Source organism: Nonomuraea aurantiaca (assembly GCF_020215705.1).
Taxonomy (GTDB): Bacteria; Actinomycetota; Actinomycetes; order Streptosporangiales; family Streptosporangiaceae; genus Nonomuraea; species Nonomuraea aurantiaca.
In genome coordinates, this window is record NZ_JAIWNB010000016.1 from 228,501 (window position 1) to 271,604 (window position 43,104).

General features: G+C 69.5%; 43 protein-coding genes and 3 pseudogenes (1 of these 46 cut by a window edge). 22 read left to right on the forward strand and 24 right to left on the reverse strand.

Annotated features, from left to right (window positions below):
- The 3 genes and pseudogenes from LDL49_RS33140 to LDL49_RS33150 form a co-directional block, all read right to left on the reverse strand.
- On the reverse strand, positions 1 to 680 hold the 5' portion of the coding sequence (locus tag LDL49_RS33140) for a carbohydrate ABC transporter permease (protein WP_225296925.1). It extends 163 nt beyond the left edge of the window; only the first 680 of its 843 coding nucleotides appear in the window; its start codon is at positions 678 to 680; its stop codon lies beyond the left edge, outside the window.
- Positions 680 to 1,630, reverse strand: coding sequence for a carbohydrate ABC transporter permease (locus LDL49_RS58595; protein ID WP_225296927.1), 951 nt, complete (start codon positions 1,628 to 1,630; stop codon positions 680 to 682). Before LDL49_RS58595 ends, LDL49_RS33140 begins: the two co-directional genes overlap by 1 nt.
- A 7-nt stretch (positions 1,631 to 1,637) precedes the next feature.
- Positions 1,638 to 2,875, reverse strand: a pseudogene (locus LDL49_RS33150) (ABC transporter substrate-binding protein).
- Between the two features lie 258 nt (positions 2,876 to 3,133).
- On the opposite strand from LDL49_RS33150, the gene LDL49_RS33155 reads away from it, so the two are divergent.
- Positions 3,134 to 4,201 (forward strand): LacI family DNA-binding transcriptional regulator, encoded by a 1,068-nt coding sequence (locus LDL49_RS33155; RefSeq protein ID WP_225296929.1) that lies wholly within the window; start codon positions 3,134 to 3,136, stop codon positions 4,199 to 4,201.
- On the opposite strand, the gene LDL49_RS33160 is transcribed toward LDL49_RS33155, so the two are convergent.
- The 3 genes from LDL49_RS33160 to LDL49_RS33170 all read right to left on the reverse strand — a co-directional run bounded on the left by LDL49_RS33160 (position 4,198) and on the right by LDL49_RS33170 (position 7,352).
- The gene (locus LDL49_RS33160) at positions 4,198 to 5,112 is read right to left on the reverse strand and encodes an HpcH/HpaI aldolase/citrate lyase family protein (RefSeq protein WP_225296931.1); all 915 of its coding nucleotides are present in this window, start codon (positions 5,110 to 5,112) and stop codon (positions 4,198 to 4,200) included. The genes LDL49_RS33155 and LDL49_RS33160 overlap by 4 nt on opposite strands.
- Entirely contained in the window at positions 5,102 to 6,337 is a 1,236-nt protein-coding gene (locus tag LDL49_RS33165; RefSeq protein WP_225296933.1) for a CaiB/BaiF CoA transferase family protein, read from the reverse strand. The genes LDL49_RS33160 and LDL49_RS33165 overlap by 11 nt, the downstream gene beginning before the upstream one ends.
- 97 nt (positions 6,338 to 6,434) lie before the next feature.
- Positions 6,435 to 7,352, reverse strand: a complete 918-nt coding sequence (locus tag LDL49_RS33170) for a LysR family transcriptional regulator (RefSeq protein ID WP_225296935.1) — start codon at positions 7,350 to 7,352, stop codon at positions 6,435 to 6,437.
- 103 nt (positions 7,353 to 7,455) lie between these two features.
- On the opposite strand from LDL49_RS33170, the gene LDL49_RS33175 reads away from it, so the two are divergent.
- Genes LDL49_RS33175 through LDL49_RS33185 form a run of 3 tightly spaced genes read left to right on the forward strand, consistent with a single transcriptional unit; the run spans position 7,456 to position 11,940 of the window.
- Positions 7,456 to 8,778 (forward strand): CitMHS family transporter, encoded by a 1,323-nt coding sequence (locus LDL49_RS33175; RefSeq protein WP_225296936.1) that lies wholly within the window; start codon positions 7,456 to 7,458, stop codon positions 8,776 to 8,778.
- Positions 8,779 to 8,800: 22 nt separating this feature from the next.
- Entirely contained in the window at positions 8,801 to 10,330 is a 1,530-nt protein-coding gene (locus LDL49_RS33180) for a CocE/NonD family hydrolase (protein WP_225296938.1), read from the forward strand.
- Positions 10,327 to 11,940 carry a tannase/feruloyl esterase family alpha/beta hydrolase gene (locus tag LDL49_RS33185; protein ID WP_225296940.1) on the forward strand — a complete coding sequence of 538 codons (1,614 nt, stop codon included), beginning with the start codon at positions 10,327 to 10,329 and terminating at the stop codon, positions 11,938 to 11,940. The genes LDL49_RS33180 and LDL49_RS33185 overlap by 4 nt, the downstream gene beginning before the upstream one ends.
- Positions 11,941 to 11,950: 10 nt before the next feature.
- On the opposite strand, the gene LDL49_RS33190 is transcribed toward LDL49_RS33185, so the two are convergent.
- The 3 genes from LDL49_RS33190 to LDL49_RS33200 are packed head-to-tail and all read right to left on the reverse strand — an operon-like array spanning position 11,951 to position 14,164.
- Positions 11,951 to 13,222, reverse strand: a complete 1,272-nt coding sequence (locus LDL49_RS33190; RefSeq protein ID WP_225296942.1) for a cytochrome P450 — start codon at positions 13,220 to 13,222, stop codon at positions 11,951 to 11,953.
- 10 nt (positions 13,223 to 13,232) lie between these two features.
- The gene (locus LDL49_RS33195; protein ID WP_225296944.1) at positions 13,233 to 13,424 is read right to left on the reverse strand and encodes a ferredoxin; all 192 of its coding nucleotides are present in this window, start codon (positions 13,422 to 13,424) and stop codon (positions 13,233 to 13,235) included.
- The gene (locus tag LDL49_RS33200) at positions 13,421 to 14,164 is read right to left on the reverse strand and encodes a TetR family transcriptional regulator (RefSeq protein WP_225296946.1); all 744 of its coding nucleotides are present in this window, start codon (positions 14,162 to 14,164) and stop codon (positions 13,421 to 13,423) included. The genes LDL49_RS33195 and LDL49_RS33200 overlap by 4 nt, the downstream gene beginning before the upstream one ends.
- Positions 14,165 to 14,531: 367 nt before the next feature.
- Here LDL49_RS33200 and LDL49_RS33205 point away from each other — a divergent pair, with 367 nt between their 5' ends.
- Together LDL49_RS33205 and LDL49_RS33210 are read left to right on the forward strand one after the other, a co-directional pair.
- A complete protein-coding gene (locus tag LDL49_RS33205; RefSeq protein WP_263655781.1) occupies positions 14,532 to 15,074 on the forward strand; it encodes an RNA polymerase sigma factor in 543 nt (180 codons plus the stop codon).
- A gap of 62 nt (positions 15,075 to 15,136) precedes the next feature.
- The gene (locus LDL49_RS33210; RefSeq protein ID WP_225296948.1) at positions 15,137 to 15,697 is read left to right on the forward strand and encodes a hypothetical protein; all 561 of its coding nucleotides are present in this window, start codon (positions 15,137 to 15,139) and stop codon (positions 15,695 to 15,697) included.
- Positions 15,698 to 16,399: 702 nt separating this feature from the next.
- On the opposite strand, the gene LDL49_RS33215 is transcribed toward LDL49_RS33210, so the two are convergent.
- Both LDL49_RS33215 and LDL49_RS33220 read right to left on the reverse strand, forming a co-directional pair.
- Positions 16,400 to 16,546: a hypothetical protein gene (locus LDL49_RS33215; RefSeq protein WP_225296950.1), complete on the reverse strand. Its 147-nt coding sequence runs from the start codon at positions 16,544 to 16,546 to the stop codon at positions 16,400 to 16,402.
- Between the two features lie 240 nt (positions 16,547 to 16,786).
- Positions 16,787 to 17,395, reverse strand: a complete 609-nt coding sequence (locus LDL49_RS33220; RefSeq protein ID WP_225296952.1) for a TetR family transcriptional regulator — start codon at positions 17,393 to 17,395, stop codon at positions 16,787 to 16,789.
- A 304-nt stretch (positions 17,396 to 17,699) separates the two neighbouring features.
- Here LDL49_RS33220 and LDL49_RS33225 point away from each other — a divergent pair, with 304 nt between their 5' ends.
- The 5 genes and pseudogenes from LDL49_RS33225 (at position 17,700) to LDL49_RS33240 (ending at position 19,927) form a co-directional block, all read left to right on the forward strand.
- Positions 17,700 to 18,611, forward strand: coding sequence for an SDR family oxidoreductase (locus LDL49_RS33225; protein WP_225296954.1), 912 nt, complete (start codon positions 17,700 to 17,702; stop codon positions 18,609 to 18,611).
- Positions 18,612 to 18,746: 135 nt separating this feature from the next.
- Positions 18,747 to 18,980 (forward strand): annotated as a pseudogene (locus LDL49_RS59345) (helix-turn-helix domain-containing protein); the annotation flags it as partial.
- Positions 18,981 to 19,003: 23 nt separating this feature from the next.
- Positions 19,004 to 19,213, forward strand: coding sequence for a hypothetical protein (locus LDL49_RS33235; protein WP_225297016.1), 210 nt, complete (start codon positions 19,004 to 19,006; stop codon positions 19,211 to 19,213).
- A 241-nt stretch (positions 19,214 to 19,454) separates the two neighbouring features.
- Complete coding sequence (locus LDL49_RS59350) at positions 19,455 to 19,661, forward strand: hypothetical protein (RefSeq protein ID WP_372470488.1); 207 nt, start codon at positions 19,455 to 19,457, stop codon at positions 19,659 to 19,661.
- Positions 19,631 to 19,927 (forward strand): hypothetical protein, encoded by a 297-nt coding sequence (locus LDL49_RS33240; protein WP_225296956.1) that lies wholly within the window; start codon positions 19,631 to 19,633, stop codon positions 19,925 to 19,927. The genes LDL49_RS59350 and LDL49_RS33240 overlap by 31 nt, the downstream gene beginning before the upstream one ends.
- Positions 19,928 to 20,044: 117 nt before the next feature.
- Here LDL49_RS33240 and LDL49_RS33245 read toward each other — a convergent pair whose 3' ends face one another.
- Complete coding sequence (locus LDL49_RS33245) at positions 20,045 to 21,484, reverse strand: alpha/beta fold hydrolase (RefSeq protein ID WP_225296958.1); 1,440 nt, start codon at positions 21,482 to 21,484, stop codon at positions 20,045 to 20,047.
- Positions 21,485 to 22,270: 786 nt separating this feature from the next.
- Positions 22,271 to 22,507: a cellulose binding domain-containing protein gene (locus LDL49_RS58600; RefSeq protein ID WP_308016227.1), complete on the reverse strand. Its 237-nt coding sequence runs from the start codon at positions 22,505 to 22,507 to the stop codon at positions 22,271 to 22,273.
- An 854-nt stretch (positions 22,508 to 23,361) separates the two neighbouring features.
- Between LDL49_RS58600 and LDL49_RS33255 the strand changes: the two genes are divergently transcribed.
- The 5 genes from LDL49_RS33255 (at position 23,362) to LDL49_RS57340 (ending at position 27,673) form a co-directional block, all read left to right on the forward strand.
- Entirely contained in the window at positions 23,362 to 24,918 is a 1,557-nt protein-coding gene (locus LDL49_RS33255) for an extracellular catalytic domain type 1 short-chain-length polyhydroxyalkanoate depolymerase (protein WP_225296961.1), read from the forward strand.
- Between the two features lie 376 nt (positions 24,919 to 25,294).
- Entirely contained in the window at positions 25,295 to 25,846 is a 552-nt protein-coding gene (locus tag LDL49_RS33260) for a TetR/AcrR family transcriptional regulator (RefSeq protein WP_225296963.1), read from the forward strand.
- A 7-nt stretch (positions 25,847 to 25,853) separates the two neighbouring features.
- On the forward strand, positions 25,854 to 26,234 hold the full coding sequence (locus LDL49_RS33265; protein WP_225296965.1) for a DUF5360 family protein: 381 nt from the start codon (positions 25,854 to 25,856) through the stop codon (positions 26,232 to 26,234).
- Positions 26,235 to 26,864: 630 nt separating this feature from the next.
- Positions 26,865 to 27,548, forward strand: coding sequence for a serine hydrolase domain-containing protein (locus tag LDL49_RS33270; protein ID WP_225296967.1), 684 nt, complete (start codon positions 26,865 to 26,867; stop codon positions 27,546 to 27,548).
- A complete protein-coding gene (locus tag LDL49_RS57340) occupies positions 27,545 to 27,673 on the forward strand; it encodes a hypothetical protein (RefSeq protein WP_263655782.1) in 129 nt (42 codons plus the stop codon). The genes LDL49_RS33270 and LDL49_RS57340 overlap by 4 nt, the downstream gene beginning before the upstream one ends.
- 141 nt (positions 27,674 to 27,814) lie before the next feature.
- Here the strand turns inward: LDL49_RS57340 and LDL49_RS33275 are convergent, their stop codons facing one another.
- From LDL49_RS33275 to LDL49_RS33285, 3 genes are read right to left on the reverse strand one after another with little or no spacing between them, the layout of a single operon-like run.
- Positions 27,815 to 28,348 (reverse strand): hypothetical protein, encoded by a 534-nt coding sequence (locus tag LDL49_RS33275; protein WP_225296969.1) that lies wholly within the window; start codon positions 28,346 to 28,348, stop codon positions 27,815 to 27,817.
- On the reverse strand, positions 28,345 to 29,823 hold the full coding sequence (locus tag LDL49_RS33280; RefSeq protein ID WP_225296971.1) for an ATP-binding protein: 1,479 nt from the start codon (positions 29,821 to 29,823) through the stop codon (positions 28,345 to 28,347). Before LDL49_RS33280 ends, LDL49_RS33275 begins: the two co-directional genes overlap by 4 nt.
- Positions 29,824 to 29,830: 7 nt before the next feature.
- Positions 29,831 to 30,505, reverse strand: a complete 675-nt coding sequence (locus LDL49_RS33285; RefSeq protein ID WP_225296974.1) for a response regulator — start codon at positions 30,503 to 30,505, stop codon at positions 29,831 to 29,833.
- Positions 30,506 to 30,728: 223 nt separating this feature from the next.
- On the opposite strand from LDL49_RS33285, the gene vanY-N reads away from it, so the two are divergent.
- Positions 30,729 to 31,301, forward strand: coding sequence for a D,D-peptidase/D,D-carboxypeptidase VanY-N (gene vanY-N / locus LDL49_RS33290; protein WP_225296976.1), 573 nt, complete (start codon positions 30,729 to 30,731; stop codon positions 31,299 to 31,301).
- Positions 31,302 to 31,621: 320 nt separating this feature from the next.
- Positions 31,622 to 31,870, forward strand: coding sequence for a hypothetical protein (locus tag LDL49_RS33295; RefSeq protein ID WP_225296978.1), 249 nt, complete (start codon positions 31,622 to 31,624; stop codon positions 31,868 to 31,870).
- Between the two features lie 122 nt (positions 31,871 to 31,992).
- Here LDL49_RS33295 and LDL49_RS33300 read toward each other — a convergent pair whose 3' ends face one another.
- Positions 31,993 to 33,144, reverse strand: coding sequence for a hypothetical protein (locus tag LDL49_RS33300; protein ID WP_225296980.1), 1,152 nt, complete (start codon positions 33,142 to 33,144; stop codon positions 31,993 to 31,995).
- Between the two features lie 318 nt (positions 33,145 to 33,462).
- Positions 33,463 to 33,807 carry a MerR family transcriptional regulator gene (locus tag LDL49_RS33305; RefSeq protein WP_225296982.1) on the reverse strand — a complete coding sequence of 115 codons (345 nt, stop codon included), beginning with the start codon at positions 33,805 to 33,807 and terminating at the stop codon, positions 33,463 to 33,465.
- Positions 33,808 to 33,898: 91 nt separating this feature from the next.
- On the opposite strand from LDL49_RS33305, the gene LDL49_RS33310 reads away from it, so the two are divergent.
- Positions 33,899 to 34,696: an aminotransferase class IV family protein gene (locus tag LDL49_RS33310; RefSeq protein ID WP_225296984.1), complete on the forward strand. Its 798-nt coding sequence runs from the start codon at positions 33,899 to 33,901 to the stop codon at positions 34,694 to 34,696.
- Between the two features lie 18 nt (positions 34,697 to 34,714).
- On the opposite strand, the gene LDL49_RS33315 is transcribed toward LDL49_RS33310, so the two are convergent.
- On the reverse strand, positions 34,715 to 35,455 hold the full coding sequence (locus LDL49_RS33315) for an SDR family oxidoreductase (RefSeq protein WP_225296986.1): 741 nt from the start codon (positions 35,453 to 35,455) through the stop codon (positions 34,715 to 34,717).
- A gap of 84 nt (positions 35,456 to 35,539) precedes the next feature.
- Here LDL49_RS33315 and LDL49_RS33320 point away from each other — a divergent pair, with 84 nt between their 5' ends.
- Complete coding sequence (locus LDL49_RS33320; RefSeq protein WP_225296988.1) at positions 35,540 to 36,091, forward strand: TetR/AcrR family transcriptional regulator; 552 nt, start codon at positions 35,540 to 35,542, stop codon at positions 36,089 to 36,091.
- A gap of 64 nt (positions 36,092 to 36,155) precedes the next feature.
- On the opposite strand, the gene LDL49_RS33325 is transcribed toward LDL49_RS33320, so the two are convergent.
- Positions 36,156 to 37,106: an ROK family protein gene (locus LDL49_RS33325; protein ID WP_225296990.1), complete on the reverse strand. Its 951-nt coding sequence runs from the start codon at positions 37,104 to 37,106 to the stop codon at positions 36,156 to 36,158.
- Between the two features lie 114 nt (positions 37,107 to 37,220).
- Between LDL49_RS33325 and LDL49_RS57345 the strand changes: the two genes are divergently transcribed.
- The gene (locus LDL49_RS57345; protein ID WP_263655784.1) at positions 37,221 to 37,367 is read left to right on the forward strand and encodes a hypothetical protein; all 147 of its coding nucleotides are present in this window, start codon (positions 37,221 to 37,223) and stop codon (positions 37,365 to 37,367) included.
- Here LDL49_RS57345 and LDL49_RS59355 read toward each other — a convergent pair.
- From LDL49_RS59355 to LDL49_RS33345, 4 genes and pseudogenes are all read right to left on the reverse strand, one after another.
- Positions 37,316 to 38,044, reverse strand: a pseudogene (locus tag LDL49_RS59355) (IclR family transcriptional regulator); the annotation flags it as partial. The gene LDL49_RS57345 and the pseudogene LDL49_RS59355 sit on opposite strands and share 52 nt — an antisense overlap.
- Before the next feature lie 204 nt (positions 38,045 to 38,248).
- Positions 38,249 to 38,974 carry a universal stress protein gene (locus LDL49_RS33335; RefSeq protein ID WP_225296993.1) on the reverse strand — a complete coding sequence of 242 codons (726 nt, stop codon included), beginning with the start codon at positions 38,972 to 38,974 and terminating at the stop codon, positions 38,249 to 38,251.
- A complete protein-coding gene (locus LDL49_RS33340) occupies positions 38,971 to 41,496 on the reverse strand; it encodes a cation-translocating P-type ATPase (protein ID WP_225296994.1) in 2,526 nt (841 codons plus the stop codon). The genes LDL49_RS33335 and LDL49_RS33340 overlap by 4 nt, the downstream gene beginning before the upstream one ends.
- A gap of 422 nt (positions 41,497 to 41,918) precedes the next feature.
- Complete coding sequence (locus LDL49_RS33345) at positions 41,919 to 42,332, reverse strand: Hsp20/alpha crystallin family protein (RefSeq protein WP_225296996.1); 414 nt, start codon at positions 42,330 to 42,332, stop codon at positions 41,919 to 41,921.
- 460 nt (positions 42,333 to 42,792) lie between these two features.
- On the opposite strand from LDL49_RS33345, the gene LDL49_RS33350 reads away from it, so the two are divergent.
- The gene (locus LDL49_RS33350) at positions 42,793 to 42,972 is read left to right on the forward strand and encodes a hypothetical protein (RefSeq protein WP_225296999.1); all 180 of its coding nucleotides are present in this window, start codon (positions 42,793 to 42,795) and stop codon (positions 42,970 to 42,972) included.
- Positions 42,973 to 43,104 lie beyond the last annotated feature (132 nt).

The window sequence follows — 43,104 nt, forward strand, 5'->3', positions numbered from 1 at the left end:
TACATCTCCGGTGACTTCAGCACGATGAACGGCCACAGGAAGTCGTTCCAGGCGGTGACGAAGCCGAGCAGGCCGAGCACGAACGCGGCCGGCCGCACCAGCGGGAACGCGATGCGCCAGAAGATCTGCCAGGTGGTGGCGCCGTCGATGCGCGCGGCCTGGAGGATCTCGTCACTGATCGTGGTGGACAGATGCTGGCGCATCCAGAAGATCCCGAACGCGCTGGCCAGGCCGGGCACGATGAGCGCCTGGAGCGTGTCCACCCAGTTCAGCGAGGAGATGATCATGTACTGCGGGATGACGGCGAGCTGTGTCGGCACCGTCATGGTGAGCACGACGATCAGGAACAGCACGTTGCGGCCGGGGAAGCGCAGCTTGGCGAAGGCGAACCCGGCCAGCGAGCACAGCACGGCATGCCCGACCGCGATCGTACCGGCCACGATGAGGCTGTTGACGACCGAGCGGACGAACGGCACCGTCGTGAACACCAGCCCGGCCAGATGGAAGAAGTTGCCGCCGGGGACGATCTCGGGCGGCAGCCGCGTGGCGGTCGCCGTGTCGGTCGTGGCCACCACGAACATCCAGTACAGCGGGAACAGGCAGGCGAACACGGCCAGTCCCAGCAGGACGTAGGTCCACCAGCGGACGCGCTCACCCGAGCGCCGGATCGTCTTGGTCATCATCGCTCCGGACGGATGCGGGTGGACAGAACGTAGTTGACCGTCGCGAGCCCGACCACCAGCACGAACAGCGCCACGCCGATGGCCGCGCCGTAGCCGAACTGGAACTGGCCGAAGCCCTGCTCGTACAGGAACAGCGTCAGCGTCTGGCATTGCCGGACCGGCCCGCAGGTCAGCGGCGAGAGGCGGGAGACGAGCAGCGGCTCGGTGAAGATCTGCAGGCCGCCGATCGTCGAGGTCACGATCGTGAACACGATGACCGGCCGCAGCGACGGGATCGAGATGTGGCGGAACTGCTTCCACCCGCCCGCGCCGTCCACGGCCGCCGCCTCGTAGATCGCGCGCGGGATCGCCTGCAGGGAGGCCAGGTAGAGCAGCGTGGTGTAGCCGAACCAGCGCCAGGTCACCATGACCGCGATCAGCACGTGGCTGCCCCACACCGACTGCTTGAAGTCGATCGGCTCCACACCGGCGAACCCGAGCAGCCAGTTGAGCAGGCCGTAGTCGCGGTCGAACATCTGGGAGAAGACGATCGTGGTGGCCGCCACCGAGGTGATGTACGGCACCAGCATCGACATCCGGAAGAACACCGCCATCCGGAGCCGGGCGTGGTTGAGCAGGTGCGCCAGGCCCAGCGCCAGCAGCAACTGCGGCACAGTGGACAGCAGCCAGATGCTGATCGTGTTCCAGGCCGCGTCCCAGAACCGCGTGTCGGCGAACAGACGGGTGAAGTTGTCCAAGCCGACGAAGACGTGCTCGCCGATGGGGTTCCAGTCGAACAGCGCCACGTAGAAGGTGAAGAGCAGCGGCACCAGCCCGAACACCGCGAAGATCAGGAAGAACGGCGCGATGTAGGCGTACGGCGCGATGCGTTCGGTGATGCTCTGCCGCACCGAGGTCGTCCCGGCGGGCGCCGCTTGCGCCCGCCGGGTGCTGAGGGTCGTCGTCACGCTCGTCCTACTTGCCGATGGCGGTCTTGATGTTGGCCAGCGCCGAGTCCCACGCCTTGGCCGGATCGCCCTTGCCCTGCTCGACGTTGGTGATCGCGTTCAGGAGCTCCTGGCCGATGGCGGAGCTGTCCGGCCCGATGTAGAACGGCTTGAGCCCGAGCAGCGAGTTGGTGTAGATCGTCCCGGTCGGGGCGTCGGAGAAGAACGGGTCCTTCAGGGCGGTGAGCTTGGGGTCCTTGTAGACCGACGGAGTAGTGGGCAGCGCGCCGGTGACGACGAAGTGCGCCAGCTGGCCCTGCGGGGACTGGGTCTTGGAGATGTAGTCCCAGGCGGCCTTGGGGTTCTTGGCGCCCTTGGGGATGGCCAGATAGCTGCCGCCCCAGTTGCCCGCGCCTCCCGGGATAGTGGCGATGTCCCACTTGCCCTTCGTACCGGGTGCGTTGTTCCGGATCTGTTCCAGCAACCAGGACGGCGCGGAGATCACCGCGAACTGGTCCTTGCCAATACCGGCGCTCCATCCATCGGAGAAGGAGCTCTGCTTGGCGGTGATGCCCGCCTGCACCGCCTTGAGAGCCAGGTCGAAAGCCGTCTTGACCTGCGGGCTGGTGCTGTAGACGACGTTGCCCGACGGATCGTAGTACTTCTGCGGCCCCTGGTTGACCGCCTGGTGGAACACGCTGGTCCCGGCGTTGTCGACGAACGCCTTCTTGGTCGCCGCGGTGTACTTCTTGCCGGTCTCGATGAAGGCGTCCCAGGTGGGCCAGAGCTTGCCCACCTCCTCACGGTCGGTCGGCAGCCCTGCGGCCTTGAACAGGTCCGTCCGTAGGCGACGGCCATACCGCCCACGTCCGTCGGGATGCCGATGATCTCGCCACCCTTGGCGGTGCTCTGGCTCATCACCCAGTCCAGATAGTCGCCCTTGATCTTGTCGGCGCCCAGTTGCCGCAGGTCATAGAAGTTCTGCGGCTGCTGCACGAACTTGGGCAGATCGTCGCCCTGGATCAGCACCAGGTCGGGCACCTTGCCGCCGGCCAGCGCCGTGGTCAGCGCCTGCGCCGTCTCCACCGAGCCGCCCACTTCGGTCAGCTTCACCTGGATGCCCGGGTTCTGTTTCTGGTAGACCTCGACGTCGGCTTTCTGGTTGATCCCGGAGAACGACCAGAACTCGAACGACTTGCCGTCGCCCGTTGGTTGCGACGGAGAACCGCCGCCACCACAGGCGGCCGCGGTCAGGGCGAGGGCCATGGCGAGCACGGCCGATGTTGCGATACGGAGCTTCACGGCGATCTCTTCCCCTGGGGGTCGGTGCTGAAGAGCTGGTACGGACTGACGGCGGCGCGCCCATGGAGTGGAGTTCGTCGCGGCGCCTGAAATTTTCGTAACTTGGGCCGATCGTTAATCGGGGACTTTAGGCACTTCCCGCTAACCCGGTCAATAATCTGGTCGTAAGATTGCCGAAACAATCAGGCAACAGGCCGAAAGCGCGGCGCTAGACTGCGGCCCATGACCGCGACCCAGGAGCCGCCCGCACCCGGCACCGCAGGTGGTACAGGACCCCGCACCACGCCCAACCAGCCGCTGACCATCGCGCAGCTCGCCGAGCTGGCCGGAGTTTCCACGGCCACGGTCTCCAAAGTGGTGAACGGCCGTTCCGAGGTCGCGCCGGAGACCCGGGCCCTGGTCGAGGGGCTCATCCGCGAGCACGGCTACCGGCGGCAGAGGCGGCGCGACAGCCCCGCCGCCCTGGTGGAGCTGGTCTTCCACGCGCTGGAGGGCGACTACCCGATAGAGATCATCAAGGGCGTCGAGCGGGTGGCGCAGGAGCACGACCTGGCGCTGGTGCTCTCCCAGCTGCGGCACCACCACGTTCCCGGCCGGAGCTGGATCGAGGGCGTGATGAGACGCCGGCCCAGCGGTGTCATCGCGGTGTTCAGCAGCCTGACCGACGCCCAGTGCCACCAGCTCGCCAGCCGTGACATCCCGCTCGTCCTGCTGGACCCGAGCGGCGAGCCCGGCCACCAGGTGCCCTCGGTGGGCGCCGGCAACTGGAACGGCGGGCTCTCCGCGACGCGCCACCTGCTGCAGCTCGGCCACCGGCGGATCGGCATCATCACCGGCCCCGACTACGCGCTGTCCAGCCGGGCCCGCCTCGACGGCTACCGCGCCGCGCTGGACATGGCCGGCGTGCCCATCGACCCGGACCTGATCCGCGCGGGCGACTTCCTGATCGAAGGCGGCCTGGCCCAGGCCCATCGGCTGCTGCGGCTGCCCGATCCGCCCACCGCGATCTTCGCCTGCAACGACGGGCAGGCCACGGGCGTCTACGGGGCGGCCTACGAGCGGGGGCTCCGCATCCCCGACGACCTGAGCGTGATCGGCTTCGACGACCTGCCGCCGATGCGGTGGGCCATCCCGCCGCTGACCACGATCCGCCAGCCGCTCACCGAGATGGCCGCCGCGGCCACCAGGATGCTGGTGGCGCTCACGCACGGCGAGACCGTGCCGCAGAACCGGATCGAGCTCGCCACCGAACTCGTGGTGCGAGGGAGCACGGGGCCTTGCCGCCCTTAAGAAGTTCCGAAAGTTTCTGGATTGTTTCCGTATGTATCGGACCGCTGGAGGGCGGTTCGGGCCCGGGCCGCCATGGCCTCGTCCACCATTTCCCCTTCGAAGGTGATCGCCCCGGCGCCGTGTCGCTGCGCCTCCTCCACGGCGGCGATCATCCGCGCGTAGCGGGCGAGCTCCTCCGGCGTGGGCGAGAAGACCTCGTTGATCACCGGGACGTGGGAGGGGTGGATCGCCATCATGCCCTCGTAACCCAGGGAGCGGTTCTGCTCGGCGAACGCCCGCAGCCCTTCGAGGTCGGCGATGTTCGTCCAGAGGCCCGCGATCGGGCAGGGCGCGCCCGCCGCCCGGACGTCCAGCAGGACGCGCGACCGCAGCGCCAGGGTCTCAGCACCCTCAGCGCTCCAGCGGTAGCCGACCGCCCGCTCGACGTCGCCCCCCTTGCCGGTGACCGCGCCCAGGTAGGCGATGCGGGGCACGGCCCGGCCGATGTCGTACGCCGCACGCAGCGCGGCGGCGCTCTCCAGCAGCGGCACGAGGGCGATGTGGCCCTGGGGCAGGCCGTGTTCGCGCTCGCACCAGCTCAGCAGCCGGTCGGCCAGGCGTACGTCCCCTTCGTCGGCGACCTTGGGCAGGACCACCCCGGCCAGGCGGGCGTGCGCGATGGCCCGCAGGTCCTCGGCGGCCGCCCAGCCGTCGAGGGGGTTGATCCGGACGAGAAGCGCCAGGTCGCCCGTCGCGCCGGCGACGGCCTCGGCCACGCGCGCGCGGGCGATGGCCTTGCCGGCCTGCGGGACGGCGTCCTCCAGGTCGAGGATGGCCGCGTCGGCTCCCGCGGCCGCCGCCTTGGCCAGCCATTCGGTACGGGTGCCGGGCACGAAGAGCAGGGAGCGCAGCGGCGGCCGGTCAGATGACACCGCGCTTCTCCAGATCCGCGAGCTGGTCGGCGCCGAGCCCGAGCCACTGGCGGTAGACGAGGGCGTTGTCCTGCCCGAGCGCGGGTCCGGTTCGCCAGACGTGTCCGGGTTTCTGGTGGAAGTGCGGCAGGGCGGCCTGCATGCGGACCGGCCCCAGGTCGGGGTCGTCGACGGTGATGATGTCGCCGCGTTCGGCGTACACGGGGTCGCCGGCGATGTCCTCGGCGGTGAAGACGCGGGAGGCGACCACCTCGGCGTCCGCGAACGCCTCCAGGCACTCGGCGGTCCCGCGCGCCGCCACCCATTCGCGCAGTCCCTGGTCCAGCCGTTCCCGGCCGGCGAGTTGCCGCTGCGTCGTGGCGTACTCCTCCTCGGGCAGGCCCAGGAGACGGACGACGTTCAGGACCGAGCGGAGGGTCGCGGAGGTCACGGTGATCCAGTCGCCGTCGCCGGACAGGTAGGTGTTGATGACCGCGGCCGGCGCGACGGCCAGCTGGTTGCCGGACCTGCCGGGTACGACGCCGAGCTGGTCATGCGTGATGACCTGCCATTCGACCAGCCGGAACAGCGGCTCGAACAGGGCCAGGTCGATCCACTCGCCGTCGAAGGCGGGGTCGTTGGCCCGCCGGTGCAGGGCGGCGAGCACGGCGTAGGCGCCCATCAGCCCGGTCACGGCGTCGCCGTGGGAGAACCCGGTGTGCACGGGCGGCCCGTCGGGGAAGCCGGTCAGGTGCACCACGCCGCTCCTGGCCTCGCCGACCTTGCCGAAGCCCGGCGCGTCGGCCTGCGAGGAGGTCGCGCCGAATCCGGAGATCTGCAGCAGGACGGCCTTGGGGTTGATCCGATGCACGGCCTCCCAGTCCAGCTCCCAGGCTCGCAGCCGGCTCGCGCGCAGCGTGACGATCACGACGTCGGCCCAGGCCACGAGCCGGTGGGCCACCTGCCGGCCGTCGGGATCGTGCAGGTCCAGGGTGACGGAGCGCTTGTTCCGGCCCGCGACCTTGAACCACAGCGGTACGCCGTCGCGCGTCGGGCCCATGGCGCGGGCGGCGTCACCGAGGCCGGGGGGTTCGACGTGGATCACGTCGGCGCCCTGGTCGGCGAGCATGGACCCGGCCAGCGGCCCGGCGACCACATGGGCGAACTCCACCACTTTCAGACCACGCAACTGCCCTTGGCCGTGCTGCTGTTCGGTCGCCTGTTCGCTCGCCTGTTCGGTCGCCACGCATGAGCTCCTTCGCACTGTCCGGTGCTGTCATCCTGCCCAAGGCGAGAAATGCGGGTCCAGCACAAGAAGTCGATAAATTCATGCTATTTACGCATTAACCCATCCAGGAGACACCCGGTGGCAGCTCCGTACGGAACTCTTCGAGCACATCCAGGAACGCGGCCGCCGCGAGCGGTAGCGTTCGGCGCGCTCGGACCACGACGTCCAGCCGCCGCTCCACCACGGGCCCGGTCAACCGGCGGTGCACGACGTGCCCCGGACCCAGGAGGGGCAGCACCAGAGCGGGCATCGCCGACACTCCGAGCCCGGCGGCGACCAGGCCGCCCACGGTCGCCACGTTGCTCGCCTCCGCCGCGGGCGTCACGGCGGCGCCCGCCTGGGCGAACGCCGCGTCGGTGAGCCTGCGTACACTGGACTGCGGCCCGACGGCCAGGAACGGCTCGGCGGCCAGGTCCTCCCAGGTGACCTCGTCACGCTCGGCGAGCGGGTGCCCCTCGGGCAGTACGGCGTGGAACTGGTCGCGGATCAGCGGACGATGGTCGAGCCGGTCCGGCGACGCGCCCACCGTGGTGATCGCGAAGTCGGCGTCACCCGACAGCACCCTGCCGAGGACGGCCCGTTCGAGCCCGTCCATGATGCGGACCGCCACCCGCGGCCGCTGGCGCCGGAAGGCGGAGATCATGCGCGGCAGCAGCACCGCCGCGACCGAGGGCAGCGTGGCCACGGCCACCACGCCCGACTCGCCGAGCAGGTAGCGCCGCAGCTCCTTCATCCCCGACTCGTGAGCGCCGACGATCTGCTCGGCCACCCGCAGGGTCTCCAGGCCCGCCGCGGTGAGCTGGACGTTGCGGGTGTCGCGCTCCAGCAGGCGGGCATCGAGCACCCGTTCCAGGTCGGCGACCGCACGGCTCAGGGTCGACTGCGAGACGTGCAGGTGCGCCGCCGCGGCGGTGAAGCTCGCCGCCCTGGCCACGGCGACATAGGCGGCGAGTTGCCGGAGAGTAGCGTCCATGAGGCCAACCTATGCACATACCGCATGGATAAATCCACTTTTGATGGTGGACGTGAAAGGTCAGCGCTCGGAAACTTCTCCGTAACCCTCCGAAAGGACCTCGATGATCGCGACCCTCGGCTTTCTCACCATCGGCCTGTTCCTGGTGCTCACCATGACCAGGCGCGTCTCGGTCCTCACCGCGTTGGTGCTGGTCCCGGTGTTGCCAGCGCTTGCCGGCGGCTTCGGCGCCGAGATGGGTCCGATGATCCTCGCCGGGCTGGGCAAGGTGGCGCCCACCGGCATCATGATCGCTTTCGCGGTCCTGTACTTCAGCCTGATGATCGACACGGGGCTGTTCGACCCGCTGATCCGCGGCATCCTGCGCCTGGCCAAGGACGACCCACTGCGGATCGCCGTCGGCACGGCCGTCATCACGATGTGCGTGGCCCTGGACGGCGACGGCGCCTCGACCTTCCTCATCACCGTCTCCGCCCTGCTGCCCGTCTACAAACGGCTGCGGATGAGCCCCCTGGTGCTCACCGGCGTCGTCTGCCTGGGCGCCGGCGTGATGAACATGATCCCCTGGGGCGGCCCCACCGCGCGGGCGATGGCGGTGCTGAAGCTGGACAGCTCGCAGGTGTTCACCCCGGTCCTGCCCGCGATGGTCATCGGCATCGTCTGGGTGCTGGTGGCGTCGTACCTGATCGGCCTGCGCGAACGCCGTCGCCTCGGCACGGTGTCCCTGCCCGAGCCCACGCCGGAGCCCGCGGCCGAGTTCGTCGCCGGAGACGGGCCCGGGACGCCCCTTGCCCCGCCGCGCAGGCACCCGGCCCTGACCGTCTTCAACCTGGCGCTGACCGTCGCGCTGCTCGTCGGGCTCATCCTGCAGGTCATGCCGCTTCCGGTGCTGTTCGTGGTCGGGTTCGCCATCGCCGCGCTGGTCAACCACCCCTCCTGGGAGAAGCAGCAGGAACTGCTCGACAGGCACGCCAAGAGCGTCGTCCTGGTCACCACGATGATCTTCGCCGCGGGGGTCTTCACCGGAATCCTCACCGGGACCAAGATGATCAACGAGATGGCCACCGCGTTCGTCGGCATCATCCCCGACTCCTTCGGCGGCCACCTGCCGGTGCTGGTCGCGATCACGGGCATGCCGCTCAGCCTGGTCTTCACCCCTGACGCCTACTACTTCGGCGTACTGCCCGTGCTCGCCCAGACGGCCGGTGGCTTCGGCATCGAGTCCGCCGAGGTCGCCAGGGCCGCCATCCTCGGCCAGATGACCACCGGCTTCCCGCTCAGCCCGCTCACCGCCGCGACGTTCATCCTGGTCGGGATGAGCGGCGTACAACTCGGCCAGCACCAGCGCTTCATCTTCGGCTGGGCGTTCGCCACCACCCTGGTCATGACCGTGGCCGCGCTCCTGACCGGCGCCATCTCCCTCTGACCGCGCGAGGAGCACCCCCCTCATGAAGTACGGCAGAATCGCCGCCGCGCTGTCCGCCCTGTCCGCCCTCGTGGCAGCGCCCACCCCCGCGCACGCTGACACTGTGCTGCCCTCGGATCGCTTCTTCTCCTACGACCGGCCCGCCTCGTACGGCGTGCACACCGAGCGGGTCTCGGTGCCCCTGCGCGACGGCAGCCACCTGGCCTGCGACCTGCACCGGCCCGCCGGCCCCGACGGCAGGCCCGCCGACGGCCGCTTCCCCGGCATCGTCTACGACTACAACGCCTACGACCAGCTGCAGCCACAGGGCCAGGCGGCGGCCTTCTTCGTCACCCGCGGCTACACCGCCGCCGTGTGCAACGTCCGCGGCACGGGCGCCTCACCTGGGCGCCTCGACCCGTTCAGCGCGCAGGAGCAACGCGACAACTACGACCTCATCGAGTGGCTGGCGGCCCAGCCCTGGTCCACCGGCAAGATCGGGCAGACCGGTGTCAGCTACGGCGGCCACACCTCCCTCCTGGTCGCGGTGAACAAGCCGCCCCACCTGGCCGCGATCATCCCCGTCGACGGAATCAGCGACTGGTACGAGAACACCATCTATCGCGGCGGCATCTACTCGGCCAGGATCCGGGACTGGCAGCGCGCCGTCGCGCCCGACACCCTGGTGACCTACGCCGAGCACCCGCTCTACGACGACTACTGGCGAGAGCGCAGCGTCAAGGCCCGCTGGAAGAACCTGGACGTCCCGGTCCTGGAGATCGCCGGATGGTACGACAGATACCGGGCCGCCATGGTGGCGAACTTCCAGGCCCGCCCGAAGAACGTCTGGCTGGTCGCCGGCCCCTGGCAGCACGGCTGGCCGTCGGGCCAGCCCGCCGACATCGGCAACGGCGCCTACCTCGCCTGGTGGGACCACTGGCTCGCCGGCCGCACCGACGCGCCGCTGCCCGCCGCCAAGGTGACCTCCTACCAGGTTCCGAGCACCGGCTGGCAGCAGTTCGCGACCTGGCCCCCTGCCAGGACCCGGCAGACCCGGCTCGGCCTGGGCGCCGACGGCACGCTGACGACAGGATGGAGCAAGCCGGCCACCCTCGCCTTCACCGTCAACACCGAGACGACCCCCGCGACCCCGGACGAGCGGCTCACCTTCCAGACGCGGCCCTACCAGCAGGACACCGTCCTGGGCGGCGACGTCATCGCGAAGGTACGCGCCGCATTCAGCGCCACCGACGGCAACATCGCGGTCGTGGTCGAGGACGTCGCCCCCGACGGTACGGCCGGCCGCATCACCCAGGGCTGGCTGAAGGCGAGCCACCGGTTCGGTCACGAACGCGCCGTCCCCGTCCGGCCGGGCAAGACCTACGACCTGGAGATCCGCACCTGGCCGACCCACTACCGGCTGAGCGCCGGTCACAGCCTCCGGGTGACCGTGTCCAGCGACGACCATCCCGAGATCGACTCCGACGCCCCGGCGGGCCGGGTCCAGCTGCGCGTGGGATCCGGCGGCACCGAAATCCGGCTCGGCACGCTCACGGGGAAGGACGTCCGATGACCCGGCTCAGGACGCCCGCTGGGAAGAACGCCCGCCTGCCCCACCTCGGGAGGCTCGTGGCCGCGATCGCCGCCGTACTGTCGATGGCGATCCCCCTGAACGCGCGGCCATCCGCCGCGTCTGTGACGGCGGCCGAGAGCGGGACGTGCGAGGGCCTGACCGCCATGACGCTGCCCGACGCGACCGTCACCCTCGCCGAATCGGTACCGGCGGGCAGATACACCTCCCCCGACGGCCGGGTCCTGCCGTCCGTGCCCGCCTTCTGCCGCGTCCACGGCGTCGCCAAGCCGGTGCCGAACTCCAGCATCGGCTTCGAGGTGTGGATCCCTCAGCAGGGGTGGAACCAGCGCCTGCTGATGTTCGGCAACGGCGGATACAGCTCGGCCATCGACTTCCCGTCCATGGGCGGCCTCGCGCTGTCGGCCGGGTACGCCACCGTCGGCACCGACACCGGGCACACCGGTGACGACCCTGACGTGTTCCGCCAGGGCGCCGCCAATCCGGAGATCATCGTCGACTGGGGCCACCGCGCGGTCCACGAGACGATCGTCAACGCCAAGCCGATCGTCGAGGCGTACACCGGCGCCAAGCCGCGCTACTCCTATTTCATCGGCTGCTCCACCGGCGGCCACCAGGCGCTGATGGAGGCCCAGCGCTACCCGGACGACTTCGACGGCATCGTGGCCGGCGCCCCGGGGAACAACCGCGTCGCGCTCAACGCCGGCTTCCTCTGGCAGTTCCTCCGCAATCACACCCCTGGAAGCACCTCTGACCCGATCGTCCCGGCGGCCAAGCTGCCGCTGCTGACGAGCGCGGCCGTCAAGCGGTGCCGGGGCGGAGACGGCGGCCTGGCGACCGACGACTTCCTCACCGATCCGCGACGCTGCTCCTTCGATCCCGCCTCGCTCCGCTGTCCCGCCGGCGACGCCCCCACCTGTCTGACCAAGCGCCAGGTACAGGCGTTGCGGGAGATGTACGCGGGCGCCCGCGACCCGCGTACCGGCGAGCAGATCTACCCCGGCTGGCCGGTGGGCAGCGAAGCACCCGTGGTGGACGCGGCGGGCACCGTGCGGGTGGGCTGGAGCGCGTACTGGGGCACCACCGAGCCGGCGCGGGCGAACTTCTGGCGCTACTGGGTCTTCAACGATCCGAACTGGAACTGGTGGACCTTCGACTTCCACCGCGACCTGCGCCTGGCCCAGAAGAAGCTCGGCCCGATCATCAACGCCACCGACCCGGACCTGAGGCCGTTCCGGCGCAGTGGCGGCAAGCTCATCATGTACACGGGCTGGGCCGACCCGGTCGTCTCCGCCCACGACACCATCGACTACTTCCGCCAGGTGGTTCGCGCCACCTCCGGCGAGCGTCAGCCGGGCAGCGCGGCGGTCGCGCGGACGCGGGAGTTCGCCCGGCTGTTCATGGTCCCCGGCATGGCCCACTGCGGCGGCGGCCCCGGCCCGAACGTCTTCGACAAGCTGACCCCGATCGTGAACTGGGTCGAGCGCGGAGCGGCGCCCGCCGAGATCGTCGCGACGAAGTACGTACACGACAACCCGGCGGACGGCGTCGCGATGACCCGTCCCCTCAGACCCTTCACGTGTCAGCCGTAGCGGACGGAGGTCAGCCGATACGGATCGGGAGGGTCCGCGGCCCGCGGACCTGGCCCGCCGCCCAGGTCACGGCGGCCGGGTCGGCCAGGCTGAAGTCCGGGAACCGCTCCAGCCACACCTCGAGCGCGACCCGCAGCTCCATGCGCGCCAGGTGCGACCCCACACAGCGGTGAATGCCCAGGCCGAACGCGACGTGCCGGTTGACCTCACGGTCGATGACGACCTCGCCCGCCCGGTCGAACTGCGCCGGATCGCGGTTGGCCGCCGGGAACGACAGCAGAACCCAGTCGTCGGCCTTCATGTCGCCGCCACGCCAGTGCATGTCCTGCTTGACCAGCCGGGCCATCGTGACCGGCGCGTACGCCCGCAGGAACTCCTCCATCGCGGTCGGCAGCAGCGCCGGCTCGGCGACCAGGCGCTCACGGTCGGCGGGGGTCTTCGCCAGGTGCCACAGCGACGCGCCGATCGCGCTCCAGGTCGTGTCGATACCGGCGATGAGCAGCAGCGCCATCGTGCCCGCCACGTGGGACGGGTCGAGCTTGTTGCCGTCGAGCTCGGCGTCGATCAGGTAGCTGGTGAGGTCGTCGCGCGGGTGCTCGACGTGTTCGCGGATCTGCACGAGCAGGTAGTCGAACAGCTGCTGCGAACGGGCGAACCGTTCCTCCGGCGGCAGGTTGATGCCTTCGAGGGCGTTCTCGACGAACTCCCGGAACTGCGGCCCGTCCTCGGGCGGAAAGCCGAGCATCTCGGCGATGACCCGCATCGGGATGTGCTGGGCGTAGTCGGCGGCGGCGTCGACGACGTCCTGCCCCGCCATCGCGTCGATGAGCGCGTGGCAGTACGCCCTGGTCCCCGCCTCCCGCTTGGCCACCGCGGACTTGGTGAACGCCGGCAGCAGCAGCTTGCGCGCGTGGTGGTGGAAGGGCGGGTCGGAGGAGATCGGCGGCGCGGTGCCCACCGGGGCCAGCTCGACGGGCGGCCTGAAGTTGCTCATGATGATCGCCCGGGACGAGAAATGCTCGGTGTCGTAGGCGATGGCCGCGACGTCCTCGTAGCGGGTCGGCAGCCACCCGCCGCCGAACCGCTCGGTGTGCGCGATCGGGCAGCGCTGCCGCAGCTCGTCCTGGATGGGGTACGGGTCGGCCGCCCACTCCGGCTCGGCGTGGGAGAAATCGGTCGCCCAGTCCGAGACGGGGCCGGTGATGACCTCGTTACGGGAACCCAGGGGCGGCTCTTCCAGAGCTTCCCGGTAATCCTGGTTGAAGCGGTCGTCCACGGTCATGTCTATGCTCCTAGAGGATCTCGATCGCTCGTTCGGGACAGTTGGACACCGCCAGGCGCGCCGCGCGCTCGTCGTCCGGGGGCACGATCCCCTCGCCGATCACCTGCCCGTAGCCCTCGTCGTCCTCGCCGAACAGGTCGGGGGCGAGGTCGTAGCAGCGACCATGCCCCTGACAGCGCTCGGAGTCGATCCGCACTTTCACTGTGGTGCTCCCCTCTGAGCCGTGGTCTCGATGGCCTGTGCCGTGGTGCCGACGGCTTGTGCGGTGGTGCCGATGGTCTGTGCTGTGGTGTCAATGGTCTGTGCTGTGGTGTCAATGGTCTGTGCTGTGGTGTCAATGGTCTGTGCTGTGGTGTCAATGGGGGCCAGGGCGGCGACGACGCGGGTGAGCAACGCGGTCCACTCCTCGTCGTCCACCGCGTGCAGGTCAGGGGTGATGAGCGCGCTGCCCATCGCGAGCGCGAGGCAGAAGTGAGCGAGCGCGTTCCCCGACAGCGCGGGGTCGAGCTCGCCGGCACTCTCGGCGACGTCGGCGAGCCCCGCCAGCCAGTCGGCGCGTTCGCCGATGTAGTCGCGCATCGGCTGCGCGACCTCCTCATCACGACGGGCCGCGACCAGGGCCTCGACGATGAGATGGCCGCCGGCATCACGCTTGTACGGCAGCCGGCGACCGACCACGACGAGCAGCTCCGCGATCGACCGGTTCGGATCGGCGGCCAGAAGATCGGCCAGCAACCGCGGCCCGTGTGCGCGCAGCGCGGCCACGAGCAGCTGGGCCTTGGAGCCGAAGTGCGCGTACAGCGCGCCGTTGCTCACCCCGGCGGCCGCGGCGATGTCCGCCACGCGCGTACCTTCGTACCCACGCTCGGCGAAGACCTCGGCGGCCGCTCGCAGCAAGCGTTCACGCGTCTCGGCCGCGGTGACGCCTGCGATACGCCCCATGATCAAATTAAAAGACTGTTCATTTGATTCGTCAAGAGCCGCTTCACACAGTTTTGTCGCTGTCTGAACGGCCTTGAAGACGGCAGTCCGTCACGGCAACTGGAAGCGGACATGGCAGTGGGCCATCGGGGTTGGCAGTAGGGGCGCGTACGGCAGGAGATTCGGCTCGGGGATGGTGGCGGTCTATCACCGGCGGCCGGCGTTGGTGGTGGCACCCGGCGTGCGGCGAGCCGGTGCGTTTTCTCCTGGCGAGCTTTGGTTCTCCTGGCGAGTTTGGGCTGACAGGGAACTCGCCCGCGTCCCCGCGACAGTAGTCCGTGTGGATGTGAAGATGCGTGCCCGCCTACGGGACGGCGATCAACAGGCCTTGGGCGAGCTTTTCGACCAGTACGCCACGAGCGTCTACAACCACGCCTATTGGGTGGTCGGCGACTGGTCGACAGCCGAGGACGTGGTGTCGCTGACGTTCATGGAGGTGTGGCGATTACGGGAACGGCTCGACCCGGACGGCGGCTCGCTGCGCCCATGGCTGCTGGGAGTGGCCACCAACGTGGGCCGCAACCTGCACCGAGCCACACGGCTGCACCGAAACGCCCTCGCCAAGATGCCCCGCGCCGATCCCGTCCCGGATTTCGCCGACGAGGTGGTCGGGCGGATCGCCGACGCGCAGCGACTGGAGGATGTGCGCAGGGCGATCGGGCGGTTGCGCAGGCACGAGCGGGACGTGCTGCTGCTGTGCGCCGGGGCCGGGCTCGACTACGCCGAGGCGGCCGAGGCGCTCGGCATCCCGATCGGCACCGTGCGGTCCCGGCTATCCCGGGCCCGCAAAAAGCTGGAACTCGCCATGACCCCGGCGACAGGTAAGAGCGACCGCGGCACCGCGGTCCGGTCCGCCAAGGAGCACTCATGAACATTTTCCCCGAAAAACGGGACTTTCCTGAGGGCCGTCGGCAACTACTCAAGGAGTTCGTAATGACCGCGATCCAGGACGAGCCCACCCCGGATATGCAGCGTCGCAGACTGCTGCGCCCTGCGCTACTGGCACCCGCCCTGGGCCTGGCCGCCGCAGCCGCGGTGGCCCTCCCGCTGGTCTTTGGCGGCACCCCCGCATACGCCGTGACCAAGAACGCCGACGGCACCGTGACCATCACCATCAACGAGGCCAAGGACCCCAAGGCACTCCAAGCCGACCTGCAGAAGATGGGCTACGACATCATCGTCGACTACCTGCCGGCGGGCAAGAAGTGCGCCACCCGGCCGCGCAGCCCGCACTGGCTGTCGAAGGAACAGGCTCCCCTTGCCGTCTTCCCGCCCCCCGACGATGTGAGCGGCTTTCAGATCGACCCGGCCCAGATCAAGCCGGGGCAGACCGGCGTGCTGGAGTTCGGTGTGAACGACAACCCCAAGCCGGGTGACGTCGTGGCGGCGATCTGGGCGCGGGTCTCCGACGGCCCCGTAGCGCCGTGCGAACTCGTCGACGGCAACGCGCCGCTCGGCGATCCCGGGACCGCCCCGGTCCCGGAGAAGCCATAGCGCACGTTCCCTTCCGTGGCTTTTCGCGTGGCGCGCCCGGCATCGAGGTGAGAGATTGACGCCACCGCCGCAGCATGATCACGACCTGGTGGTCGGGCGGCGGTGGCGGCACTGACGTCCAGGCGTGGCTTGTGAGCAGAGATCGGGCCGGCTGACCCGTGCGGATCACTACCGCACCTGAGCAAACCTGAGAAGTGGGCAAGGCTCACCACCTGCACACGCCCGGGACCTCGAAGATCAGAACTTGCCCGAGGCACCACGTGCTCCAGGTCGGTGAACACGTTCACGACAGTTGATCTTCGGGTTGATACTGCCAACTCCGATGGCGCAACCACCGGTATTTCGAGTGGCTGCACATTGGCAGTGCCCAGGTGGGGAGCAGCTCTCACTGCCAACTTCGCTGCGTCCAGACAGTCGCTGTCTGAGCGGCCTTGAAGACGACAGTCCGTCACGGCAACTGGAAGCGGACATGGAAGGGGTGCAGCGCGACTATCTGATCTATGACGATCCGCTCTTGAGCAATTACCGGCGGGCGATCTCACCAGTCCCGGGCAAGGGCAGGAAGTGGCCGATCCGCTACAACCCGGGCGACCCCAGCAGGATGTTCATCTTCCTTGAAGGCGCCTGGCACGTGCTGTTCTGGACACACCTGCCGGATCCGGCGATCCCGTTCACCTCGCGGATGGTCGAAGAGGCCGCAAGCTACTCCTCGATGGCGGGCTGCGGGAGATCGCCGAGGCGCTGGTGGATCTGCAGCGCCGGATGGACGCGCCAGAGTCGGCGACCGCGCGCACCCGCCGCGAGTTGCTGCGGCCTCGCGAGGACGCGCGCGCCATCAAAGGTGATCAAGCTCGCGCCCGGTTCGGTGAGCAGGAGGAGCCTCCGGAGCCGACCCTGGTCCCGCCCGCTGGCGAGGCTTCCTCGGTGCCGCCGGCGAAGCCGCCCGTGGGCAGGATGGTGTTTTCGTACCTGTCGCTGCTGGCGAGGAAGAGGGCGAAGCCCCAGGCGCTGGTGGGTTCGGCTCCCACTTTCGTCGAGGTCTTGGAGCCCGCTTGCTCGCGACGATAGGCGGTCGCGGGCGGAGCGGTATCAGTTTTCAGGCCGCGCCTGCTCCGGGGGGACGGTCGCGGACAGGGCGTGCAGATCGTCGAAGGCTTGGAGGAGATGTGCGTCCAAGCTCTGTGAGGGGTCGTCGATCCAGGCTTGGGCGGCGTGGTGGAAGGTGGCCCAGCCGGTTTGTGCGGCCAGGCTGGCCAGCCGGTCGGGGACATCGCGCTGACGTAGCGCTTCCGCTAGAGCTTCGGTGAGGGCTGCGGCCTTGGCCAAGTCACGTTCTCGCAGGGCTGGCGTCTTGGCGATGACCGCTAGGCGTGGCTCGGAGAACGGGCGGTTGTCTTCAAGGATCCGTCCGGCTTTCCGGAAGGCGTACAGCAGAATGCCGAATGGTTGCAGGCCGTCGGGGGCATCGGCGACCTCCTGCATCAGCGCGGCGCGCAGCTCGGCTTCACCGCCGAAGAGCACCTCGCGCTTGTCCGGGAAGTGCCGGAAGAACGTGCGCTCGTTGACGCCGGCCCGGGCGGCGATCTCAGCTGTGGTGGTCTGATCGAACCCGCGCTCCCGGTACAGCTCCAGAGCCGCCTGCTGAAGGCGGCGGCGCGCTTCTATTCCACTTCGTGGCACCCCTCGAAGATACCGCATACGTCAGTGACTGACACTGCTTGACGCCAGTGACTGGCACTAAGTAACGTCAGCCACTGGCTCTACTTAGTGCCAGTAACTGGCGTCAAATGGGAGGTTTTCATCGCTGATGGCAGCGACCCGACCTTTCAGTCCGAACGCCGTCGAGGCGGTCAAGGTTTCCGTGCCGCCTCGACGGGCCTGACAGGACGTGCATGCGACACGTCGCTGCGCTGCTGCCCTCGAAGGCAGGCCATTCCCGCCTCACCTGCACCGGACCCGTTCAGCGGCCCCCCGCTGCACACACCCACACAGAGAGCGTTTCATGCACATCTTTGTCACTGGTGGTTCTGGCCAGACCGGCCCCGCCGTCGTCGCCGAGCTCGTCGCAGCCGGCCACACCGTCACTGGACTGGCGCGCTCGGATGCCGCCGCCGCCCGGCTGGAGTCGGTGGGCGCCACACCACACCGCGGCTCCCTGGACGACCATGACAGCCTGCGCCGTGGCGCCGAAGCCGCCGACGGCGTCCTGCACATGGCTTACGGCGGGGACTTCTCCGACCTCGACGACATGATGAGGCGCGACCGGACCGCGATCGAGGCCCTCGGCCAGCCGTTGGAACACTCGGGCAAGCCGCTCGTCATCACCTCGGGCACTCTGCTCATGCCCGCCGGCCGGGAGACCACCGAGAAGGACGAGCCCGACGCGGCCGGGATCGCCGCCTTCCGCATCGCGGGCGAGCGAGCCTGTCTGGGCTTCGCCGCCCGGGGAGTGCGCGCGAGCGTGGTCCGCCTCGCTCCCACCGTCCACGGCCCGGAAGATCACGGCTTCATCTCCATGCTCATCTCCACCGCGCGAAAGACGGGCGTCTCGGCCTACGTCGGCGACGGCACCAACCGGTGGCCCGCGGTGCACCGGCTCGACGCCGCGGTCCTGTTCCGCCTGGCACTGGAGAAGGCTCCTGCGGGCAGTGTGCTGCACGGAGCGGCCGAAACCGGCGTCACCATGAAGAGCATCGCGCAGACCATCGCCCGGGGCCTGGACCTGCCAGCGATCTCGCTGACCCCCGACGAGGCCGCCGGGCACTACGTCAGCCCGTTCATGGCCAGGGTCTACAGCTTCGACGGGCCCGTCTCCAGTGCTCACACACAGGAGCTGCTCGGCTGGTCTCCCGCCCATCCGACACTTCTCGATGACCTGGAGCACGGCGACTACTTGGCCACGCCGGCCTCCTGACCCCCTCACACCCATCCGAACTCCGGTCGTCTGTGTCCTCGGGGGCGTCCGGGTCGTGCAGAGGCCGCAGTCCCTGGCCGGAACCGACGCTCTGTCCGTCAGCCAGTTCGCCGTCGACATAGGCGAACGGCCGCGGTGACGGACGTCCAGACCCGCGAGTTGGGCCAGGAGGCGCGGACACGGGCGGTCAGCTTCTGGGCGCGGGAGGGACTTGGCCGACTCCGGGCGCAGGTGGTGCTGCACGCAGCGCGGGGCCACTGCAATGCCCGGATCGCCCGGGAGACGGGCCTGCACCTGGACACGGTACGTCGGTGGCGAAACCGGCTCTCCCATGGCGGCCTGCCGGCCTTGGCCGACGCCAGACGCTCCGGGCGCCAGCCCGGTTCACCCCGATGCAGGTCGCCGAGACCAAGGCCCTGGCCTGCCAGTTACCGGCCGAGACCGGCATCCCGCTGTCGCGCTGGTCGTGCCCTGAACTGGCCGCCGAACAGACGGCGATCCTCGACCTGATCCTTAGCGCCGAGCGAACGCCCGTCCCCGGGGGACACCTCGTGCTTCCGTTCGGAATCGTCGATCACGGGCTGCCACGCGTCCCGGACTAACTTCTTCAGACGCCTGCGGGGATTTCGTCAACAGCGGCCAGAAGGGGGCCGGGGTATGTGCTTGCACTGGCGCTCGGACATCCGACACTAACCGGACACACATGGGGGCTGGGATATCGGTACGGTTCCCCAGGCGCGTTGAACGCGCCAGACCCATCTCCAACTTCGGACTCGCGTTCCAGCACCGATCTGAGGCGTCCGGCTCCCCAGAAGACCTCTCCTGGCGCCGGAGGGCCGGCTCATCCCCGACATCAACCCGGCGTTTCCCATCAGCAGGCAAGGCCCGGATCCCGACCGGCTCAATCAGCATCTCCGTGAGCAGGGCATCGACCTGGCCGCCGCTGACAGCATCGACAACTCCATCCCGGCCCTGGCACTCGCCTGCCTCTCCGCCGGTGGGGGCTCATCGACGCATCCATGGACAATGACGCCGGCGTCGAGACGGTGAACGGCAATCACGGACGGGCCGACCTCGCGCGCAGCATCCGAAGGGCCGGTTGGGATCAGATCGCCCACTGGACACCGGGCGTTCCGGGCTCCGGTTCGTGGCCGCCGCCGGACGAAATCGTGAAACCCAAGCTCACGATCGCTCAATGGCTTCTCACGATCGACGTCCTCGAACGCTGGGCCGCCGCCGATCGCACCGGGCGGCAGGAAGCCGCCGCCCAAGAGCGCGAGCTCCGAGATTCGACCGGGTACTGCCAACTTCGATGACGTCGCCTGGGCGGTGTACGGCAGGAGGTTCGGCCCGGGAGGCCGTGGACCCCAGGGTCGCCGCCGAAACATCGGGCCCGGCGACCCCTGGCGGGGCGCCGGGCCGGAAGCCGGTGGTCAGTTCGGGACAGGGCTGCCCTGGCAGCCGCTGTCGATCTTGCCGGTCTCGAAGTACCGCACCACGTCGGCGGCGCACTCGAGCACCCGGGTGGTCGACACGTGCACGTCGTCGGCGACCGTATAGACGGTGCCGCCGATGGCGCGCCGCGTCTGCAACGTCCAGTCGTAGACGGACATGAACTCGTGCAGGTGCCCCGCCAGCACCAGTGACCCGCTGCTCCGCTTCATCGTGGCCTGCTGCACCGGCAGCGGCCAGTCGGGACACATGACGGGCAGTCCCCAGGACCGGCCGGTTGCCGGATGGCGCTTCACGAGCCGCTGGTAGGTACGCCAGGCGGTGTCGAAATCGGCCCGGCTGCTGTCCTCGTTGCACGCGACGGCCAGGTTCATGGTCATATTCAGTGTTTCGGGCGCGCCGGGAACGGGCGTCCCCATCATCGGTGCGCCGAGCACCTCCTTGACGGTGGGCGGGGCGGTGGCGCCCGTCGCCGTCCGCAGTTCGGCCAGCGCCTTGCCCGCGCGCACCCACTCGGTTGAGTTGCGCCTGGCCAGGTCGGCGACGGCCGAGCCGTCGATGGGCCGCGGCAGGTCGGTGTAGGTCTTCGGGCTCTTGTCGTACGTTCGGACCAGCTCCGCCACCTCCTCGCGCACCTTCCGTGCGGTGGCACCGAGACCGTAGGTCCCGTCGCGGCCGGCCAGCCATGCGGCCATGCGCCCGAAGTCACGCTCGGCCGCCTCCGCGCCGTCCTTGGCGTGCTGGTCAATGCGCGTCCACGGCGGCGCCACGCTGTCCAGGAAGGCCCTTTCGGTGCGCCCGGGGAACAGGCTGCGGTACACCATGCCCAGATAGGTGCCCCAGGAGAAGCCGAGCAGGTTGAGCTTGCTCTCACCCAGCGCGGTCCGTACCAGGTCCACGTCCTTGGCCACGTTCTCGGTAGTGAGCTGTCCGAGGAAGGCGGGGTCGGAGTTTGCGCACTTCTGGTTGGCGGCGACCTGGGCGTCGTAGATCTTCCTGGCCGCCTCCTTGGTCAGCGTGCCGGGCTCCTGCGGGCCTCCTGGCGAGAGGCGGCAGGCGACCTTGGTGCTGTAGCCGACCCCGCGCGGGTCGAAGCCGATGATGTCGTATCGCTCGTTGAGCCCCGCCATCTCCTCGTTCCTGAGCGCGGCCCGCAGGACCGGGTCCAGGTATCCGCTGTTACCCGGCCCGCCCGGCAGGACGGCGATGGCGCCGAGCCGGTGGGCCTTGTCGGTGGCGGCCAGCCGGGTCACCGCGATGTCGATCTTCCGCCCGTCGGGGTCACGGTGGTTCAGCGGGACGCTGACCGTCCCGCACTCCAGGCGTTTCATCAAGGAGCGGAAGGCCGCAACCTTGTCCTCCGACACGCCCAGGCCGCGGATCACCTCATCGGCGTAGGCCGGGCAGGATTTCCACTGCACGGAAGACACGCCGGAGCTCGAGCTGGGATTCGCGGTGGCGCTCGTGCCGGCGGTAGCGGTGGCACCCGCTGCGGAAGGATGCGCCACCAACCCCGCCAACGCCAAGGCCAGTGCCGTCAGTGAAGTTCGGTACGTCATGCGGGCCAGTAATAGCGCAGCCGTTGTTTCCTGACCGTTTCTGTGAGGATGGTCGCCGATCAATGCTCATGAGCAGGTCGATGAGCAGCCGCACGACGTAGGCCGGGATGCCGCCGGTGACGGCCCAGTGGAGCCGCTGGGAGATGGACGATCCGCCCCGGGAGGACGGCGGCGTGCGATTGCACCACTTCCGTCTCACCCTTGCCTCGAGTTGCCGACCGGCCGCTGACGTCGCGATGCTCCGGCTTGCACAGCCGGGGCATCAGGCCCCCTTCGAGGGCCGCCATGTTCTCCCTACGGGTGATCTTCGGCTGGCTACTGCCAACTTCGATGACGCAAAAGGCAGTGACAGTGCAGCGGCACAACTACGCGATCCGGCCGCCGGCGACCACATGGACAACCCCATCCCGGCCGCCCTGGCGATCGCCAGCCGCATCACCGACGTCACGATCACTCCGCAGCACCTTCGCCGCACCCGTCCTGGGGCAGCTATACCCGGGGCCTACTTCTGGTGCCGAGCTCGGCGGCCCTGTTGACCAGCGAAGCAGCCGCGGTCGGGCTCGTGGCTGACCATCCGGTTTGGTGGTCATTTCCACACCTGGAGTGATACCCCCTGCTGCCAGGCGACCGCTACCGGTTTCCTCGAAGTCAGGGGCTGGAGCAGCCGACCCCGGCGGGCGCGGTGGCGCTGTCGCCTCCGGCGACGTATCCGAACGTCGTGGTGCCGCCGGCCGTGAGGACGCCGTTGTAGGAGGCGTTACGCACGTCGCCGCTGGTGCCAGTGGCGACGCCGTCCCACAGGTTGCCGACAGCCTGCCCGGCAGCCAGGGTCATGCGCACCGTCCACCCGTTCAGCGGCGTCGACCCGTTGTTGCGTACGGTCACCTCCGCCTGGAAGCCGCCGCTCCAGGTGCTGACCGTCCGGTAGGTCGCGGTGCAGGCGCCGGCCTGCCCCGGAGGCGTCGGAGATGGCGTGGGGGTCGGGTGGGGGTTCCCTCCAAGCTGCCGGGAACCGGTCTCCGTTCCCTTCTCAGCGACCAATGCGTGCCGATGCGCTCAACGAGATCAGGATGAAGTTCACGACACGGCCCGAATTATGTGAGCGTTAACAATGGCCGTGGTCTCCGAAGGTCGGCTCCCATTCGCGTGCGGTTTCGCGTGCACGCGGAGTGAACCCTGACATGTGCGGATGCGTCAATGCACTTCACCGTCGGCCCAATTCTCGGTTCGCCGTTCCGACGCTCTCACCTGGTCGTGGAACGCGGCCCACCTCTGGACGGAGGATGAAAATTTCACGCCGATCGCCTATGAGGAGAGCTCGAAACTTTCGGGCTGGGCCGGCCCCTGTGACCTCCGAGGTCCGCTCCCTATATGGCCTTGGAAAGGACAGGATGAATACCGGGGGAGAATCGAAATATTTCCAATCGCTATTGACACCTTTCGGAGCGCTTTCCACACTGGACTCCGGGCGGGCCCTCGGCCTCCGCTCCAACGGTGATGAACACACAGTCCGTCGGTTTCTCGCAGATTCGAGGCTTTCTGCGGATGTCCATAACAGTGGCGTTCATATTCTCAGCGCCGCGAACGCCTACGCGGGCGCGCAATCGCCATCCGCTGCCGTCACCTCTGCCCGCCGCCGGTGGCACCGCCACCACTCCGACGCTCGCCTGCACCGCCACCTGACCGGCCAAAGCCCGGGCGACGACAAGCACTCGCGACCGCGCTCGAAAGGACATCATATGAAACGAAGGCTCAGAGCCATCCTGGCGGCGATCGCCCTCTCGCTGGTCGCCGCAGGCTTACTCTCAGTGAACGGGCCCGCCAACGCGGCCTCGCTGACCCAGGTGACCAACTTCGGCACCAATCCCACGAACCTCAACATGTTCATCTACGTGCCGGACAAGGTCGCGGCACGGCCGGCCCTGCTGGTCCTGGTCCACTACTGCGGCGGTACGGCCGGCGGGATCTTCAACGGCAACGGGCACGACTTCGTCACCGCGGCCGACCGGTACGGATACATCATGGTGCTGCCCGAAGCCACCCGCTCCGAGAAGTGTTTCGATGTGTCCACGGCGGCCGCGCTGCGGCGCAACGGGGGCGGCGACTCGACCGGAATCATGTCGATGGTCGCGTACGCCCGCCAGCGTTACAACGTCGACCCCGGGCGAATCGTAGTCAGCGGCTACTCCTCCGGCGCGATGATGACCAACGTCCTGGCCGCCCAATACCCCGATGTGTTCGCCGCCGGCTCGGCGTTCTCCGGCGTACCGGCCGGGTGTTTCGCCACCACCAACGGCTCGCTGTGGAACAGCCAGTGCTCCGGCGGGACCCTGATCAAAACCGCGCAGCAGTGGGGCGACCAGGCCCGCGCCATGTTCCCCGGCTACACCGGAAGCTATCCGCGGATGCAACTGTGGCACGGCACCACCGACACCACGCTCGCCTATCCCAACTTCGGGGAAGAGATCAAGCAGTGGACCAATCTGCACGGGTTGGGCCAGACCCCGGGCTTCACCGACCACCCGCAGTCGAGCTGGACGCGGACCCGGTACGGCACCATCGGCACCCAGGCCACCATCGAGGGAATCAGCATCGCCGGTGTCGGTCACCAACTGCCGATGGCCGGTCAGGTCGCCTACGCCATCTCGTTCCTCGGCCTCGATCGAGGCACCGACAGCACGCCTCCGACGGCGCCGGCGAACCTGACCGCCTCGGCGGTCGGCGCCACCGGCGCCAACCTGTCGTGGACGGCCTCCACCGACAGCGGCGGCTCAGGCCTGGCCGGGTATGACATCCTGCGCGCCCCCGGCGCCACCGGCGGCACGTTCACCCAGGTCGGCACCGCCGCCGGGACGACGTTCACCGACACCGGGCTGACCGCCGCCACCACCTACCGCTACCAGGTCAGATCCCGCAACGCGGCCGGGGACGTCTCCGCACCGTCCAACACCGTCCAGGTCACCACCGAAGGTGGCACCACCACCGGCGCCTGCACCGCGGTGCCCACGGTCCAGACACAATGGGCCACGGGGTACGTGATCCAGCCGGTGACCGTCACCAACACCAGTACCAGCACGATCACCAGCTGGGCCGTGACCTTCACCCTCCCGGCCGGGCACACCCTGACCGGATCGTGGAACGCCACCGTCACCACCAGCGGCCAGACCATGACCGCCAAGAGCATCGGCTACAACGGCATCCTGGCACCCGGAGCCACCACCACCTTCGGCTTGCAGGCCGGCCGACCCAACGGCGACGCCGCACTCCCGTCCGGCTACACCTGCACCACGCCCTGACCCGCCCGCGACGGGTACGGCTCCGGCGCGAGCCGTACCCGCTCGGCCCGTTGCCACTGTCCAGCCCGGTGCAGGCCACGGCGGCGAGCAGCGGCGCAGGGGCACGGCTGATCGACGGGCGCGGTGCCGAGGCACGCGATCCGCCGGCCCGGGACAAGGCCGGCATTTCTCTCCGGCACTTCCTGCCGCACACCGCCTCTGACACCTCGCGCACCGCATCGAGACCGACCCCATCGAGACCGGGCGCTCGGCAGTGGCGGCTGGAGCACCTTCCGCAGTATCAGAAAGCCCTTCCCTGGCCGCGGCGCGAAGCGCAGGTAGCCGACACCTCCGCTCTCCTTTAAAACTGTACCGGTTGGCCGGTATAGTTTCCTTCGTGCCACGTCCCAGTTCGAAAGAGCGGCTGCTCGACGCCGCAGCCGAGGTACTGCTGTCCAAGGGGGCCGAGGCCTTGACCCTGGAAGCGGTGGCCCGGCAGGCAGGCGTGTCCAAGGGCGGCTTGTTCTACCACTTCCCCACCAAGCAGGCGCTGGTCGCCGGCATGGTCGACCGCCTGACCAACGCCTTCGACCAAGCGCTGGCCGAGGTGGGTGCCGAGCCGGGCGACTTCCTGCGCGCTTACCTGAACGCGACGATCCCCGAACACCACACCGCGACCAACGCGCCGGCCGACCAGGTGACCGCCGCGCTGCTGGCCGCGGTGATCGTGGACCCGGCGGGCCTGGCGCCGCTGAGAGAGCGGTTCGCCGCCTGGCAGGCCAGATTGACCGACGACGGCATCGATCCGGCCGCGGCGACGGCGGTACGGCTGGCCATCGACGGCTGGTGGGCGGCCAGGCTTCTCGGGCTCGGCGAACCGGACGCGGCACTGCACGAACACACCAGGCGCTACCTGATGGAGGCGATCGACCGTGCTACGCGCCACTAAAGCGTTGATGCTATTCACGGATCTGGCGTTCGTCGGCTACTTCACCGTCACCGGGCTGGGGGCGATCCCGCCCGCATGGGCGTTCGCCGACTACACCAACCCGGTGATGGCCGACTGGAACTGGTCGTTTCTCTGGATCGACCTGCTGGCCAGCGCCACCGGCCTGGCCAGCCTGTACCTCCTCCGCCGAGGCTCGCGGTCGGGTCCAGGCCTGATGCTGGTCTCGCTCGTGCTCACCATGGCGTCCGGCTTGATGGCGATCGCGTTCTGGACCCTGCGCGGCGACTTCTCCCTGACCTGGTGGCTGCCGAACCTCTACCTCATGCTCTTCCCGATCCCCGCGATCGTCTGCCTGACGCAGCCGCGACCACAAGTCACCGCCTCATGAGGGACGGCAACGGCCCGATACCGGAACGGCTCGGGGCCTGCTTCGTCACCCTGCTCGGCTTTCCGCCGTGAAGCGCCCGTGCGCGCCGAGGTCCCCCAGCCGGTCGAGCGCGGCCAGCCGGATCGTCCCCGGCCGCCGGGCGGCCGGGGACGATCCGCGCCCCGCGCCCCGCCCCGGCCCCCCCCGCGGCCCCCCGCGGTGTCCCGGCCGCCAGCAGCATCCAGTCGGCCTGCGCCAACCAGCCCTTCGCTCGGACCCTATGGCCTGCGAGGCGATCGAGCCGCAGGCCGGCGACCCACCGATACGTCTCGCTGCGGATCAGGGTGAAGGGGCCCGGGCGGGTCCCTCGGCAGTATGGAAGGCGGGACTCCACTCAGGTAGCGCCCTCGGGGTGAGCAGCGCGCGCGATGGACGTGGGACGGCGGCGTGCTCAGGAACCGGGGCGCTTCTGGGCGGTCATGGAGATCGAGGTGACGGATTCCGCCTCCGGCTCCGATCGTGGTCAGCCTGGAGTAGTACCGGGGTGCGACTGCGGTCGCAGGCAGAGATCATCACGAGTGGGGACGGGGACGGCCGCCCGTGCCGCCAGGATGGAGATCGTTCCACGACCTCCCCCAAAGGAAAAGACGCATGTCGCCGATGAACGGCAAACGCATGGCGGTCGCCACGCTCGTCGCCGCGGGCCTGTTGTCGCCCGGCCAGGCAAGCGCGCAGGCGCGGCACGAGGAGCCCGCCGGAGTACGGCAGGCGCTCGACGCGACCGTAGCCGCCGGCGCCCCCGGCGTCCTGGTCCGGATCGACGACGACCGCGGGACCTGGATCGGTACCAGCGGGACCGCCGACCTGGACACCCGGAAGCCCATGCCGCGCGAGGCCCGGTTCCGCGTCGCCAGCCTGACCAAGAGCATGGTCGCGGCAACCGTCCTGCAACTGGTCCAGGAGGGCAGACTGAGTCTGGACGAGCCGATCGGCAAGCGGCTACCCGGCCAGATCGACGGCGGCGACCAGATCACCGTGCGAGAGCTGCTGAACCACACCGGCGGACTGCTCGTGGAGAAGGTGACCGGCCATGAGCTGAGCACCGAGCTCGACCGCAGGATCTTCCGTCCGGCCGGGATGACGCGCTCCTACCTGCCCAAGACCTGGGACGGCATCCGCGGCCCACACGCCACCGGCTACCACCTGCCCACGGGCGCCGACCCCGGCCGGCCGGGCAGGTGGGACTCACCTGCGGAGAGATATGGGGCGCGACCGGCTCGATCCCCGGCTACCAGACCTTCAGTTTCGCCGACACCACGGGCAAGCGCCGGATGACGCTGTCGGTCAACGTGCAGCGCAACGATCCGGCGGTCGCCCACATGCTGCTGGCCGCCGTCGACGCGCTCAACCGCTACTTCTGCGGTGAGCCCTGCAAACTGCCGGATGGGGTGCCTGCGTGAGGATCGGCCTCAGCGGCGTCCGAGGACCTGGACGCTCGCGTTGAGGCACTCGCGCCGATCCAAGCCCCCGCCACCACGGACCGTGCTGCCAGCAAAGCAGCCACTGGTCCGCCTGGCGGTCTATCTGGGCACCCGGAAATGCTACCCACCGGTACTGACGTCCAACTCTGGTGGACCTGGCCGCTGTGCCCCCGGGCAGCTCCGGGGGCCGACGCCCTGCTCAGCACCGGCTACCGTGACCTGGGTAGGACTTTCCGGCGCCGTGGCGATGACCGTGCACGCGATCTGCTCGACGGCCAGTGTGGACAGCTCGCGGGCCGGAGTGGACAGGGTCACCGCCAAGTGGCCGGACCGGCGGCCCCGCGGGGGGGTTACCGCGAACGGGCCGGCTTCGCGCGGGACGTCGGTGGTGAATCCGTGCGCCTGTTCGCTCGCGGTGGGTCCGTCTGCCAGGAGCGCGAGCGCGTCCGCTGGGGGCAGTGGAGGACCGGGCCGCGTCACCATGCCGAGTCGGCCGTTCTTCACCAGGTAGATGGTGATCGTGGCTAGTCTGACGGGTCCGCTCGGCGGGTCGCCGGCGGGGATGGCGTCGCTGGGTTGCACGCCGCAGCCGGCCACGGCGATGAGGGATACGAGGCCCGCGGCGAGCATGCGGCGGGCGAGCCCGGTCCTCACTCGGGGCCTCCGTCCGGATCGTGTGCCCAGCGCGGCAGGCGCAGTGTGAAGATGGCGCCGCCGTCCGGGGCGTTGGTGACGGTGAGGTCGCCTTGGTGCAGGCGGGCGTTCTCCCGCGCGATGGCGAGGCCGAGGCCGCTGCCCTCGGACCTGGCCCTGGTCGCGCTGGCCTTGTAGAACCGGTCGAACACGTGGGGCAGCACCGCTTCGTCCAGCCCGGGTCCGTGGTCGCGGACCTCGAGAGCGATCCAGTGCGGATCGGCGGAAAGCCGTACCGACACCGGTGGCTCGCCGTGTCGCAGGGCGTTGCCGACCAGGTTCGCGAGGATGACGTCCACTCGGCGCGGGTCCAGCCGGGCCGTCACCCCGGCGGGGAGCTCGACGTCGACCGAGTCCGACCAGCCGCGGGTGCGCAGGGTCGCGCGTACCAGCTCGGCCACGTCGACCTCGTTCAGCGCGAGGGCCGCGACGCCGGAGTCGAACCTGCTGATCTCGATGAGGTCGTTCACCAGCCCTGTGAGGTTGAGCGTCTCCTGGCTGACCAGCCTGGCGGCCCGGCCGGCCGGCTCGGGCAGTCCGGCCGCCTCCTCGTCGAGGACGTCGGCGACCGCGGCGAGCGCGGCCAGCGGGGTGCGCAGCTCGTGGGACACGTCGGCCACGAACCGGCGGGCGTCGGCCTCCATCTCGCGCAGCTGCTTGACGTGCCGTTCCAGCTCCGCGGCGGTGTTGTTGAACGTGCGTGCCACCTCGGCCAGCTCATCGGAGCCGCTGACCGCGATCCTGGTCCGCATCTCGCCCTCGCCCAGCAGGCGCGCCGCCCGGCCGAGCTCGCGCACCGGGCGCAGCACGCCCCGGGTGGCCAGCAACGCCAGCACGACCGCGAACGCCAGGGCCACCCCGCCGATGAGCCAGGCGGACGTGGCGAGCCCGTCGATGCTGCGCTGTTCGGCGAGCAGGCTGCGCGCGGCGTAGACCTCGATGCCGGACACCCGCGTCGTCCGGTCCGGCTCGGTGATCAGCAACGGCGCGCCGACGATCAGCCAGGGCACGTCGTCCTGCCGCACCACGCGTTGCCACGCGATCTCGCCGCGGGCCACCTCCCGCCGCAACTCTGGAGAGACCACCGCGAGATCCAAGGCCAGCACCGTCCCGCCCGGCTTCCAGCGTCCCGGCGGGGCGACCGGCGAGTGCATCTCGCGGTAGATGGCGACCGCGTACTCCACGCTGTTGTGGTCGGGCACGGCGGAGGCGATGTCGTCGAGCTCGTCCGGGCCCGGCGCCGGACTCCGCAACGGGTAGAGCGCCTCCAGGCGGCTTCTCATCGTCTGCACCGTCGCATCCTGAGCGCGCTGCAGGATTTCGTTGCGGGCCTGAACGTAGATCCCGCCGGCCACGGCCGCCGCGGTGACCACACACAGCAGGGCGAACGCGAACAACAGCCGGGTACGCAACCCCAGGCTCAGCCGAGGTTCCACCGGCGGCTCACACCGGCCCGAACCGGTACCCGAACCCACGCACCGTCTGCACGTAGACGGGCGCCGCCGAGTCGTCCTCGATCTTCGCGCGCAACCGCTGCACGCACGCGTCCACGAGACGCGAGTCGCCGAAATACCCCTGCTCCCACACCGACTCCAGCAGCTGCTGGCGGCTGTGCACCCGTCCGGGCGTGCCGGAGAGCTCGAGCAGCAGGCGCAGCTCGGTCGGGGCGAGGCTGACCGGCACGCCGCGGTTGGCGACCACCAACCCGGCCCGATCGATGGTCAGGTCCCCGTGCCGCTCCAGCTCCGCCTGGTCCCGGCTGATCCGCCGGAGCACCGCGCGAATGCGCGCCTCGAGCACCCTGGGCTGTACCGGCTTGACCACGTAGTCGTCGGCGCCCGCCTCCAGCCCGGCCACCACGTCGATGTCGTCGCCGCGCGCGGTCAGCATGATGATCGGCACCTCACGGGCGGCCCGAATGCGGCGGCAGACCTCGAACCCATCCATACCAGGCAACATCAGATCGAGCACGACGACGTCGGGAAGGTCCGTACGCAGCCGCTCCAGCCCCTGCTCGCCGGACTCCACCGCGCGCACGCGGTGCCCATGCCGGGTCAGGGCCAGCTCAAGGCCCTCCCGCACGGCCGGGTCATCCTCGATCAACAACACTCGCGACACGCCGCCGAGTTTCACCGCACGCTCCGTAACTCGCCCGCCGGTCAACACCATCCACTGTCGACCAGCCGTGTCCCCGCCTCGTCCGCGCCGTGTCATGGTTGTGTCACGGTTGCGCCTACGGTTGGCCTACGGTTGCGCCGCCGGTCGCCTACGGTCGCCGTCGTCGACAAACGGTGACATACGGCTGACAACGCACGCACATCCGGCGCCAATCGTAGTCGCCATGAATGAACCACGCACCATCCCACCTCGGCCCCGCGACCGGCTGTTCGCCGCGGTCACCCTCGTGCTCGCCGTGCTCCTGCTCCCCCCGGCGTTCCTCCGCCATCCCGGCCGCGCCCGCGAACTGGCCTGCCAATGGGCGTTACGGCTGCGATTCCCCGCCGAGGACCTCACCGGCCTCACCGACGGCGCCCTGGCAGCCTTCACCGCCGCGCGCACCCAGGCACTCTGGCGCCACCGCCAGCTCATCGGCCTCACCTCCGGATACCGCGACCCCCTCCTCCAGCAACGCATGTTCGACGAAGAGGTACGCCGCTCCGGCTCCCCCACCTCGGCACGCATGTTCGTCCTGCCACCGGCGGAATCCAGCCACGTCAAAGGCATCGCCCTGGACGTACGCCCCCACGAAGGCGCCCGCTGGCTCGAGGAACACGGCGCCCGCTACGACCTCTACCGCATCTACGACAACGAATGGTGGCACTTCGAACACCGCCCGGACCGCGGCGGCATACCACCACGACGACGACCCCACCCCGGCTTAGCCTACGTGGCCGAGAACGGGGGCCAGCTGTAGCCCAGGTTCGGGTCCACCCATGTGCGCGATGGGGGGATTGATCGGGTGCCCGCCTTACGGGCGTTGAGGGGACCCGGTGTACGGACTGGCGCGGTCCGCTCGCCGGCGTACGGCCTCGTCGCGATCCCGGAGATTGCCTACGCCCGGCTCACCCGCGTGATCGCATCCGCCTTCGACCTGGACCGCATCCTGACCTCCATGGCCACCGCTGGACTGCGGGCCGCCCTCTCACTGCGGCGGATGAAGCTCCTCAGCAACAACCCCTCTCCCCGCGGATCGCCGCGCTCATCACCTCCGCCGAGGCGGGAAGCATCCGCCCAGTGATCGACACCGTCTATCCGATCACCGGCCCCTGGCACGGCCCGGATCAACAGGTCACAGATCGCCCCGGTCGATCAGAGGCGGAGGCGGAGGCGGAGGCGGAGGCGGAGGCGGAGGCGCGGGCGGAGGCGGAGGCGCGGGCGGAGGCGCGGGCGGAGGCGCGGGCGGTTCTCGGGCCGCCTACCGCCACCCGGTGGTGGCGCCTTCATGGGGGCCCGGCGGCCCGTCCACGACAGTGCGCCGGCTGAAGCGCACCCGGCCGGAAAAGGCTCCCCGCAAACCGGTGGCCGGCCGCGGCCTCGCTGCTCTTCGGAGCGCGTGGATCACGAAGAGCAGCGAGGCGTCCGGCGGGCGTCACACAGGAAGGGTGTCAGCCCGTGTAGTCGGTGGCATGGGTCTGGCCGCTCGGCCACAGATACTTGCCGTGGTCGGCCGTCGTATAGGTGCGGTTGCCGTCTCCCGTACGGGCCTGGATGAGGTTGCGGCGCCAGGTGGAGCCGCGCGCCGATCCGCCCCAGATGTTGCCGTACAGGAAGCCGTACAGCTGCTCGAGCTCCGCCGAGAAGACGTTGTCGGTGACGGTGATGTTCGTTGCGTTGTTGGTCACGCCTATGGAGAGCGCGTAACCCCAGCCGGAGACGTAGTTGTTCGTGACCGAGATGTGGTCGTACACGCCGCTGCCTTGCAGGGCCAGGCCGTTGGTGTTGCCCAGGGAGGCCAGGGTGTTGTGGTCGACGATCATCGGACCGCCGTTGCCCTCGCTCTGCGGGCCTATGCCGTCATGGTGGTAGACATCATGGGATGTGTCGGCCATGTCGTGGATGTAGTTGTTCGTCCAAGTCGACGGGCGGCCCGGGAAACCCGTCACCATGATCATGCCCGCGTTGCCCCAGATGTCGTTGTGATCCATGACGGCCACGGCCTCCTTCATCGTCGTGGCCAGCTGCCAGGACTTGTCGAAGGGCGTGCCGGGCTTGGAGTGGGACGACGAGACGGTGCCGTCGTTGCCGGGAGGCATCGCGTAGGAGTTCGGCTTGAACGTCGAGTACAGGAACTTGATGTTGTTGTCCGAGTAGATCTGGACGAGGTTGTCGTTGGGGTTGGTGCCCTCGAACAGACAGCCGACGAACGTGAGGTTGTCGCCGTAGATCAGCACCTTCAAGCCCAGGAAGCGCTTGTAGGAGATGACGCTGTTGTCCGGGAACTCCAGCCTCAGCGCTTTGCCGGCGCTCATGCCCGGCGCGTAGTCGGTGAGCTTGCCCGGGTACGCGCCCAGGCCCAGCCCTCCGGCGTTGGCCGGCGTGTTGGCATAGCCGGTGTTCGAGAAGTCCGGCCAGTAGCCGGAGCCGTCGTTGGGCCGGGCGTTGATGGGGCTGACGGCCACTTCCGCCCCGCGTGTGCGGAACTCGCTCGGGACGACGCTCGTGGAAAGGGCGGCTGCGAGGAAGGCCAGGGCGAGGGCGGCGGAGAGACAACTCCGGGCGAGCGAGCGCGCTAACGGGAAGCGGCGCCGGTCGTCCATGCCATGGCGATGTGATGTGTTGATCTCGTGCTCCGATACGGTCGGTTACCGACTCACGCCGTCCAGCGGCAGAGGCGGTGCTTCTGCATCAGGTAGTGGTCCGGGAAGCCCCGGCGTTACCGGCGATCTATCATGATCACACTGTGCAGGACTTTCCTCCCGTCGCGCCGGGATTCTGATAATTCGGGCGAGCCGTAACTACCTGGCGACCGGTGCTGGACAACAGAACGCCCAGATCAGGCACCCCGACAGGGGCGATACACCCAGTGAGATGATCGTCGAGTCGCTGGGGCTCGATGTGCGGGTGATCCTGAACGGTCAGGGCCGGGTGAGGAAGCCTGCCAGGGCGCCACGGCTGCGCTGGAGATCGTCAATGCGCTCGTCCATGGCCTGGAGCTCGCCGTTCAGAATCTCCCAGAGCTCGGCACACCACTCGAAGTCCGGCCGCTCGCCGCGCACGCACGGCAACACCACGCGGATCACCTCGGTCGACAGGCCCCCCTTGAGCAGCGCGCGCACCTGACGCACCGTGACCACGGAGTCCTCGTCGTAGAAGCGATAGCCGTTCGCGCCGCGACCGGCCTCCAGCACTCCCTGTGCCTCGTAGTACCGCAGCAGCCGCGTGCTGACCCCGGTGCGCCGGGACAACTCACCGATCAGCATGCGCCGGCTCCACTCCCAGATTGACCTTGCCATTGATGTCAAGCCTTAACGTCGCCCGGGAAACGCACATTCCGTACGGCTGGAGCGTGTTATGTCTTCTTTCGTTGTCCAACGTGACGGCCGGGTGGCCGACGCCATGGACCTTGCGCCGCTGGCATTCGCCGGATATGCCCACTTCACCGCCATGCAGGTGCGCGGCGGCCAGGTCCGTGGGCTGGATCTGCACCTGGAAAGGCTGCGGACGGCCTCCGCAACGCTGTTCGGGCGCGCGATGCCCGACGACCGGGTACGAGCCCTGTTGCGGGCGGCCGTCCAGGCCGGACCGGCCGACCTCTCCCTGATGGCCACGGTGTTCTCTCCCGCGGGTGAGTTCACGCCGGCGGACGCCGAGCCCGAGTTGCTCGTCCGTACCGGTCCAGCGGCGTCCGGACCCCCGGGGCCGCTCGCGCTGGCGGTGGTGGAGCATGAACGAGTGCTTCCGGCGGTGAAGCACGTTGGGGAGGTGGCCAAGACGTACTATCTCCGCCAGGCCGTCGCGGAGGGCTTCGACGACGCCGCCTTCGTCGACCGCCGGGGCCGGCTCAGCGAAGCGTCGATCTGGAACCTGGCCTTCTGGGACGGGACGGCGGTGGTGTGGCCAGAAGCCGAGATGCTGACCGGAACCACGATGGGCATCGTCCGCCGGCAACTCGACCGGCTCGGGGTTCCCCAGCGCGTTCAGCAGATCCGGCCCGCCGACCTGCCGGGAATGGCCGGGGCCGTGGTGATGAACTCGTGGACGCCGGCCGTTCCAGTGCGTCGGATCGGCTCCGTGCCCCTGCCCGACGCGCCGGCCTTCGAGGCGGCCCTGCACCGGGCATACCAGGCCGAACCGCTCACCACCCCGTAGCGGCGCAGGGGGGCGTTCCTAACCTTGGACGGTCGGGCGGATGGTGACCTCGCCGATCTCGACATCCCTGGGCTGTTCGATGGCGAAGGCGACAACGCGGGCGACGGCCTCCGGCTCGATGCCGAACCCATCCATATTGCGGCGGACCTCCTCACGGACCTGAGCGTCGTCGATCGAGCCGGTGAGTTCGGTACGGACGAAGCCCGGCGAGATCGCCGTCGTCCGCAGCACGCCATCGGTGGACTCCTGCCGAAGGCCTTCCAACAGGGTGCGTACGGCGTTCTTCGTCGCCGCGTAGACCGCCTGCGTAGGCACGATCTTCAGGCCCGACGTCGACACCGTGGTCACCAGATGGCCGTGGCCCTGCTGGCGGAACACCGGCAGAGCGGCGGCGATGCCGTACAGCACTCCCCGCAGGTTGACGTCGATCATCGCGTCCCAGCCGTCGACGTCGAGGTCGCTCACGGGGCCGATCCGGGCGATGCCGGCGTTGCCCACCAGCACGTCAAGCCGCCCGAACTCCGCCACGGCCTGGCCGACAAGTCGCTCGAGGTCCCCGCGCCGGGTGACGTCCGTGGCGCAGGCGATGGCGCGTCCACCACGATCGCGGATGTCCCGTGCGAGGTGGTCAAGGCGTTCTGTCCGGCGCGCGCCGAGGACGACCGCCGCCCCACGCTCGGCGAGCAGGCGTGCCGTGGCCTCACCGATGCCACTGCTCGCTCCGGTGATGGCGACGACCTGGCCCTCGATGGCAGTCATAGGAATCCCTTCAGATAAAGTGGACACGTGTCCGCTCAACTCAAAGCTACCGGACACGTGTCCGCTTAGCAAAGCAGGGAATCGATGAACCCCACCGGGCGCCGAGCCGACGCCGCCGACAACCGCGACCGGATCATCCAGGCCGCACGAACGGTCATCGCGAACGCGGACGAGATCAAGCTCAACGCGATCGCCAAACAAGCAGGGGTCGGGCAGGGCACCCTCTATCGCCACTTTCCAACCCGGGAGGCGCTGCTCATCGAGGTCTACCGGGAGGAGGTCGACGAGTTGGTGGCGGTAGCGCCGGCACTGCTCGGCGAGCACGAGCCGCTCACGGCGCTGGCTCGCTGGTTCGACCGGGTCGTCGACTACGCGCAGGTCAAACGCGGGGTGTTCGCCGCCGTCGAAGCGTCGGTGTGGCAGGGCCTCGCGGCGCACAGCTTGGGCCCGATCGGTGACGCGCTGACCACCCTCCTCGACGCCGGCAAGGCCGACGGAACCATCCGTTCCGACATCGACGTCCGCGACGTCATTCTCCTCACCGGCTATCTGACCCGCCTCGAGGAGAGCGAGTGGGACGCCAGAGCCCGGCACCTGCTCCACGTCGTTCTCGACGGGGTGCGCTCTCGCGAATGACCGCGAAAGCCATGCCCGGCAAGGCATGACCGGGCACCCGTGACTACGGGTGTCGCGCAAACGGTCATGCCTCGGCGAGCAGGCGGCCCACGCCCGCCTGGCTGAAGGCCTCCCGGCCGGCCAGTGCGATCGCGCCGAAGATGCCCGCGTCGGCGCCGAGCTGGCTCGGCATGATGATGAGCTTGCGCGTCGCCAGCGGCAGCGCCTGTTCGTACACCGCGGCGCGTACTCCGGACAGGATCTCGTCCTGCAGCTCGCTCAACGGGCCGCCGAGCACCAGCGTGCGCGGGTTCAGCGTGTGGATCAGCATCGCCACCACCTCGCCGATGTCGCTGGCCGCCTGGCGGATCCGGTGCAGCGCGCTGGTGTCGCTGTCGGCCACCAGACGGGCCAGCTCGCGCGAGGCGTGCAGCCGGTCGTCGTACGAGGACGGCGTGATGCCGAGGTCGGCGAGGACCGCGCGATGGCTCGCCACGGCCTCCAGGCAGCCGGTCTTGCCGCATCGGCAGACGACGTCGCGGCGCGTGGGCGCCCGGATGTGCCCGATGTCGCCGGCCGCGCCGTCGGCGCCGCGATGTACCGAGCCGTCGGCCGTCACGATGCCGGCGCCGATGCCCGACGCGACCTTGATGAACAGCAGGGGCGTGTCGGCCATGTCCTGGGTCGCCTCTCCCAGGGCCATCAGGTTCACGTCGTTGTCGACCGTGACCGCGGCGCCGAACTGCCCACGCAGGTAGTCCCCGACGGGATAGCCGTCCCAGCCGGGCATGATCGGCGGGCGTACCGCGCAGCCGCGCTGGAAGTCGACCGGTGCCGGCAGGCCGGCGACGACGTGGCGTACCCGAGCAGGATCATGGTCGTGCTCGTCCAGCATCGAGCGCAGCCGCTCGGACACCGCCTCCAGCAGCTTCTCGGGACCGCCGTCGACGGACATGTCGACGGTGTCGCGGGCGATGACGGTGCCGCTGAGGTCGGCGATCGCCAGCTGGGTCGCGGCCACGTCCACGTCGGCCACGGCGATGGTGCCGGCGCGCGGGCTGATGGTGAGCGCCCGGGGCGGCCGCCCGCGTACCGACTGGCTCGACTCGGTCTCCTCGACGATGCCGAGCTCCTGCCGCCGTCGGCGACCATGATTGACTTCGTGATGCGCCTGCTCACCATGCTCAACAGCCCCACGTACTTGTTGACGTCGGCGCGGAAGGTCGGCGCCGTCACCGACAGCGCCGCGACCACCGTTCCGGTGGCGCCGGTCAGCGGGATGGCCACGCTGAGATAGCCGACGCGGGTCTGCTCCCGCTCGATGGCGTAGCCGGCCTTGCGCGCCTGCTGGATCTCTTGGGCGAGCAGCTTGGGCGCGGTGATCGTACGGGGCGTCACGCGGGCCAGCGAGGTGGCCACGACGTCGCCGAAGAGCGCCCCCGGGCCGAAGGCGATCAGGGCCTTGCCGGTCGCCGTGCAGTGCAGCGGCATGCGTCCGGCGATGCGCGACGGCCTGGACACCTGGCCGTGACCCGACACCTTCTCCAGGTAGATCACTTCCAGCCCGTCCAGCACCGCCAGATGGATGGTCTCGCCCGTCGCCTGGTAGAGATCCTCCATGAAGGGCCGCGCCGCGTCGCGCAGAATCCGCTGGCGCGGCACGCGCTGCCCGATCTCGAACAGGCGCATGCCCAGCCAGTACTCGGAGCCGCGCCGCTCCAGCAGGCCCCATTGCAGCAGTTCCTGGGCCAGCCGGTGGACCGACGCCTTGGCGACGCCGGTGCGGCGGACGATCTCGGACAGGCCGAGGCTCTCGTCATCCGGGCCGAACGCCTCAAGGATCAGCCGAACCTTGCCCAGCACGCTGTTCGCCGACCCGTCGGGCTCGGCCGGGGAGGCGATCGCCACCGGCTGGGGTTCACCGTCGGCATCGGGGACAGAGAGGGGAGACGACGACGGGTAAATAAGGGACATTGGGTGATAATCAGGCCAATGTCCGGTTTCGTTCAACGGGACTGTTCCGGTGAGCGAGACAGCCCCGCGTGATTCTTCTCAGCGCCGATTTCGACGGTCTCGAACTACCTGTCCCCCGCGCAGTGCACCGGGCTGGGCCACCATCGGACACACGCATCACGCCCGCAGGTTGATCCCCCGGCTGATCGGCGCACAGGACATACCTCAGCCCCGAGGGCCTTTGCCCATAGAGGTACCCACCACGGCGACCGGGCACGGAGCGTGCTGGAGAAGCGAGGCGATCATTCCGAGATGGTCAGCCCTCTTGCGACCGGCCACGATGAGCGCCGGCGTCTCGCGCGCTTCCTGAACTCTGGAGACGACGTTCGGATGGCTCTCCTGCCAGGTCTGAGGTTCGGCGGTGGTGACCAGGGCGAGCCGGCGCATGTCCGCCTCGCCGGCGGCGAACTCCAGGACCGAGGCGGTCGGTTCCTTGTCGGCGACCACGATCGGTCCTGGATGCGCGGGGGCGGGCAGCGGTCCTGGTCCGCGTACGACGATCACCGGGCATTCGGCGTGCGCGGCGACGTATCGGGCCACCGAGCCCACGAGGGCTCCGGGCAACCCGTGCAGCCCTCGCGAGCCGACCACGACGATGGCGGCGCCGCTGGACAGTTCGACGAGCCGCTGTGCCGCCGGGCCCTCGTACAGGTCGGTCTCGATGCCGACGACCGAACTGGTCGCGCGGGCGCAGTCGGCACCGTGCCACAGTACGTGGTCGGCGGCCTTGCGCAGGTGGTTCTTGGTCTCCTCGTCGGCTTCGCCGTAGGGCCACTGCCAGGCGTGGGCGACGGTCAGCGGGAGTCTTCTGAGTTCGGCCTCGTCCAGCGCCCAGTCGAGGGCCTGCACGGAGAAGTCCGAGCCGTCGTAGCCGAGCACGATGTGGTTCATGGCAGTTGCCTCCTTACAGGCGGCGGTGCCGCCATAACAGATGCTGATCCGGTCGTCTCCGACGGAGAGCCCGCCTCCTCACGCGCGCGCTTTGCCTGCCACGCCTTGTGCGCGGTGTCGGCCAGGATCATGATGGGGATCGCCATCGCGGCCAGGGCCCATCCCGCGGCGGGTGGGAAGGCGCCGCCGAGCAGGTGCGAGATGGGCGGCAGGCCGAGGAAGGCCAGCAGCAGCACGGCTTCGACGGCGATCGCGCCGAGCAGCAGGGGGTTGGTGCGCCAGCGAATGCGCCCGATCCAGCGGGATTCGCTGCGGCAGGCGAAGGCGTTGGCGAACTGGCCCAGCACGACGGCGGCGAAGGCCGTACCGGAGGCTGCGGCGAGCAGGCCGAGGCTCGGGGCGGTGCCGACCTGCCAGCCGCCGAGCAGCAGGACGCCGATGAACGCGCCCATCTCGGCCAGGGCCTGCGCGGGCCCGAGCACGCCGAAGACGCGGATGAGTAGCCGCCGGTCGATGAGGTTTCCGGTGCGGGCGGGGCCGTGCATGGTGCGCGGGTTGGCCGGTTCGGCGCCCAGGGCGAGGGCGGGCAGCAGGTCGGTGCCGATGTCGAGGGCGAGCACCTGCAGCACGGTCAGAGCCAGCGGGATGGTGCCGCCGGACAGCGCCCAGATGGCGAACGGGGTGAGTTCGGCGACGTTGTCGGTCAGGTGGTAGGTGAGGAAGCGGCGCACATTGGCGTAGGTGGCCCGGCCCAGCTCGACCGCGCCGACGATGGTGGCGAAGTGGTCGTCCAGCAGCACCAGGTCGGCGGCCTGGCGGGCGACGTCGGTGCCCGACTTGCCCATGGCGATGCCGATGTCGGCCTCGCGCAGCGCCGGCGCGTCGTTGACGCCGTCACCGGTCATCGCCACCACGTGGCCGCGCCCGCGCAAGGCTCGGGCGATGCGCAGCTTGTCCTCGGGCGTCACGCGGGCGATCACCACGCCGTCGTGGTCGAGCAGCTCGCCCAGTGCGGCATCGTCGGCGGGCAGCTCGGCCCCGGTGACCACCAGCTCGTCCGGGCCGAGCAGCCCGACCTCGGAGGCGATGGCGCGGGCGGTGCGCGGATGGTCGCCGGTGACCATGGCCAGCTTGATCCCGGCCAGGCGGCACTTCCCGATCGCCTCGGCCACATCCTCGCGCGGCGGGTCGTACAGCCCGACCAAACCGAGAAGTTCCAGCTCCGACTCCTCGGCCGTGCGGCCACGCGCGACGGCGAGCACCCGCAGACCGTGGTCGCTCATCCGGGCCAGCGCCTCATCGGCCCCGGGTACGACCCGGCACAGTGGCAGCACGGCATCCGGTGCGCCCTTCAGATGCAGCCCGCCGTCCACCAGGACGGAGGCGCGGCGCCGTAGCGGATCGAACGGGAAGCGCCGGGTGACCTGCCCTTCCACGTCAGCACCAAGACGCAGCGCCTCGACGTGCAGGGCCACCTCCATCGGGTCGCCCACGGGCTTGCCGCCGCTGAGGCGGCCGGTGGAGCTCAGCACCGCCGTGCGCATGACCTCGGCCGGTGAGCTCGACGGCGCCCACACCTCGGCCACGGTCATCTCGTTGCGGGTCAGCGTGCCGGTCTTGTCGGTGCAGATGAACGTGGCCGAGCCGAGCGTCTCGACCGCTTCCAGGTGGCGTACCAGAGCATTGCGGGCGGCCATCCGCTGGGCGGCGCGGGCCAGAGACAGCGTGACGGTCGGCAGCAGCCCTTCGGGCACCAGCGCGACCGTGACCCCGATGGCGAACAGAAAGCCCTGCCCCGGCTCCATCCCCAGCAGCACCGCCAGCCCGAAGAACACGGTGCCGACCGCCACCGCGATCCCAGCGACGATCTTGACGATCTTGCCGAGCTGGACGGCCAGCGGGCTGGGCGGCCTGATCGCTTCCCGGGTGAGCTTGGCGATCGCGGCGAGCCGGGTACGCGCCCCAGTGGCCACCACGACGGCCTCGGCCTCCCCCTCGACCACGAACGTGCCCGCGTAGGCCGGGCCACCCTCCCGTGGCCGGGCGGGACGGCTCTCCCCGGTCAGCATGGACTCGTTGACGGCCAGCGCATGCACCTCGGCCACCTCCAGATCGGCTGAGATCCGATCCCCCGCCTCCAGCAGCACGACGTCCCCGACCACCAGCTCAGCCGCGCCGATCAGCATGCGCCTGCCGTCTCGCCGGACCACCACGTTGGCCGGGATCAGCTCCCGCAACCGCTGCGTGGCCCGATCGGCACGGTACTCCTGGGCGAAGGCGAAGCCACCGTTGAGCACCACGACCACCGCGATCGCCACGGCCAGCTGCGGCATCCCGGCCAACGCGGCCAGCGCGGCGGCGCCCCACAACAGCAGAGCGAAGAAATGCACCATTTCGCGCAGCAGCAACACCACAGGCGAGACGTGGCGAGCCGCAGGCAGGGCGTTCGGGCCGGCGGCGGCCAGCCGCTCCGCCGCTTCGACGGCGCTGAGCCCGCAACGGGATTGCGACAGGATGGTCATAACCACCACTCTTGCCGCGGCTCCCTGCGTTGGGCAGGGACTTTCGGCACCAACCCACGGGCCGTCCGGCACTGCCTGTGACGCCCGGCCGTCCCCAGAAGCGAGCTGTTCTCGGACCCCGGCCGATGCCGCCTCATCTGCGCCGGCCATTGGCCGGTCCGTCCGGGACTTCCTGCGAGACCGGCCCGTACCCCCGGTTTGGGGCGGCGCCGACACCGGAGATCGCACGCCGTATACCAAGCCGTATAGCAAGGGGAACCCCGCGTGGCGGGCCTGCGTCCGGCTCAGGGCGTACTTCAGAGCGGGCGCCGCGTCGGCGGATCCGTCGACGCCGGCCGGGATCGGCCTCTTCATCGTCGACCTCCTCCGAGCGGTGGGCGCGGGCGGGACCTAGGCTTCATCCGCCCGCGCCTAGCCGGACGTCAGTGCTCGACGGCGATCCGCCGGCCTTCCGCCTTCTTGCCGTCGGCCAGCCCCACACTGACCTCCAGGACGCCGCCGTTGTAGGTGGCCTTGACGTCATCCGTCTTGGCCGCGGCCGGCAGCGTCACCGATCGCGACAGCGACCCGTAGGAGAATTCCGATCGGTGCGCCTCGGAGACCTTGCGGGTCCTCTCTGCCCGGATGTGGAGTACGCCGTCACCCATGGTGACCTCGACGTCCTTGTCGGGGTCGATTCCGGGCAGCTCAGCGCGCAGCACGTACCGGCCGTCGGCGATGTAGTCCTCGACCCGGACGATCTGTCCGAACGGCCGGAACCCGAACATCGGGCTCTCCATCCACTCGAACAGCTCCGGGAACGGGAATCTGACGTCCCTACGCTCTGGCAGGTTCATCACAGCCTCCTTGTGTGGTTCCGATTCCCACACCTTCAGGACACACCCGGTGGCGCCTCGCCCCCAGAGACCGAAGTCCCTTCCCCTCAGGGGCGATCGGACCTGTTTTGCAACAGCGGCGAGCCCGTCACAGCGGCGGAGTGAGCACGGCCCGGCTGCGCCACAGCCATGCTCGAACATCCAGGCGTGCCGCCTCGGCGTCGTTCAGCGCCCCAAAGGGCCTGCGTGATCACGTCCATGCCTCCACGTAGATGGCGACATTCGCCCCGGCGGCCACTGTCGCCGTGGCGTCCTTCCAAGTCGGCCTCATCACTGTCACCTCCTTTCCCCCGGGCATCCGCTCACCGGATCTGTGCGGCCAGTGTCTTTGGTCCTGCCACCCGGGGACGTTCGCCGCTGTCGCACAACGGCTGCGGGCGCCCACCATGTGCTTGTACCGTCTTATGGAGGTGAGCCGATCATGATCGGCGGACGAATGGTCATGGAGTCGTCGGCGCTCGACGTCGAACTGCTGTCGTTGAAGAGGCGGGTCGAGAAGCTGGAGGAGCTGGTCCGGACGCTGACCGCGGCAAACCTTACGCTCGTCCGGATCGTGGAGAACCTGCACCCCGCGTCAGCCGGCGTGGCTCCGAGCGACTGAGCGCAGGTCGCGTCCTCGGAGCGGTGTAAAAGCTCGACGAGGTAGGTGCCGTGGGTTGATCTTAAGCGGCCACCGTTACGGACGTCGAGTCGCTCGCTGGGGTGGCCTCTGGGTGAAGCTGGGTGGGCGGCT

Coding starts and splice junctions, on each gene's coding strand:
- LDL49_RS33155 (WP_225296929.1), top strand. CDS start 3,134: ATGACCGCGACCCAGGAGCCGCCCGCACCCGGCACCGCAGGTGGTACA.
- LDL49_RS33300 (WP_225296980.1), bottom strand. CDS start 33,144: ATGGACGACCGGCGCCGCTTCCCGTTAGCGCGCTCGCTCGCCCGGAGT.
- LDL49_RS33180 (WP_225296938.1), top strand. CDS start 8,801: ATGAAGTACGGCAGAATCGCCGCCGCGCTGTCCGCCCTGTCCGCCCTC.
- LDL49_RS33320 (WP_225296988.1), top strand. CDS start 35,540: ATGAACCCCACCGGGCGCCGAGCCGACGCCGCCGACAACCGCGACCGG.
- LDL49_RS33235 (WP_225297016.1), top strand. CDS start 19,004: ATGCAGGTCGCCGAGACCAAGGCCCTGGCCTGCCAGTTACCGGCCGAG.
- LDL49_RS57340 (WP_263655782.1), top strand. CDS start 27,545: ATGACGCTGTCGGTCAACGTGCAGCGCAACGATCCGGCGGTCGCCCAC.
- LDL49_RS33350 (WP_225296999.1), top strand. CDS start 42,793: ATGATCGGCGGACGAATGGTCATGGAGTCGTCGGCGCTCGACGTCGAA.
- LDL49_RS33240 (WP_225296956.1), top strand. CDS start 19,631: ATGGACAATGACGCCGGCGTCGAGACGGTGAACGGCAATCACGGACGG.
- LDL49_RS33345 (WP_225296996.1), bottom strand. CDS start 42,332: ATGAACCTGCCAGAGCGTAGGGACGTCAGATTCCCGTTCCCGGAGCTG.
- LDL49_RS33190 (WP_225296942.1), bottom strand. CDS start 13,222: ATGACCGTGGACGACCGCTTCAACCAGGATTACCGGGAAGCTCTGGAA.
- LDL49_RS33305 (WP_225296982.1), bottom strand. CDS start 33,807: ATGCTGATCGGTGAGTTGTCCCGGCGCACCGGGGTCAGCACGCGGCTG.
- LDL49_RS33335 (WP_225296993.1), bottom strand. CDS start 38,974: ATGAACCACATCGTGCTCGGCTACGACGGCTCGGACTTCTCCGTGCAG.
- LDL49_RS57345 (WP_263655784.1), top strand. CDS start 37,221: ATGATTGACTTCGTGATGCGCCTGCTCACCATGCTCAACAGCCCCACG.
- LDL49_RS33200 (WP_225296946.1), bottom strand. CDS start 14,164: ATGGGGCGTATCGCAGGCGTCACCGCGGCCGAGACGCGTGAACGCTTG.
- LDL49_RS33340 (WP_225296994.1), bottom strand. CDS start 41,496: ATGACCATCCTGTCGCAATCCCGTTGCGGGCTCAGCGCCGTCGAAGCG.
- LDL49_RS33270 (WP_225296967.1), top strand. CDS start 26,865: ATGTCGCCGATGAACGGCAAACGCATGGCGGTCGCCACGCTCGTCGCC.
- LDL49_RS33255 (WP_225296961.1), top strand. CDS start 23,362: ATGAAACGAAGGCTCAGAGCCATCCTGGCGGCGATCGCCCTCTCGCTG.
- LDL49_RS33220 (WP_225296952.1), bottom strand. CDS start 17,395: ATGCGGTATCTTCGAGGGGTGCCACGAAGTGGAATAGAAGCGCGCCGC.
- LDL49_RS33315 (WP_225296986.1), bottom strand. CDS start 35,455: ATGACTGCCATCGAGGGCCAGGTCGTCGCCATCACCGGAGCGAGCAGT.
- LDL49_RS33310 (WP_225296984.1), top strand. CDS start 33,899: ATGTCTTCTTTCGTTGTCCAACGTGACGGCCGGGTGGCCGACGCCATG.
- LDL49_RS33175 (WP_225296936.1), top strand. CDS start 7,456: ATGATCGCGACCCTCGGCTTTCTCACCATCGGCCTGTTCCTGGTGCTC.
- LDL49_RS33210 (WP_225296948.1), top strand. CDS start 15,137: ATGACCGCGATCCAGGACGAGCCCACCCCGGATATGCAGCGTCGCAGA.
- LDL49_RS33170 (WP_225296935.1), bottom strand. CDS start 7,352: ATGGACGCTACTCTCCGGCAACTCGCCGCCTATGTCGCCGTGGCCAGG.
- LDL49_RS33185 (WP_225296940.1), top strand. CDS start 10,327: ATGACCCGGCTCAGGACGCCCGCTGGGAAGAACGCCCGCCTGCCCCAC.
- LDL49_RS33225 (WP_225296954.1), top strand. CDS start 17,700: ATGCACATCTTTGTCACTGGTGGTTCTGGCCAGACCGGCCCCGCCGTC.
- LDL49_RS33265 (WP_225296965.1), top strand. CDS start 25,854: ATGCTATTCACGGATCTGGCGTTCGTCGGCTACTTCACCGTCACCGGG.
- vanY-N (WP_225296976.1), top strand. CDS start 30,729: ATGAATGAACCACGCACCATCCCACCTCGGCCCCGCGACCGGCTGTTC.